The 57,671-nt window shown below is 34.8% G+C and carries 43 protein-coding genes; 27 read left to right on the forward strand and 16 right to left on the reverse strand.

Annotated elements, in window-relative coordinates:
- Positions 1 to 427 precede the first annotated feature (427 nt).
- The 3 genes from ACQKCJ_RS15355 to ACQKCJ_RS15365 are packed head-to-tail and all read right to left on the reverse strand — an operon-like array spanning position 428 to position 6,186.
- Positions 428 to 1,516, reverse strand: coding sequence for an efflux RND transporter periplasmic adaptor subunit (locus tag ACQKCJ_RS15355; RefSeq protein WP_427402338.1), 1,089 nt, complete (start codon positions 1,514 to 1,516; stop codon positions 428 to 430).
- Positions 1,506 to 4,790 (reverse strand): efflux RND transporter permease subunit, encoded by a 3,285-nt coding sequence (locus ACQKCJ_RS15360; protein ID WP_427402339.1) that lies wholly within the window; start codon positions 4,788 to 4,790, stop codon positions 1,506 to 1,508. Before ACQKCJ_RS15360 ends, ACQKCJ_RS15355 begins: the two co-directional genes overlap by 11 nt.
- A 10-nt stretch (positions 4,791 to 4,800) precedes the next feature.
- Positions 4,801 to 6,186, reverse strand: a complete 1,386-nt coding sequence (locus ACQKCJ_RS15365) for a TolC family protein (protein WP_427402340.1) — start codon at positions 6,184 to 6,186, stop codon at positions 4,801 to 4,803.
- 165 nt (positions 6,187 to 6,351) lie between these two features.
- Here ACQKCJ_RS15365 and ACQKCJ_RS15370 point away from each other — a divergent pair, with 165 nt between their 5' ends.
- On the forward strand, positions 6,352 to 7,395 hold the full coding sequence (locus tag ACQKCJ_RS15370; protein WP_271336160.1) for a sensor histidine kinase: 1,044 nt from the start codon (positions 6,352 to 6,354) through the stop codon (positions 7,393 to 7,395).
- Positions 7,392 to 8,090 carry a LytR/AlgR family response regulator transcription factor gene (locus tag ACQKCJ_RS15375; RefSeq protein ID WP_427402341.1) on the forward strand — a complete coding sequence of 233 codons (699 nt, stop codon included), beginning with the start codon at positions 7,392 to 7,394 and terminating at the stop codon, positions 8,088 to 8,090. Before ACQKCJ_RS15370 ends, ACQKCJ_RS15375 begins: the two co-directional genes overlap by 4 nt.
- 107 nt (positions 8,091 to 8,197) lie before the next feature.
- On the opposite strand, the gene ACQKCJ_RS15380 is transcribed toward ACQKCJ_RS15375, so the two are convergent.
- Positions 8,198 to 8,914: a DUF4386 domain-containing protein gene (locus tag ACQKCJ_RS15380; RefSeq protein WP_271336162.1), complete on the reverse strand. Its 717-nt coding sequence runs from the start codon at positions 8,912 to 8,914 to the stop codon at positions 8,198 to 8,200.
- A 150-nt stretch (positions 8,915 to 9,064) separates the two neighbouring features.
- Here ACQKCJ_RS15380 and ACQKCJ_RS15385 point away from each other — a divergent pair, with 150 nt between their 5' ends.
- Positions 9,065 to 9,538, forward strand: coding sequence for a PepSY domain-containing protein (locus tag ACQKCJ_RS15385; protein ID WP_427402342.1), 474 nt, complete (start codon positions 9,065 to 9,067; stop codon positions 9,536 to 9,538).
- Between the two features lie 178 nt (positions 9,539 to 9,716).
- Here the strand turns inward: ACQKCJ_RS15385 and ACQKCJ_RS15390 are convergent, their stop codons facing one another.
- The 6 genes from ACQKCJ_RS15390 to ACQKCJ_RS15415 all read right to left on the reverse strand — a co-directional run bounded on the left by ACQKCJ_RS15390 (position 9,717) and on the right by ACQKCJ_RS15415 (position 15,492).
- Entirely contained in the window at positions 9,717 to 10,481 is a 765-nt protein-coding gene (locus ACQKCJ_RS15390; protein ID WP_427402343.1) for an SDR family oxidoreductase, read from the reverse strand.
- A 286-nt stretch (positions 10,482 to 10,767) separates the two neighbouring features.
- Positions 10,768 to 11,493, reverse strand: coding sequence for an SDR family oxidoreductase (locus ACQKCJ_RS15395; RefSeq protein ID WP_271336165.1), 726 nt, complete (start codon positions 11,491 to 11,493; stop codon positions 10,768 to 10,770).
- Between the two features lie 272 nt (positions 11,494 to 11,765).
- Positions 11,766 to 12,689 carry a helix-turn-helix domain-containing protein gene (locus ACQKCJ_RS15400; RefSeq protein WP_271336166.1) on the reverse strand — a complete coding sequence of 308 codons (924 nt, stop codon included), beginning with the start codon at positions 12,687 to 12,689 and terminating at the stop codon, positions 11,766 to 11,768.
- 323 nt (positions 12,690 to 13,012) lie between these two features.
- Complete coding sequence (locus ACQKCJ_RS15405; RefSeq protein ID WP_427402344.1) at positions 13,013 to 13,567, reverse strand: 2'-5' RNA ligase family protein; 555 nt, start codon at positions 13,565 to 13,567, stop codon at positions 13,013 to 13,015.
- 73 nt (positions 13,568 to 13,640) lie between these two features.
- Positions 13,641 to 13,955 (reverse strand): hypothetical protein, encoded by a 315-nt coding sequence (locus ACQKCJ_RS15410; RefSeq protein WP_427402345.1) that lies wholly within the window; start codon positions 13,953 to 13,955, stop codon positions 13,641 to 13,643.
- 502 nt (positions 13,956 to 14,457) lie between these two features.
- On the reverse strand, positions 14,458 to 15,492 hold the full coding sequence (locus ACQKCJ_RS15415; protein ID WP_427402346.1) for a helix-turn-helix domain-containing protein: 1,035 nt from the start codon (positions 15,490 to 15,492) through the stop codon (positions 14,458 to 14,460).
- 107 nt (positions 15,493 to 15,599) lie between these two features.
- Between ACQKCJ_RS15415 and ACQKCJ_RS15420 the strand changes: the two genes are divergently transcribed.
- From ACQKCJ_RS15420 to ACQKCJ_RS15430, 3 genes are all read left to right on the forward strand, one after another.
- On the forward strand, positions 15,600 to 17,993 hold the full coding sequence (locus tag ACQKCJ_RS15420) for a TonB-dependent receptor (RefSeq protein WP_427402347.1): 2,394 nt from the start codon (positions 15,600 to 15,602) through the stop codon (positions 17,991 to 17,993).
- 27 nt (positions 17,994 to 18,020) lie between these two features.
- Entirely contained in the window at positions 18,021 to 19,256 is a 1,236-nt protein-coding gene (locus ACQKCJ_RS15425; RefSeq protein WP_271336171.1) for a DUF4374 domain-containing protein, read from the forward strand.
- 72 nt (positions 19,257 to 19,328) lie between these two features.
- Positions 19,329 to 20,738, forward strand: coding sequence for a PepSY-associated TM helix domain-containing protein (locus tag ACQKCJ_RS15430; RefSeq protein WP_427402348.1), 1,410 nt, complete (start codon positions 19,329 to 19,331; stop codon positions 20,736 to 20,738).
- A 79-nt stretch (positions 20,739 to 20,817) separates the two neighbouring features.
- Here the strand turns inward: ACQKCJ_RS15430 and ACQKCJ_RS15435 are convergent, their stop codons facing one another.
- The gene (locus ACQKCJ_RS15435) at positions 20,818 to 21,768 is read right to left on the reverse strand and encodes an alpha/beta hydrolase (RefSeq protein WP_271336173.1); all 951 of its coding nucleotides are present in this window, start codon (positions 21,766 to 21,768) and stop codon (positions 20,818 to 20,820) included.
- A gap of 446 nt (positions 21,769 to 22,214) precedes the next feature.
- Here ACQKCJ_RS15435 and ACQKCJ_RS15440 point away from each other — a divergent pair, with 446 nt between their 5' ends.
- The 8 genes from ACQKCJ_RS15440 (at position 22,215) to ACQKCJ_RS15475 (ending at position 31,977) form a co-directional block, all read left to right on the forward strand.
- Entirely contained in the window at positions 22,215 to 23,687 is a 1,473-nt protein-coding gene (locus tag ACQKCJ_RS15440) for an MFS transporter (RefSeq protein ID WP_271336174.1), read from the forward strand.
- A gap of 88 nt (positions 23,688 to 23,775) precedes the next feature.
- Entirely contained in the window at positions 23,776 to 24,615 is an 840-nt protein-coding gene (gene kduI, locus ACQKCJ_RS15445) for a 5-dehydro-4-deoxy-D-glucuronate isomerase (protein WP_427402349.1), read from the forward strand.
- Between the two features lie 5 nt (positions 24,616 to 24,620).
- On the forward strand, positions 24,621 to 25,412 hold the full coding sequence (locus ACQKCJ_RS15450; protein ID WP_271336176.1) for a gluconate 5-dehydrogenase: 792 nt from the start codon (positions 24,621 to 24,623) through the stop codon (positions 25,410 to 25,412).
- A gap of 24 nt (positions 25,413 to 25,436) precedes the next feature.
- Positions 25,437 to 26,843 (forward strand): glucuronate isomerase, encoded by a 1,407-nt coding sequence (uxaC, locus tag ACQKCJ_RS15455; RefSeq protein WP_427402350.1) that lies wholly within the window; start codon positions 25,437 to 25,439, stop codon positions 26,841 to 26,843.
- Between the two features lie 121 nt (positions 26,844 to 26,964).
- The gene (locus ACQKCJ_RS15460; RefSeq protein WP_271336178.1) at positions 26,965 to 27,987 is read left to right on the forward strand and encodes a sugar kinase; all 1,023 of its coding nucleotides are present in this window, start codon (positions 26,965 to 26,967) and stop codon (positions 27,985 to 27,987) included.
- 10 nt (positions 27,988 to 27,997) lie between these two features.
- The gene (locus ACQKCJ_RS15465; RefSeq protein ID WP_271336179.1) at positions 27,998 to 28,666 is read left to right on the forward strand and encodes a bifunctional 4-hydroxy-2-oxoglutarate aldolase/2-dehydro-3-deoxy-phosphogluconate aldolase; all 669 of its coding nucleotides are present in this window, start codon (positions 27,998 to 28,000) and stop codon (positions 28,664 to 28,666) included.
- A gap of 222 nt (positions 28,667 to 28,888) precedes the next feature.
- A complete protein-coding gene (locus tag ACQKCJ_RS15470) occupies positions 28,889 to 30,352 on the forward strand; it encodes a tagaturonate reductase (RefSeq protein WP_427402351.1) in 1,464 nt (487 codons plus the stop codon).
- Positions 30,353 to 30,354: 2 nt separating this feature from the next.
- The gene (locus ACQKCJ_RS15475; RefSeq protein ID WP_271336181.1) at positions 30,355 to 31,977 is read left to right on the forward strand and encodes a UxaA family hydrolase; all 1,623 of its coding nucleotides are present in this window, start codon (positions 30,355 to 30,357) and stop codon (positions 31,975 to 31,977) included.
- 551 nt (positions 31,978 to 32,528) lie between these two features.
- Here the strand turns inward: ACQKCJ_RS15475 and ACQKCJ_RS15480 are convergent.
- Entirely contained in the window at positions 32,529 to 33,557 is a 1,029-nt protein-coding gene (locus tag ACQKCJ_RS15480; RefSeq protein ID WP_271336182.1) for a LacI family DNA-binding transcriptional regulator, read from the reverse strand.
- A gap of 283 nt (positions 33,558 to 33,840) precedes the next feature.
- Here ACQKCJ_RS15480 and ACQKCJ_RS15485 point away from each other — a divergent pair, with 283 nt between their 5' ends.
- From ACQKCJ_RS15485 to ACQKCJ_RS15535, 11 genes are all read left to right on the forward strand, one after another.
- Positions 33,841 to 35,280, forward strand: coding sequence for a glycoside hydrolase family 28 protein (locus ACQKCJ_RS15485; RefSeq protein WP_427402352.1), 1,440 nt, complete (start codon positions 33,841 to 33,843; stop codon positions 35,278 to 35,280).
- A 34-nt stretch (positions 35,281 to 35,314) separates the two neighbouring features.
- Entirely contained in the window at positions 35,315 to 38,446 is a 3,132-nt protein-coding gene (locus ACQKCJ_RS15490; RefSeq protein ID WP_271336184.1) for a SusC/RagA family TonB-linked outer membrane protein, read from the forward strand.
- An 11-nt stretch (positions 38,447 to 38,457) separates the two neighbouring features.
- Positions 38,458 to 40,143 carry a RagB/SusD family nutrient uptake outer membrane protein gene (locus ACQKCJ_RS15495; RefSeq protein ID WP_271336185.1) on the forward strand — a complete coding sequence of 562 codons (1,686 nt, stop codon included), beginning with the start codon at positions 38,458 to 38,460 and terminating at the stop codon, positions 40,141 to 40,143.
- Positions 40,144 to 40,243: 100 nt separating this feature from the next.
- A complete protein-coding gene (locus ACQKCJ_RS15500; protein WP_427402353.1) occupies positions 40,244 to 41,179 on the forward strand; it encodes an alpha/beta hydrolase fold domain-containing protein in 936 nt (311 codons plus the stop codon).
- Between the two features lie 35 nt (positions 41,180 to 41,214).
- Entirely contained in the window at positions 41,215 to 42,429 is a 1,215-nt protein-coding gene (locus ACQKCJ_RS15505; protein ID WP_427402354.1) for a glycoside hydrolase family 88/105 protein, read from the forward strand.
- Positions 42,430 to 42,444: 15 nt separating this feature from the next.
- The gene (locus tag ACQKCJ_RS15510) at positions 42,445 to 43,665 is read left to right on the forward strand and encodes a glycoside hydrolase family 88/105 protein (RefSeq protein WP_427402355.1); all 1,221 of its coding nucleotides are present in this window, start codon (positions 42,445 to 42,447) and stop codon (positions 43,663 to 43,665) included.
- A gap of 21 nt (positions 43,666 to 43,686) precedes the next feature.
- A complete protein-coding gene (locus ACQKCJ_RS15515) occupies positions 43,687 to 44,910 on the forward strand; it encodes a glycoside hydrolase family 88/105 protein (protein ID WP_271336189.1) in 1,224 nt (407 codons plus the stop codon).
- A gap of 85 nt (positions 44,911 to 44,995) precedes the next feature.
- A complete protein-coding gene (locus tag ACQKCJ_RS15520; protein ID WP_271336190.1) occupies positions 44,996 to 46,594 on the forward strand; it encodes a glycoside hydrolase family 43 protein in 1,599 nt (532 codons plus the stop codon).
- Between the two features lie 9 nt (positions 46,595 to 46,603).
- Entirely contained in the window at positions 46,604 to 48,613 is a 2,010-nt protein-coding gene (pelA, locus tag ACQKCJ_RS15525; protein ID WP_427402356.1) for a pectate lyase, read from the forward strand.
- A gap of 28 nt (positions 48,614 to 48,641) precedes the next feature.
- Positions 48,642 to 49,991, forward strand: a complete 1,350-nt coding sequence (locus ACQKCJ_RS15530; protein WP_427402357.1) for a glycoside hydrolase family 28 protein — start codon at positions 48,642 to 48,644, stop codon at positions 49,989 to 49,991.
- A gap of 174 nt (positions 49,992 to 50,165) precedes the next feature.
- Complete coding sequence (locus ACQKCJ_RS15535; RefSeq protein ID WP_271336193.1) at positions 50,166 to 50,909, forward strand: rhamnogalacturonan acetylesterase; 744 nt, start codon at positions 50,166 to 50,168, stop codon at positions 50,907 to 50,909.
- 100 nt (positions 50,910 to 51,009) lie between these two features.
- Here the strand turns inward: ACQKCJ_RS15535 and ACQKCJ_RS15540 are convergent, their stop codons facing one another.
- The 4 genes from ACQKCJ_RS15540 to ACQKCJ_RS15555 form a co-directional block, all read right to left on the reverse strand.
- Complete coding sequence (locus ACQKCJ_RS15540) at positions 51,010 to 52,116, reverse strand: relaxase/mobilization nuclease domain-containing protein (RefSeq protein ID WP_427402358.1); 1,107 nt, start codon at positions 52,114 to 52,116, stop codon at positions 51,010 to 51,012.
- Positions 52,101 to 52,496: a hypothetical protein gene (locus tag ACQKCJ_RS15545; protein ID WP_072962886.1), complete on the reverse strand. Its 396-nt coding sequence runs from the start codon at positions 52,494 to 52,496 to the stop codon at positions 52,101 to 52,103. Before ACQKCJ_RS15545 ends, ACQKCJ_RS15540 begins: the two co-directional genes overlap by 16 nt.
- A 102-nt stretch (positions 52,497 to 52,598) precedes the next feature.
- The gene (gene mobC, locus ACQKCJ_RS15550; protein WP_427402359.1) at positions 52,599 to 54,581 is read right to left on the reverse strand and encodes a conjugal transfer protein MobC; all 1,983 of its coding nucleotides are present in this window, start codon (positions 54,579 to 54,581) and stop codon (positions 52,599 to 52,601) included.
- A 135-nt stretch (positions 54,582 to 54,716) separates the two neighbouring features.
- The gene (locus ACQKCJ_RS15555; protein ID WP_427402360.1) at positions 54,717 to 55,622 is read right to left on the reverse strand and encodes a toprim domain-containing protein; all 906 of its coding nucleotides are present in this window, start codon (positions 55,620 to 55,622) and stop codon (positions 54,717 to 54,719) included.
- Positions 55,623 to 55,923: 301 nt separating this feature from the next.
- Between ACQKCJ_RS15555 and ACQKCJ_RS15560 the strand changes: the two genes are divergently transcribed.
- Together ACQKCJ_RS15560 and ACQKCJ_RS15565 are read left to right on the forward strand one after the other, a co-directional pair.
- A complete protein-coding gene (locus ACQKCJ_RS15560) occupies positions 55,924 to 56,205 on the forward strand; it encodes a helix-turn-helix domain-containing protein (RefSeq protein ID WP_427402361.1) in 282 nt (93 codons plus the stop codon).
- Between the two features lie 452 nt (positions 56,206 to 56,657).
- On the forward strand, positions 56,658 to 57,611 hold the full coding sequence (locus ACQKCJ_RS15565) for a PDDEXK nuclease domain-containing protein (RefSeq protein WP_427402397.1): 954 nt from the start codon (positions 56,658 to 56,660) through the stop codon (positions 57,609 to 57,611).
- The last annotated feature ends 60 nt before the right edge of the window (positions 57,612 to 57,671 follow it).

Below are 57,671 nucleotides of genomic sequence, written 5' to 3' on the forward strand. Positions count from 1 at the left end.
TCAGTTACTTAACACTGATTAAATTTACAAAATTCTTAATAAAAATACAAATTAAAAAAAAGTAGCTGACTCAGTTTTGAGACAGCTACTTTTTTTTTGTAATTGAATTTGATTCTTTAATGGTATGACAAAAAATGAGAATAAAAAACTTTGCTTTTGATAGCTATCGGGATTTCTAGATTCATTTTTAATTTCATAAGCCTTCGACTAAGCTCAGGATGACAATAGGGTATGATAAAAAATGAGAATAAAAACTTAGCTACTTAGCGCCTTTGTGGCAAAAACAAAAAAGCATAAAAAAAGGGCGATACTATATCAAGTACCGCCCTAAAGGTGAATTTTAATCTACATTCTAAAATTAGATTTTAAAATGCCGCATTGAAGCGTACAGTTTTTGGTAAACTACTATAAGAAAGCTAAACGAAGTTTATTCGTTTATGATATCGCCTTCTTTAGTTTCTTCGCTGGCAATTTTTACCAGTTTATCTTTTTGGTTTAGATCACCGAAGATTTCAATTTTATCGTCGATTTCTCTTCCTTTTTTTACATCAACTCTTGTTGCTTTGTGGTTGACTACTTTAATCACAAACAATCCTTCAGCAGAATTCACTAAAGCCGATTTTGGAATTACAAATGTACTGTCTTTCGCGTTAAGCGGTAACAAAACTTCGGCTACCATTCCTGGTAATAAATCTCCTTTTGTGTTGTGTACATCCATTTCTACGCGTTCAGAACGAAGTTTCATGTCTAATGCTCCGGACATTCTCGTGATCTTCGCTTTGAAAGTTTCCGGCAATGATTTTACATTAAAACTCATTTCATCGCCATTGTGTAAATATCCTGTGTACAATTCCGGAATAGAAACTGCTAAACGCAATTTGCTTTGTTCCTGAATGGTCAATAAAGGCAAATCTGAACCTTTTCCTGCAGGACCAACAAATGTTCCTAAATTCACATTTCTTGCTGCTACAACTCCGTCAAAAGGAGCACGGATTTCAAGATAACCTCTCATAATCGACACTTCTTTATGGGCTGCAACAGCTGCCTGATATTGTGCATAATCAGAGTTTTTCTTTCCGTTGGCCATTTCTAAATCATTTTTAGAAATAGTTCCTTCGACTTTGCTTGTTTCATACAAACGGTTGTAGGTGCTTTTTGTAGTAGCATAAATAGCTTCCATCGATTTTAGTCTTGATTCGGCTGCAGCTAGTTGAGAACTGATTTCCGGCGCTTCAAGAACGATCAAAAGTTGTCCTTTTTTTACTTTAGTACCAATATCTACTTTTAGCAATTTTACAAAACTGCTTACTTTTGCGTACAAGTCTACTTGTTGAAAACCGTTTAATTCGGCAGGTAAACGCAATTCTGTAGTTAGTTTTTCTTTTTCTAAAGAAAACGTTTCAGTTTTAGGCTCAATTTCTGCAGCAGGAGTTTCTTCTTTCTTGGAATTACAACTAGTTAGAAAAAATACGGCTACAAAAAATAATGCGGTCGATTGTATAATGTTATTTTTCATTTTTTGGATTTAATGATGAGATATAATGGATGCTTTCTTCGTCCTCAGGATCTAAAGAAACAGATTGTGTTGTTGTTTTTTCTTGTGCCCATGCAAAAATCAATGGCAAGATAAGCAATACTGCAAAAGTGGAGAATAATAATCCACCAATTACAGCTCTACCTAACGGAGAAACCTGATCGCCACCTTCGCCATGACCAATTGCCATAGGCAACATTCCCGCAATCATCGCAACAGATGTCATGATAATAGGACGAAGACGCAACGCTGCAGCTTCACGTGCTGATTCTAATGCATTTCCGTTTCGTTTTCGAAGCTGTTCAGCATTCGTGACCAATAAAACGGCATTTGCGATCGAAACCCCAACGGACATAATGATTCCCATATACGATTGTAAGTTTAGTGTAGAACCTGTAATAGTAAGCATTAATAATGCTCCCAAAACTACCGCTGGAACTGTGGTTAAAATTACCAAGGAAACTTTGAACGATTGGAAATTAGCGGCTAACATTAAGAAGATTACAAATATGGCAACCAATAAACCTACTTGTAAACTGCTTAATGTTTCTACCAATACTTTACTCATTCCGATAGGAGTAATGAATAACCCCCTAGGTAATTCTCCCAACGAACTGATAGTTGCATCCACATCTTTTACTGCCGTACCTAAATCGGTCTGGCTAATGTTGGCTGTAACGGTAATGTATGGCATAGCCCCTAAATTGTCATTTTCACCACTTACAAATCCGGGTGTAATTTTTGCAACGTCACTTAAAACAGGACGTAATGAATTTTTTAATACTGGAATTTCTCCAATATCAGTTTTGCTCTTCATTTGGTTTAGTGGTACCTGAACCTGAACGTTGTATGATAATCCTGCTCTTTCATCTACCCACATATTCTTCTCGGTATATCTTGATGATGAGGTAGAAGCCACAAGTGATCTTGAAATATCATTCATGTCAACACCCAATTCAGCAGCACGAGTTCTGTCAATATCAATATTCATGGCTGGATAATGAATTGGCTGACCAATTTGTACGTCTCTGAAATAAGCAATCTTTTTAAGTTTCTCTACAATTTGATTGGCGTATAACTCATTTCGTTTTTTGTCTTTTCCGGCAATACGAACTTCGATTGGAGTAGGGGATCCCTGGCTCAAAACTTTATCTGTTAATTCGATTGGCTCAAAAGAAAGTTTCACATCGGGAAGCACTTTTTTTATTCTGGCTCTAAAGTCGTCTTTAAAGTCGTCCATATCGACATGATATTCTTTTAAACTCACCTGAAATACTGCTTCATGCGAACCTGCCATGAACAAATAAATCGGGTTAATCGAGAATAACGACGGGTGTTGTCCTACATATACAGATGAAATTCCGATATGCTCTTTGCCAACCATTTTTTGTAATTCTTTCAGAACAATAATCGCCTTTTCTTCGGTACGTTCTAAACGGGTTCCATCAGGAGCACGCATTCTCAATTGAAACTGACTTGAATTTACTTTCGGGAAAACATCTTTTCCAATGAAATTAAGAAAGGTAACAGCCAAAAGCGTAATTCCGACTAAGTAGATTAAAGTAACCGCTTTTTTATGAGGGAATAAACTATTTAAAGTCTTCATGAATCGGATTCTGAAACGCTCGAAAGCACCAATTTTTCCGTCATTATTAGTATCATCTCTTTCAACGTAACCTTTTTTCTGAGTAATCAAATCTCTCTCAGATTCCGGTGTAATTCCACTATCGTTAAATTCAGCTTCATCATCTGTAATACCGGGTGCGTGTTCGTGTTTTTCGTGTCCTTTCATCAACCAGTTCGCCATTACGGGAACAAAAGTCTGAGATAATAAAAACGAAATAACCATAGAGAAACCAATTGCCAATGCTAATGGCAGGAACAAAGCTCCAGGAATTCCGACCATGGTAAATGCCGGAGCAAAAACCGCCAGAATACAAAGTAAAATCAATAATTTAGGCAACGCAATTTCCTGACACGCATCCCAGATGGCGAGTGCCTTGGGTTTGCCCATGTCGAGATGCTGGTGAATATTTTCGATGGTTACCGTACTTTCATCCACCAAAATTCCAATGGCCAATGCCAATCCGCTTAAAGACATTAAGTTGATCGTTTGTCCGAATAATTTCAGGAATAAAACTCCTGATATTATCGAAATTGGGATCGTTAAGATTACGATCAAAGCGGCACGTTTGTCTCCAAGGAAAAGTAAAACCATTAATCCGGTTAAAACTGCCCCGATAATACCCTCGGTAATCAAACTTTTTACCGAGTTGATTACATAAACCGACTGGTCAAATTCGTAAGATAATTTTACATCTTCTGGAAGTGTACTTTGAATTTTTGGCAATTCTGATTTTAATTTCTGAACTACATCCCATGTCGAAGCATCTCCTGCTTTTGCAATACTGATATAAACCGAACGTTTTCCGTTTACCAAAGCATAACCTGCAGTAATATCGGCACCATCCTTTACAGTTGCCACATCGCCAAGAGTTAAGTTCTGAACGCTTCCTTTGAACAACGGAATTTTCTCGAAATCCTTAACTTCTTTAATGGTATTATTAGTTGGTGTAATGTAATTTTTATCACCAATTCTCACATTTCCTGACGGAGCTGTCTGGTTGTTGATACGAATGGCTTCTACAACCTGATCCGGCGTCATATTGTGCGAACGCAATAAATCCGGATCAACATTGACCTCGATAGTTCTTGGGCTTCCGCCAAAGGGTGCCGGAGATAATAAACCGGGAATCGAAGTAAACGAAGCACGAACGTAAACGTTGGCTAAATCCTGTAATTCATTATTTGACCTGATTTTACTGCTCAAAACCAATTGACCAATTGGCAAAGACGAAGCATCAAAACGAATGATAAACGGCGGTTGTGTTCCCGGAGGAAATGCTGCCTGGATTCTGTTCGAAAGTGAACTCAATTCGGCTGCAGCCTGAGCCATATTCGTGTTTTCATAATAGGTTAATTTCATAATCATTAACCCCTGAATATTCTTGGTTTCTACCGATTTTACACCATTGGCAAACGGTAAAATGTTGACATAAGTCTTAGCAAAATAAGCTTCCATCTGGTCCGGTGTATAACCACCAAAAGGATGTGCAATATAGATAACCGGCAAGTTCATTTTTGGCAGGATATCTACCTTAATGTCCTTGATGGCACCAATTCCGAAGAAAAATAGACCCGCAACCAATACTAATATGGAGATGGGTTTGCGGAGTGCAAAACGTATTAAATTCATTGGGATCTAATTAAAATTCATTTATAAATAAGTCAAAATTGCCAGTAGCTGCTACTTTAAGCAAGAATGATTGCCACACATTATTGTTGACGATATCACGATCGATTTCGGCACGATTCAGCGTATATAGCGTTTGGGTTATATCCGTTAAATCCGTTAATCCGTTTTTATATAAAGTCGATTTTTGCAAATAGGCTCTTTTTGCTGCATCAACCTGAATTGGTGCTTCGGCAAAGTTGTCGATTGTGATTTTTATTTTATCATCGGCCAATGCCAGTTGCGATTTTAGTTCTCTGTCGGCTTGGTTATATTCTTCTTGTAAACCTTGCGAAACATATTTTTGAGCGCTTACTTGTTTGCTTGCTCTAAAAGGCGTCGTCAGGTTCCAGCTAATTCCAATTCCCACCAAATAATTGGTACGATCCGGATTTACGCCATCCCAATAATTTCTGTTGAACGAATTTTGATCTGTGATATAATCGCTATTAAATCCGGAAGCACGCGTTTGCAAAACACCAAATGCGCTCATAGTTGGATAATAAAAACGTTTGTAAAGTTTCATTTGTTGATTGCTGTAATCAATTTTAGTTTTGTAAAATTGAAGTAAAGGGTGCAGACTATCAGAAGTTGCTGTTCCTCGAAGAATCTCTTTCGGAATTTCATTTACAAATAAAGTGTCCGTTACAAAATCCTGAGGAGCAACTCCCATCAAATCAACTAATTTGTTATTTTGTTCTTTGACGAAGTTTTTAGCCAGGTTCAAAGAGATTTTAGCTTTAGAAACTTCGGCTGTAGCCAATGTAGAATCGACTCCGGCCAATAATCCATTTTTAACCCGTGCAACAGCTGTCTTTTTGAAAACTTCTGCGCGGCTTAAATTCTTTTGTTGGGAAATCAATAATCTTTGGCTCGCTAGTAAGTTCAGGTAAGCAGCAGAAATTTTGATTTCCTGTTGGAATTCTTCCTGTTTCAAATCTTTTTCTTTTGCCTGAACATCGACTTTCGCCAAATTGATTTTCTCCTGAATTTTTCCAAACGTGAAAAAATCCCAGTTCATGTTGACCAAATACAAGGCGCCAAAAGCTGAGTTCCAGTTTTGATCCGGCAATGCGGGTCCGGAAGAAGCTGTTCCTAAACCATTAAAACCATACATGACACCGTTCTGGCCATTGATGGTTCCGTAATCCTGTTGTGCCGATAAGTTAAGGTTTGGCAGATAATCACGCTTGGATTGTTTGAGAGTCTCGCGTGACGCATTCGTGTAATTGCTTTTTGCCTTGATCGAACCGTAGTTTTCTAAACCTGTTTTTACTGCTTCTTTTAAAGACAAGGTTTGTGCATAACTACCACAGGCAAAAATCAAGAAAACTAACAAAGTAATTTTTCTGAAGTACATAAAATTAGTGATATGAAATTGATAGAACAAAAATATTTCTCTTGCGCTGATATATGTCATGTTAAATGATGTACTACGATAATAAATGACCAATTGAATTTGTCATTTATTGGAAATAATAATTAATTATTTGTACGTACTTTGTAAACTATTTAAGTATTAAAAATGAATAAAAAATTTGATAACATATTAGACAACAAATGGTGGCAGGAGGTAGCCGTTGTCGTCTTTTCATTTACGATCTATACGTTAAAAAATGACTGGATGTTATTTAGTTCTTTTACTTCCATATTAATGGGTGTGTTTTTCTATCTGGTTTTATACATGCATGCCCAATTCAATCGTTTCTTTCTTTTACCTATTTTATTCAAAACACAACGTCCTGTAACTTATATCATTTTAACTCTTTTTGGTGTATTTGTCTTTTCGGTAGTTTTATATGAGATTACAATGCTCGATATGTTTAGTAATTGTCATCTGTATCAAAATTCTCATCAACGAAGTTATGCGTATCAATTGGCAAGTGTTTTAGGAACTCTGGTTTGTATTTTAAGTCCTATAATTGTATTTAAATTCTATAGGATTCACAGAAAAAAAACAGATGAAACCTTATTGTTCAACGAAATGCAGCTCAATTCACTAAAAGGGCAATTGAATCCACACTTTTTATTTAATACCTTTAATACACTTTACGGAATAAGTTTGGAGTTTCCCGAAAGAACGCCGGATTTGATCATGAAAGTGTCGCAATTAATGCGTTATCAGCTCGAAAGCAATAATAAGAAATGTGTTTCTCTTGAAGATGAACTGGAGTTTATAAACAGTTACGTACAACTCGAAAAAGAAAGGGTAGGATACCGTTGCGAGATTACTTATGATTGTAAAATCGATAACGAGAATGCCTATAAAGTATCGCCGATGCTGTTGATTGCTTTTATCGAAAATGCCTTTAAACACGGGACTTGTGCGATTGAGAAATGTTATGTCAGAATTATAATTACAGTAGAAAATGGTTTGCTGCATTTGCATGTCGTCAATTCAATTCCGACAAAAAAGACAGATGTTGTTTCTACTAAAATTGGATTGAAAAATACAATAGAACGTTTGAATTTAATCTATGGTAAAAACTATAAATTAGACATTCAGGACGGTAATAAGAACACATATATTGTAGATTTGAAGTTGCAATTGAAAAAGTTTGTAGAATGAGAGAACCCAAAAAATGTATAATTGTAGATGATGAACCGGCGGCACATTATGTGTTGGCGAATTATATAAAGCAAAATCCACAATTAGAGTTGGTTTTTCAGGGCTATAATGGCATCGAGGCAATGGATTATCTTCGTGAGAATCCTGTTGATTTAATGTTTCTCGATATCAATATGCCCGAGATTTCAGGAATGGAATTGCTAAAGATTATTCCAACACATCCTAAAACCATTTTGACAACGGCTTATTCTGAATATGCGCTCGAAAGTTATGATTATGGTGTAATAGATTATCTCTTAAAACCTATTTATTTTCCAAGGTTCTTAAAAGCAATTGATCGTTTTTTTGCTACCGAGGGCGCAAAAATAAAAACAGAAGAAACAGTTGTGAATTCTGTGAATGTAAAAGTCGATGGTTATTTTATGGATATCGAACTTGATCAGCTTTTATTTGCGCAGAGTTTTGGTAATTATGTAAAATTGCACACAATAAAAAGAAACTATTTAGCCTCGATTACAACAAGCGAATTGGAAAAATGTTTACCTGAGAAAAATTTCATGCGCATTCATAAATCATATATCGTAGCGCTGGATAAAATCGAAGCAACAGACAAAGATTTTGTGGTCATTAAAAATGAAAAATTACCGGTCGGGATTACCTATAAAAGGGAATTATCCGACCGGATAAAAAAATAAAACTCGAAATAAGATTGCTTACTAATTCAAATTATTTCAAATAAAGCCTGTGATGATGTTTTTCTTACAGGCTTTTTAGATTCTGGTTGAGTTTTATTTAATATATATTATATGCATTTTTGTTTCCAGACGGGTAGATTTACTCCTTTGAAAATCAGCCATAAACTTAATGTTAATTCTGCAATCAGACATGGCATTAACAAAATTATGCCGGAAAGCTGCGGAACAAGAATTAAGGCAAAACTATTGAACAGATAACAGATCCCTGCTATTGTCATTAAAACGCCAATTATCTTTGGAAAGTATCCTGATTTAAAAATTAAATATCCTTCAATAAGACAAACAAACCCAAAAAAGATTAATCCAACCCCAAATCCAAAATCATGCAGTTTGATCGACAGATACGATAAAGTATGCAATTGATCCGGAGTAAATGATTTTAGATAATCAGCGTCGCCCAGAAAGAATAATGCGGCTAAGAGATTTAATTTATTAGCAGCCAAAACGGCTGTTTGTATCAAATTGAATGACAAATTAATTAAGGCCAGTTTCCTGCTTACCGGTTTTAAAAGGTAATAAAGCAGGATCATTACAGGCAAATCGCAAATTTGCATAATCAGATCAGCCGTAATCCCTATTTTCCATAAAAATTGAGAATGTATAATATTATTTGCTGTTGCAGCAGCATCACCTGAAACAAACAGTTTATTTCGAACAAAAGTCTCTGCAAAGAATCCCATGATGATAATTATGAGATATAGCATTCCTGCAATACGAGCATAATTTTGTGGTGAACTTTCGAAATTCTTAAGACTAAATTTCATGGTTTTTGTGGTTGTGGTTTGTTATAAGACGGTTAATTTCGAATAATGTTACTATTTGTTTTAACATTTCTTTTATAAATTAATTTTTCTCAAAATAAAGTAGTAATTTTAATACGTTATTTAGCGAATGTCAATTTAAAACTCAGGATCATGAAAAATCTTTTTTTATTTATTATCTTTTTATGCAGTAGTTTTATAATAGGACAAAATGGAGTTTCTCCGGATAAAGCAGTTACTCCGCCGGAAAAAGTTTTATATACTTTTCAAAAAGAATATCCCGGCAAAACGCCCACCTGGACAATGAAGTATGTTGGCGACGATGATGATGAAATTCGTTACGAAGCCAAATTCAAAACCAATGCGACTAGCGAAGCATTAGCAGTTTATGATAATTTGGGTGTTTTAAAAGCCTTTGAATCTCAGATTGCGCTGAGTAAACTTCCTGCAAAAGCTCAGGCATACTTAAAGAAAAATTATCCTGCCAAAGCCATTAAAGAAATTGCAGTTGTGGTAGATGATAAAAATAAAACAACATATGAAGTAGAAATACAAAAAGACTCGAAATTCTATGATGTCGTGTTTGATAAAAATGGAGGTTTTGACGTGATTGTCGAAAAAGATTAAACCAGAATACTTACTAACTCAATATATTTCTAAATGACAAATCCGACAGATTTTACAATCTGTCGGATTTTGTTTTTTAGGATATTAAGTATTATGAGCAAACCCGACAGGTTTCAAAAACCTGTCGGGTTTAACACTATGATTAATTAACAATCAACAATTAATAATTCACAATTAATTAAAGCATCATTCCGCCTGAAACTTCAATACGCTGTGCATTTACCCATCTCGCATCTTCGGTACATAAAAAAGCAACGACGCCGCCAATATCATCAGGTAAACCAACTCTTCCTAAAGCTGTTACAGATGCTATTTGTTGGTTCATTTGTTCATTATCACGAACAACCCCGCCGCCAAAATCTGTTTCTATAGCACCAGGAGCAACTACGTTTACTCTAATTTTTCTTGCGCCTAATTCTTTTGCCTGATATCTTGTCAGAGTTTCAATAGCACCTTTCATAGCGGCATAAGCAGCATAACCAGGAAATGAAAAACGAGCCAGACCTGTAGAAATATTCACAATTCCGCCACCGTCATTTAAGAAGATCAACGCTTTTTGAGTTAAGAAAAATGGACCTTTGAACTGAATATTAGTCAATTGATCAAATTCAGCCTCAGTTGTTCCAACAAATGAATTATGGATTCCTATTCCCGCATTATTTACTAAAAAGTCGAATTTATCTGTTTGGAAAGTACTTCTTAAAGCCTCTGAAACTTGATTAAAAAAGCCATCAAAAGTTCCTGAATCCGCCACATTCAATTGTAATGAAGCTGCTTTTTGTCCTAAACCTTCAATTTCTTTTACCACAGCATCAGCTTCGTCTTTTTTGCTGTTGTACGTAATGATAACGTCGATTCCTTTTTTTGCAATCGCGATTGCCATATTTTTTCCTAAACCTCTGCTACCACCGGTAACAAGAGCTATTTTTGTATTTACTGCCATTTTATATATGTTTTAAATTTTATTTATTATTGAATTAAAAATTGAGAATTAAAAATGTATGCCACAGATTAAAGGATTAAATAGATTATAAAATCTTCTTGATCTTTTAAATCTGCGAGAAAAAAATTAAACACATAGAAACATAGATTTTATTTTGAGTTAAAAAGATTGTAAAAGAAACTAGTTTCTAACACATAGCTATGTGAATTTAAATAAATGAAATGCCTTTTTTAAAGTTGCTAAAAGCTATGTTTCTATGTGTTTAATTAAATTATGTTCCATCAAATTAATTAGAATGCAATGCGTTAAATGAAGCTTTTAATTCCGGAACACTTGCGTTTATTCTTGTTGCACTGGTTCCAAAAGTAAGTTCATCTTTTCCTTCTTTCAATTGCTCAAAAATAGAGATGATAAAATCACTTACGCTTGGATGTGCGTCATGCAAACCAGGAGCTCCCAAATCTGTATTTAGTGCCGGAGGAATAATTTCGATCACTTCAATGTTTTTTGATTTCAATATATGACGAAGTGAAATTGTAAACGAACGGAAAAATGCTTTAGTAGCTGAATAAACCGGAACTTTTGCGAAAGGCGAAAGTGCCAATCCAGAAGTCACATTCATTACGGTCGTAAGCGATTTTAGCTGAATAAAAAGTGACGTTAAATGTAACGGAGCTTCAATATTGGTAGCAAGTTCTGTTTTAGCACTTTCATAGAAATCAGCATCCGTAACCGACACCCATTTCTGGATTCCTGCGTTGTTAATTAAAACATTCAAATCAGGATGATTTTCTGCAATCCATTCGTAAAGCGCTATACGCTCAGATTCGATTGCTAAGTCACATGCTTTTGTAATTACGGCTGGGAATTTTGCCTTTACTTCATTTAAAACAGACTCTCGTCTGCCGCAAATAATTACAGTGTTGTTTTCCTGAATAAATCTTTCGGTTAAGCCAAGTCCAATACCACTTGCGCCACCTGTTATTAGAATTTTGTTATTTGATAAGTTCATCTTTTTCGTTCTTTTAAATTGATAGGACAAAGGTAGGACCGAAGTAGGCTTAGGGAATTGTAAATATCAAATCGATGTTTGCGAAATTCAAACCAAGGGAAGAAAATAAATCTAAAAATAAATTCTAAAAAATAAATTCCAAATTCCAAAACTTGGTGTTCAACTTTGTCAAAGTTTAAAACTTTGACAAAGTTCTCCAAAATCTATATTCTATGATCTATATTCTATGATCTATATTCTATGATCTATATTCTATAATCTATATTCTATAATCAATTCCTGAATGCTAAAGGCGTATAGGTTGTTTGTTTTTTAAAGAAGTTAGAAAAATGCGCCAGTTCCTCGAAACCCAATGAAAATGCGATTTCAGAGATATTCCAATCGGTTTGTTTTAGGAGTACTTTTGCTTCATTGGTTAATCTGCTGCTGATGAGTTCAGTGGTGGTTTTTCCGGTGTTTTCTTTTAAAACTTTATTTAAATGATTCACATGAACGGATAATCGTTCGGCGAAATCTTTGGCTGTTCTCAGTTCTAATCGTTGATTTGGTGATTCTATTGGGAATTGTCTTTCCAGTAATTCAGCAAATAAAGAGGAAACTCTTGCTGCCGAATTATGTTTGGAATACAAAGCGGTTATAGGCTGCAATTTTTGCCCAAAGTGAATTAACTCCGCCACATAATTTCGGATTAAATCATATTTATAAATATAATCAGAATTAATTTCTTTTTGTATTTTGTTGAAAATCAATTCCACTTCGGCAACTTCTTCATCCGTAAGCTGAAAAATAGGATATCCGTCTGATGCAAAAATAGGAAGTTCATCTAAGTCAATTCCGCTTTTGTTTTTGGATAAAAACTCACTTGTAAAAACACAAAATTGTCCGGATTGATTGGTGTCTTGCGGAAGATAATTATAAGGAATTTTTGGTGTAGCAAATAAAAGCCCCTGTTTGTTGATTTCGATTATTTTATCGGCATATTCAGCTCGATTTTTACCTTTTATCAAACTGATTTTGTAGTAAGCACGTCGATCATATGGCATCCCGGGTTTTCCCTGCATTCTTTCCAAAAGTTCTTTAATATCAAAAACATTAAAATGACCAATTTCTTTTTTAATGTCGTTGGGTAATAATGAGCTTGGTTCTACAGAAGAGCCTTCGGTAATATCCTGGTAGAATGAATCTAGTGATTTCATAAGAGTGAATTGTAAAATTCAAATATACGAAAATTAAAAGATTGTTTTTTTAGTTTGAAGTTTCAGGTTGCTTTGCTTTGTGTTTATTTAACCGCAAAGGCCGCAATTTTTTAGTTTGCGCTTAGTAAACGCAAAGAGTTCGCAAAGCTGCTTGAAGACAAAGCTTTTAGAATTTTATGTTTTTTAGCACGCAGATTTAGCAGATTTAAACGGATTTAAGCTGATTTTTTTGTTCATTTTTGTCATCCTGAGGAGCGAAGGATCCCAAGATAGCAGTATTTAATAAATAAACTTTGTGTCTTAGTGCCTTTGCGGCAACCCCATCAAAACAAACTTCCCTGAATTAATTCCGGTTGTGGATTACTGCCAAAAGAAAAACTATCTATTACGAAATATTGCTTTTTAGGTTCTAATTCTCGTAATATTATATGATCGCACAAAAAGCGAACATCAATTGTGGTAAATAATTCGTTTGCAATTGCAATATTTTCAGGACTAAGTTTTCTTGCAATAGAAATATGTGGATCGCTGCTTCTGTCTTTACCAGATATCAGGAGTGTATCCTGAATTTTTTTCATGATAGATTTCAGTTGTTTAGAGTTTTCGTCAGGACCGATGAAGAATGCACCATTTGGATAAGAATCGAAATGATCTGAATGTACCTGAAAAGGAGTAAACGTATCAGCGATTTTACCCAGCTTTTGTTTGAATTTATCGATTTGAGAATCATCAATTTTAAATTCGCAAATTGTAATGTGAGCTACTGAATTTTTGCTGTTGAACCAACCAATTCTGGAAGCCAAACCTTCTTTCATGGTTTTGATAATTTGTATAATTTCTTCTGAAGGATGAATAACAACTGAATATTTCTTTTCCATTTAAGATTGGATTTTATGCAAATTTAAATTTTAAAATGAAAACCTATGATCGATACTTTAAAAATAAGGAAACCTAAAGTTTTCCCTTTAAATACAATCTGTGTTCTATTTCTGATTTAAGTAATCCGCTTCCTCCGCCAAAATGTTCAATTACTTCTACTTCAGGTTGGTGTTTGATGCAAAACGATGTAAAATCTTTTTCGACTTGTTCTTCTATCGCAGAACTTAATAAAACAATATCAATTTTGTTGTTTAAGAAATATGTCTGAGCTGTTTTTTCGTCATTGAAACCTATTGCATTCCAGTTTTCGTAAGCGTTTACCAGTCGTAGTAAAATTTCCAGGATCGGTTGGTTTTTTCCGAGTATTAAGAATTCATATGTTTTCATAATCAATATTTTATTTGCAAATTTAGAAGTAAAATAATAGTTTGGACTTAATCCAGGATAAGAAATAGAGTTTCTGAGTTTTTAATTTGAATATTTAAGCAATTCAGAAAGTAAGGTTTTTAGCAATTTCTTGAAAAAAGTGTTTTTAAGAGATATTTTTTTTTAGAGATAAATAAACGATAACCTCAGAGAATTAGTGTGTTAGCGTTTTTTGGATAAAAATATTTTGCATGAATGAGGAAAGCCGTAATGTTTTCTTTAAAGTAGCTTGTAATTTTGTCGCGTAGAAATCGATATAGGTGATGTTTTTTGCCTTTTTAAACAACATTACAGATACTACAGGTTAACTGTTTTTGGAGAAACATTTTTTTTTTTTGCAATGAAATTTGACATATCCATTTGATGATGGATGGCTTTGTATAAGTTTGCAAGCATACAAAAGTCTAATTTTACAGGGTTTTTAGATAACGTTATTTTGTAACAAAGTCTAAAGACCCTTTTTTTATTGGGTGAATATTAGAATTCCGGTAATCCAGATATGAATAAAGTCCCAATTGATTTTGAATTTCTGGGGAGAAAAACCATAGAAATTTTTAAAAGCTGCCGAAAAATGTGACACATCTTTATAGCCGCATTTATATGCTACGTCGCTAACGGTCGAAGCCTTATTCTGAAATAGTTCTTTGGCATGTTCCATTCGGAGTTTAATAATATAGCTTTTTACAGTAGTTCCAAAACAAGCTTTAAATCCTTTTTTTAGCTTAAATTCATTTAGCGAAATCGTTCTTGAAAGCTCTGTTAATGTAGGTGCATGAACATAATCTTTATCCAATATATGTTTCGCTTTCAGTAATTTATTATAATCGTCTTCATCAATTTGATCTTTTTGTACCGGTATGGTTATGATTTTTTCAAGTTGATGTATCAGCAGTTCCTTGATTTTGGTTTCCAAATACATTTTTTTTAATGCGCCCTGACGATTACAATTCTTTATTTCGTGAATTACCCATTGTATCGCTGGCGTAAACGGAATGTATTTTGAGGTCAGATAACTGGATTTTTTAAGCAAGATATTTTTTGAAAATTTCTCATGAAGTTCCCAGTCTTCGTTGATAATCTTGTAGTAAAAATCTTTTGATAGGATGATTGAGAAATGGTTAGTTTGTTCGAAAGCAGGTATTTTAAAAGTTGCCTTATATTTTGTAGCGTAAAATATATTATGGGTATTCTTTTTTGAATATTTTTCGGTTTCTAATTGATCAATATGAGTTTCGACATTATTGCAGCAGATAAAATTCATGACAACTGATTCTTCGTCAATTTCAAAAATGATAGTTTGTGGGGTCGAAAAAAGCATTTGTGTATCCAGTAAAACCATTCCGTCTGTAATCAAATGATGGCTTTTAATTTCTTCTGAATCGTTGTTTTTTATGTAGACATTCTCTTCCGTTAAATAATTTTTCGGATAATGAGTGCCACCAATTTCAATTTGAATAATTGAGTTTTCGTGTCCTGAAATTTTCGATTTGATCTTCAAAATATAATCCGTTTTTACAAAATAATAATCCGTTTTTCCCTATCTTTTTTAGAGTTGTTGATGGTACTTTTGCGTCAAAGTTATTTATAATTAGTCTAATTAAAGATATGACAACTCACAAATTTTTATTTTTTAGTATATTTTTTTTCTTTACAATCCTATCGTCTTCCCAGCAAAAACTGGGAGTTTCAGTAAGTGGAGAGGTAACAGAAAATTCAGGGCAAACAATTCCTTATGCCACAATTAATATAGAAAAAACTGACTTAAGCATTATTTCTGATGAAAACGGAAAGTTTATTTTCAAAAATGTAAAGCCGGGAAAACATGTTTTAAAAATTAAGGCAATTGGTTTCTCAACTCAAAAAAAACACATTGAAGTTTTAGCCAGTAATGTCAGTTTTTCTGTTCAGTTACAGAGTGAATTGAATCAATTAGAATCTGTAACAGTGTTAGGCCGTTCGCAAACAGATAAAGTAAACAAACAAGCTTATAGCGTTACGGCGATTGATGCAAAAAAGCTCCACAATTCTACTCTCGATTTGTCGCATGCATTAGACAGGGTTTCCGGTGTTCGGGTTCGTGAATCGGGTGGTGTAGGTTCTAAATCTGAGCTTTCTATTAATGGTTTTTCAGGTAATCAGGTAAAGTTTTTTATTGATGGTGTGCCTATGGATAATTTTGGTTCGTCTTTTCAATTGAATAATATTCCAATTAATCTTGCTGACAGAATAGAAGTTTACAAAGGTGTTGTGCCTATCTGGTTAGGCGGAGATGCTCTTGGAGGTGCGGTTAATATTGTAACAAATTCTAAACCCCGCACTTATCTGGATGCTTCGTACTCTTTTGGATCATTCAATACACATCGTACGACTATCAATGCGGGATATACGGCAAAAAGTGGTTTTACTACTGAAATTAACGCGTTTCAGAATTATTCAGATAATAATTATTGGGTAAATGTTGAAGCGGCCGATTTGTACACAGGCGAATATTTTCCAAATGCCCGTGTGAGAAGGTTTCATGATAGTTATCGCAACGAGACGGTGATTTTTAATATTGGAATAACAGGTAAAAAATACGCTGATAAATTATTATTTGGTTTTACAGCCGGAGAAAACAAAGCCGATATTCAAACTGGAGCCCGAATGACGAGTGTCTTTGGAAAAGTGTACAGCACAGGAAATATCTTAATGCCAACAGTAAAGTATCAGGTAAAAGATTTATTTACAAAAGGGCTAAATGTTAACGTTACGGGTAATTTTAATTTTGGTGAAGAACAGAATGTCGATACCGTTTATAGAAGGTATAACTGGTTTGGAGATTACAGAGAACTCGTAGGATTAGGTGGTGAACGTAGCCGTACGCTGCGTAAATTCAAAAATAATAATGGTATAGCCACAGCAAATTTTACGTATGCTTTAGGACTAAGACATTCTTTTATGCTAAATAACACGTTTAATACTTTTGATCGTAAAGAAAGCGATGAGTTGGTTCCGGAATCATTAGTATATAAGCAACCGAAAAAAACACAAAAAAATGTTTTGGGCGCAGGTTACAAATTTGACTACAATGAGAAATGGAGCACATCTGTATTTATCAAAAATTACTCTTTAAAAAGTACTTATTCAGAAAGTTACAACCCTTCCGGTACAACTGGTGATATTGCGTACAGAGAACATGTTAACAACAAAAATCTGGTTGGATATGGTGCCGCCAGCAGTTATTACTTAAAACATAATCTGCAGTTAAAGGGGTCTTTTGAAAAAAGCTACAGATTGCCAACTCCTGAAGAATTATTTGGAAACGTAAATAATAATATAGCGGGGAATATTGGACTTGAGCCGGAAACAAGTAACAATTTTAATCTTGGATTCAGTTATCAGACTAGTTTTAAGAAAGTCAATGCGATGACATTCGATGTAAATCTTTTGTATCGGGATGCAACTGATTTTATTCGTCCTGAATTGAATCTGAATCAAACAATGGTAACCAATGTGAACCAAAAAGGAGTTACAAATTATGGTATAGATGGTGAAGTGAGATATTCATACCGAAATAGATTTACTGCGGGGATGAATATGACGTATCAAAATCTTCGTAATATGACGAAATACGAACCAAACGAAAATTTTGTGTCGTTATGGTACAAAGACAGAGTGCCTAATATTCCTTTTCTTTTTGGCAATCTGGATGCTTCAGTATTTTTTTATGATTGTATAAAAAAAGGTAATAATTTATCTATTGGCTACAACTTTTTGTATGTACACGACTATTATTTATCATGGCCAAGCCGCGGTACCAAGGATGGTAAACTTGATATACCACAACAATTTAATCATGATTTAAATGCGGTTTACACCTTTGCAGATGGTAAATACAATATCGCATTCGAGTGCAAAAATGTCTTAGACAACAAGCTGTATGACAACTTTTCGCTGCAAAAACCAAGTCGTGCTTTTAATATAAAATTCAGGTATTTTTTCACCAAATCAAATAAATAAATTTAATAATTCAAACAATAAACTATTATGAAAAAAATGGGCAAATTAGCGATATTATCGGCTGTAGTGGCTTTTACATCATTCTCGTGCAGCAGTGATTCTGACAAATCTGCAGGCGAACCAGGTGGAGGAGGAGATACAGGTAAAACAAAATACATTATTACTGCTACTACAGGAGCAGCAGGAATTGCAGATTATTTACTGACGGCTGATGATATTTCTACAGGATCTATTACAACAACAGGAAACGGATTAGAGCAAGACGGTTCGTACCGTTATTATATTACCAATCAAAATAAATTCTTTAGCTTACTTTACGGACAAGGAAACCCTGGTGCAGTAACTACTTATAATCTGAATACAGAAGGAAAATTGGTGAAAAAATCGAATTTCCAGGCTGAAACCGTACAGGTATTTGCAGCAGTAAACAAAGATATCTTAACAATAAAAGTTCCAAGAAGTGGTGATGCTTCGATTGCTTCAATGTATAAAATTGATGCTGAAAAATCATTAATTACCGGTGAAGCGCAACACGACACTAAAAAATTAGCAAAAAACGGAGAAAGAGCTTTTTATACCTGGGCGACTCAGGTTGGAGATAAAGTATATATGCCGTATATGAGTATCAAAGGAGATGGAGTTGATAATTTTGGAACTGTAAATCCGGATAGTACCTGGGTGGCTGTTTACAACTATCCGGAGCTTAAATTAGAAAAAGTAATCAAAGATAACCGTACAAGTTATTTAGGTGCTTATTTTACAAATGGATTGTTTCAGGATGAAAACGGTGATGCGTATGGATTCTCAGGAGCAATCGCAACAAGTAATTCAGTTTTGGTTTCTAAAAAGCCATCTGCAATTATTAAAATTAAAAAAGGAACTACAGAATTTGATCAGTCATACTTTTTTAATGTACAGGAAAAATCAGGAGGGTACAAAATCTCAGCTACAAGTTATATCTCAAAAGGTAAATTTTTATTGTTGATGTACGGTAATGTGGGTAAAAACAACGGAGCAGCTAAATTGGCTATTGCAGATGTTTACAACCAAACATTTACATGGGTAACGAATGTTCCCGCAACATTAACTTCGGCTACAAGTCGTTATAATATTACTACAGAAGACGGAAATTCTGCTGTAATTGGTATTAATACACCTGAAGGAAACTGGATTTATACTATTAATGGTTCAACTGCGGTTGCTACTAAAGGTATGAAAGTCGAAGGTGGTCAGATTACTGCAATTGCGAAGTTAAAATATTAAAATTGGTTTTTTTTGAACCGTAGGCCTTTCGGGGCTTGCGGTTTTTTTATTTATCCTTATACGTTATTAAATATGTTTTCTTTTTCAAAATCAAAATCAAGTTCAAATAAGAAAAAAAGTAAAAAATCGCTTTTCAAGCGTGTTATGGCCTGGCTGCATTTATGGCTCGGACTGGCTTCTGGTATTATCGTCGTCATTGTTAGTATTACGGGCTGTATTTATGTTTTTGAAAATGAAATTAAAGATTTTATTGAAGACTGGCGTTTTGTCGAACCTAAGGAAAAAGCTTTTTTATTGCCCTCCCAGTTGGTTACAATTGCAGATAAAGCAATGAAAGGAAAACATGCAACCAGTGTAACTTTTGGAGAAAAAGAGGATGCCGCCATTGTGGGATACTTTATCCAAAAGAAAGAAGAAGGAAAAGACAAAGAAGGAAAAGGGAAAAAAGAAGGAATTGCTAAAAACGATAGCGAGAAAGGAAAAACATTAGAAAAAGGAAAAGCAAAGGGAAAAGGAAAAGAAGAAAAACCCAAAAAGAGAAGAAGTGGTGTTTTTACCAGTATATATATGAATCCTTATACAGGTGAGATTCTTAATATAAAATCAGTTTCAAGAACAGATTCCCCGGATTTTTTCAGATGGATCTTAAATGGTCATCGTGCCTTATGGCTGCCTTATGATATTGGCAGGCCCATTGTAGGTGTGGCGGTTATAATTTTTGTTATTCTATTGATTTCAGGTATAGTACTTTGGTGGCCAACCAAATGGATTAAGTCAATTATTAATAAAAGTTTCAAAATAAAAACAGATGCCAGTTTTAAACGTGTCAATTATGATTTGCATAATGTGCTGGGGTTTTACAGTTGTATTTTTCTGTTCTTTATTGCTGTAACCGGCTTGGTATGGAGTTTTGGCTGGTGGAGTAAATCCTTATATTGGGTTACTTCCGGCGGAAAACCATTAGTTGAAAATAGAGAATCTCCAAAATCTGATACAACGCACGTCAAAACATTTGAATTGTCTACAGTTGACAGGGTTTTAAAAAACATAGCAAAAGAAAATCCTCAGGCTGCAGGAATTATGATTAGTATTCCTGAAAAGCCAGCTGACCCTATTGGCGCATTTGTTTACAAACAAAAGAACACCTATTATAATATGGATCGCTATAGTTTTGATCAGCAAATCTTAAAAGAAATATCGATAAAAACTCCTTTTTCAGGAAAATATATCGAAGCCAATATTCCGGATAAAATTCGCAGGATGAATTATGATATTCATGTGGGCGCTGTCCTTGGACTTACCGGAAAAATTATTGCTTTTTTTGCCAGTCTGATTTCGGCAAGTTTACCCATTACGGGATTTTTAATTTGGTGGGGAAAACAGAAATTTGGCAAAAAAACTGTTTCATCTCCAAAGGTTGCGGCAAAAGCAATTCCCATCGCTAAACCTAAGCAAGTGTTAGAGAAAGAATTGTCAGTATAACGGACTGAGAATCCGTTTTTGTACTTTTTGATGTTAGTTAGAAAGGCGAAACTTTATGAGTTTCGCCTTTTGTGTTACTTTAATTTTGATTGCTGTATCCGCGGGTTTTAAGCCATTCTTCACAGTCTCTTGTCCAGAATTTGCTAGTATCTTTTACACCTAGTCCAAAACCGTGTCCGCCTTTTTCATAGATATGCAATTCAGCAGGAACTCCGTTATTTTTCAAAGCCAAATAATAATTAATACTGTTTTCTGGCATAACGGTCTGATCGTCGCTGGCATGTACTAAAAAAGTGGGAGGAGTTTGAGCTGTTACTCTTTTTTCATTCGAAAAATAGTCCAGAACATCCTGAGAAGCATGATCACCTATTAAGCTGGTTTGTGAACCTTTGTGCGTAATATTTTCAACCATTGATATTACAGGATAAATTAAAAGTGCAAAATCCGGACGCGCACTTACTTTAGAACTTGTATCATAAACTTTATCATCATAATGCGTCGCTAAAGTCGAGGCTAAATGTCCGCCGGCAGAAAAGCCCATAATTCCAATTCTGGTAGGATCAATATTATATTTTATAGCATTTTGTCTCACGTAACGCAACGCTTCCTGAGCATCCTGTAGCGGTCCAACACTTTTGTTTTTCATTATTTTATCACTTGGCAATCTGTATTTTACCACAAAAGCAGCGATTCCTAAAGTATTAAGCCATTCAGCAACTTTAGTACCTTCTTTGTCAATAGCCAAATGCTGATATCCACCGCCGGGAAAAATAAGAACTGCCGCTTGATTGGGTTTGTTTTCCTTTGGCAAAAAAATACTCAAAGTAGGAATTGAAACTAAACTTGTGCTTTGCACTTTTCCGTCTTTGATACTTTGGTTTTCCTTGTAATCCGGAGCTTTAATTTGATCCGGTATTTTATTCCAAATCGGGATTATTTGATTTTGTGCCTGCATTTCATTTGTTATTCCTGCAACGAGCGCAAGAACTATAAAAGCTTTTTTCCAGTGGGATTTTTTCGGAGTTTTCAATTGTATTGTGATTTAGTTCAATGATAATGTATTGGAAGATATTCAAAAATAGAACTTTTTATTGATTTATGAATTTTAAAGAAAGTTAAAAAAACAAGTTTTGCCTTAAATAAGAGAGTTCGTCTAAAAAAGATTTGAAAGTATTGATTTTGGTACAATTTTACCCCTTAAAAAGGACAAATTTCACATGTGATCATTTAACAAATATATTGTTTAATTTGTAATTTTGAGCATATTTTTTTATCCTATATGTTTATTTATTTGATTAAAATAATTTTTTATACAATTTATTTGGAATATAAAGATTAAAAAGTATATTTGTGCAATCGATTACATTGTTTTGTTTCATTAGATTTAATGCATTGATTTTACGGTCTGTGCGCAGGGTTTTAAGGAGCAAAATGAAATTACCAAAAAAAATATCAATTTTTTAACAAGCCTTTACTATGAATCAACCACCAGATGCAGTTATTAACAATGAAACAAAAAAAACAACAGGAAGTTATCGTTGGAGTATATGTGCCTTGCTCTTTTTTGCAACGACCATAAATTACTTAGACAGACAAGTACTTTCTTTAACATGGAGTGATTTTATTGCACCTGAATTTCATTGGACAAACAATGATTACGGAAATATTACAGCACTATTCTCTATTTTTTATGCAGTTTCATTATTATTCGCAGGAAGATTTGTCGATTGGTTAGATACTAAAAGAGGGTTTCTTTGGGCTATCGGAATATGGTCTTTAGGAGCTTGTTTGCATGCATTTTGTGGTATTGCAACAGCAGGAATTATTACAGGAAATTGGTTTGTAGGCTTTGAAGGGGCTAAAGACGCTATTAATCTTGTGCAAGATACCGGATTAGTTATTAATGTAAGTGTTACATTATTCATTTTTGCCCGCTTTGTTTTGGCGGTAGGAGAGGCAGGAAATTTTCCTGCAGCTATAAAAACTACAGCAGAATATTTTCCTAAAAAAGACAGGGCTTTTTCTACCAGTATTTTTAATGCCGGTGCAACTGTAGGAGCATTAGCCGCTCCGATATCGATTCCGTTTATCGCGAAATCTTTCGGTTGGGAAATGGCTTTTATTATTATTGGGGCACTAGGTTTTGTCTGGATGGGATTTTGGGTTTTTATGTATGATAAACCGGAAAGACATCCAAAAGTATCTGCTTCTGAATTAGAATATATCCAGCAAGATGATGTTGCAGATAGTAAATTAGTAGGTTATGTGCCTGAGACTACAACTAAAGTATCTTTTGCTGAATGCTTTAAATACAAACAAACCTGGGCTTTTGCTTTTGGTAAATTTATGACAGATGGTGTTTGGTGGTTCTTTTTGTTTTGGACACCGGCGTACTTAAGTTCTGTTTACGGAATGGATTCTACTCAGGCTGCTCTTCCGTTATTTGTTCTTTACATGATAACATTGCTTTCTATTATTGGTGGTTGGTTGCCAACTTATTTTGTAGAGAAAAAAGGAATGAATCCTTACGAGGGCAGAATGAGGGCAATGTTAATCTTTGCATTTTTTCCTTTATTAGCTCTAATTGCGCAGCCTTTAGGGTATATCAGTTACTGGATTCCCGTAATTATTATTGGTATTGCAGGTGCAGCGCATCAATCATGGTCAGCCAATATTTTTACAACCGTTGGTGATATGTTTCCTAAAAAAGCAATTGCTACCATTACAGGAATTGGCGGTTTAGCAGGAGGTGTTGGTTCTACGATAATCAACAAAGGTTCTGGATTATTATTTGATCATGCTAAAGAAACCAATATGTCTTTTATGGGCTTTCACGGTATTGAAGCCGGTTATTTCATCATTTTCTCCATCTGTGCTGTTTGTTACTTAACAGGCTGGATAGTAATGAAAGCTTTAGTTCCAAAATACAGCCCGATTACAGGAATGTAACATTTTTGGAAAATTTTATTACTTCAAAAAATGTATATTTAAAATAAAAATCTAATTTTGTGCAATCGATTACATTAAAATAAAAATTATGACAAAATATAGTTCAAGATACGCGTCAAGCCCAGAAGCTGTAAAAAAATATGATACTCAGGAATTAAGAAATGAATTCTTAATTGATGATTTAATGCAGCAGGACGAAGTTGTATTAACATATTCTCATTACGACAGATACATTGCCGGTTCTGCAGTTCCGGTAAAAGGAGATTTGAAATTGGAAAGTATCGATCCTCTTAAAGCAAGCTATTTTTTAGAAAGAAGAGAAATAGGAATTATCAATGTTGGAGGAAGCGGTTCTATTGTTGTTGAAGGAAAAGCATATGAATTGGGATTTAAAGATGCTTTGTATATCGGGAGCGGTAACAAAGAAGTAATCTTTAGAAGTAATGACAGCAAAAATCCGGCAAAATATTATATCAACTCTGCACCGGCCCATACTACTTACCCAACGGTAAAAGTAAGTTTGGCAGAAGCAAATAAATTAGAATTGGGTACGATGGAAACAGCCAATCACCGTACTGTAAACCAAATGATTATTGGCAGTGTGGTTACGACTTGCCAATTGCAAATGGGAATGACGGAATTAAGACCGGGAAGTGTTTGGAATACAATGCCGGCACACGTTCACGATCGTAGAATGGAAGTTTACTTTTATTTGGATATTCCGGAAAATCAGGCAGTTTGCCATTTTATGGGACAACCTCAGGAAACAAGACATATCTGGATGAACAATCATCAGGCAGTGATTTCTCCGCCATGGTCAATTCACTCAGGTTCAGGAACCAGTAATTATACTTTTATCTGGGGAATGGCGGGAGAAAATTTAGATTACGGAGATATGGATGTTTGTAAAATTACAGATTTAAGATAAGAATTATGACAGACTTATTTGATATAAAAGGAAAAATTGCCCTGATTACAGGAAGTACACATGGACTGGGTATGGCAATGGCAAAAGGATTAGGTCAGGCTGGAGCAACAATTGTTGTAAACGGAAACTCTTCTCAGCAAAAAATTGACGATGCTGTAGCAGCACTTCAAAGTGAAGGAATAAATGCGGTTGGTTACAAATTTAATGTAACCGATGAAAAAGAAGTGATCTCTGCAATTCAGAAAATTGAAAGTGAAGTAGGGCCAATTGCAATTTTGATTAACAATGCGGGAATCATCAAAAGAATTCCGTTAATCGAAATGGAAGTTGCCGATTTTAAAGAAGTGATTGATATCGATTTAGTTTCTCCTTTTATTGTCTCTAAGCATGTTGCAAAAGGAATGATCGAAAGAAGACAAGGAAAAATAATAAACATTTGCTCGATGATGAGCGAATTAGGCCGTAATACGGTTGGTGCTTATGCTGCTGCAAAAGGCGGTTTGAAAATGCTGACTAAAAATATGGCGACAGAATGGGCAAAATACAATGTTCAGATCAACGGAATCGGACCGGGTTATTTTGCTACGGAACAAACAAAACCTATTCGTGTTGACGGTCATCCGTTTAACGATTTTATCATCAGTCGTACTCCGGCTGCAAAATGGGGAGATCCGGGCGATTTAGCAGGAGCAGCAATATTTTTATCTTCAAAAGCAAGTGATTTTGTCAACGGTCACATTTTGTATGTAGATGGTGGAATTTTGGCTACAATTGGTAAACCATCAAACGAAGAATAATTCTCAAATTATATTTAAAAAGACATGAGCGCAAATCAAACATTCATAAACGATAACTTTTTACTTGAAAATAAATTTGCTGAAGAGTTATACCATAACTATTCAAAAAATCAACCTATAATCGATTATCACAATCATTTGAATCCTCAGTTTATTGCTGAAGATAAAATTTTTGACAATATCACACAGGTTTGGATCAACGGAGATCATTACAAATGGCGCGCAATGCGTACTTTGGGGATCAACGAGCAATTTGTAACCGGAAATGGTTCAGATAAAGATAAGTTCATCAACTGGGCAAAAACGGTTCCGTACACCATGCGTAATCCTTTGTACCACTGGACACATTTAGAATTAGCACGTTATTTTGATATCTATGATTTACTGAATGAAAAATCAGCAGAGAAAATCTATATCGAAACTACAGAGAAAATTAATTCTCAGGCATACAGCACACAAAACCTGCTTAAAAAAGTAAACGCTGAATTGGTTTGTACTACAGAAGATCCGATTGATAGTTTAGAGTTTCACCAGAAACTGGCAAAAAATCCTATCGGAACTAAAATGAGTACGGCTTTCAGACCTGATAAAGCCATCTTAATTTCTAATGATGGTTATAATGCATATCTGGACACATTAGGGGATGTGTCCGGAGTTGCAATTAATACCTACTCAGATTTATGTAGTGCATTAAAAAACAGAATTGAATTTTTTAATTCAAATGGCTGCAAACTTAGTGATCACGGTTTGGATCAGATTTATTTTGAAAATTTTACGGAGAGTGAAATAAATACAATTTTCAAAAAGAAAAGAGAAAATCAAACTATTACTCCCGAGGAAGCATTGAAATTTCAAAGTGCAGTATTGTTATTCTTGTCTGAAACGTACCATCAGTTTGGCTGGGTACAGCAGTTTCACTTAGGTGCATTGCGCAATAATAATGCTCGTATGCATAGCATTTTAGGACCTGATACAGGTTGGGATTCTATTGGAGATTATCCACAGGCCCAAAAATTATCAAGTTTTTTAAATGCATTGGACAGTAAAGATAAATTGACCAAAACGATCATTTATAATTTAAATCCGGCTGATAACGAAGTGATGGCTACCATGATTGGAAATTTCAATGACGGAAGCGTTAAAGGTAAAGTGCAGTTTGGATCTGGTTGGTGGTTTTTGGATCAAAAAGACGGAATGACCAAACAACTAAATGCCCTTTCAAACATGGGATTAATTAGTTGTTTCGTTGGGATGCTTACAGATTCAAGAAGTTTCTTGTCTTTCCCAAGACACGAATATTTCAGACGTATTTTATGTAATCTTCTTGGAGATGAAATCAAACGCGGAGAATTGCCAAACGACATGGAATGGATTGGAAAACTGGTTGCGGATATTTCATACAACAACGCAAAAGAATATTTCAAATTTTAATTGAGAATAAAGAATAAAGAATAAAGAATTTTACCATTAAGATATTAGAGCAAAGCTTAATTTTTCTTAATCTCTTAATGGTGAAAAAAAGAAAAATTTACTGGTAAAATAATAAAACAATATGAGTAAAGTAGTTGCATTCGGAGAAATTATGTTGCGTCTTTCGACAGAGAGGCATTTACGTTTTTCGCAGGCTAAAGCATTTGGCGCTTCTTATGGAGGAGGCGAATTTAATGTTTGTGTGTCTTTAGCGAATTACGGCTTAGATGCGGAATTTGTAACAAGATTACCTGAAAACGAAATTGGTGCTTCGGCATTAAAAGAAATGAGAAAAATGAACGTAGAGTCCAAAAACATAGTTTATGGAGGTGAACGTTTAGGAATTTATTTTCTTGAAACTGGTGCAGGAACACGTGGCAGTAACGTTGTTTACGATCGTGCACACAGTTCAATGGCAACTATTCAAAAAGGATCAATTGACTGGGAGAAAGTCCTGGAAGGTGCAAGTTGGTTTCACTGGAGCGGTATTACTCCGGCGATCTCACAAAGTGCTGCCGAAGCTTGTTTAGAAGCTATTCAGGCGGCTCATAAATTAGGGATTACGATTTCATGCGATTTGAATTACAGATCAAAACTATGGCAATATGGCAAAACTCCAAGTGATGTTATGCCGGAAATGTTACAGTACAGCAATGTTATTTTAGGTGATATTGATACTGCATATTTCATGTTAGGAATCCCAAAAGTAAATCCTAATTATCAGGATGAGAAATCGCTTCCGGTTTTATACACGAAGCTGTTTGATCTGATTCCGAATTTAAAAACAGTAGCAACAACATTACGTTATTCTGTAAGCGCATCACACCAACGAATTGGAGGTATTTTGTTTGACGGAAAAGCAATTTATCAGGCAGCTGTAAAAGAAGTTACGCCGGTTGTAGACAGAGTAGGCAGTGGAGATGCTTTTATGGGAGGATTAATTTACGGATTACAGCAATACCAGAATAATAACCAGAGAGCTTTAGATTTTGCAGTAGCAGCCTGTTGTTTAAAACATACTATTGCGGGAGATTATAACCTGGTTACTTTAAAAGAAGTTGAAAATATGATAGATGGTGATGGTTCAGCATTAGTATCTAGATAATTAATATAAAATGGCAAAATATTCAAGAATTGAAGTGGCTTTACAAATGAAGGAAAACGGAATGGTTCCGTTGTTTTTTCATTCAGATATCGAAATAAGCAAAAAAGTATTAAAAGCCTGTTATGATGGTGGTGCAAGGTTAATGGAGTTTACAAGCAGGGGCGATTTTGCCCATGAAGTTTTTGGGGCTTTAAACAAATATGCATTGGCTGAACTACCGGGAATGATGTTGGGTGTAGGTTCTATAACTGATGCTGCTGCAGCCTCATTGTACATGAGTTTAGGAGCTAATTTTATTGTAACTCCGGTTTTTAGAGAAGATATCGCAATTGCCTGTAACCGTCGTAAGGTATTATGGTCGCCAGGTTGCGGAACACTTACAGAAATAGCAAGAGCAGAAGAATTGGGTTGCGAAATTGTAAAACTATTCCCTGGGGATATTTACGGACCGGAATTTATAAAAGCAATAAAAGGCCCATGCCCATGGACAAGCATCATGCCTACAGGAGGTGTTTTGCCAACGGTAGAAAGTTTGACTTCATGGCTAAGTGCAGGCGCAACATGCGTAGGTATCGGATCGCAATTAATATCAAAAGACATATTAGATAATAAGGATTATGACGGTTTAAAAACCAAAGTAAGTCAGGTTCTTGAGATCATTAAAAATATTAGAAAATAAATAAGGATTAATCATGCCAATTCCTTATTTAGATTGCGTTTTTTTTAGATTTTAGAGATTGTAATTGAGCATTACACTTGAAAAATAAATCTTGTCATTCCTCACAGCAAGATTTATTTTCCTCACACAAGTGTAATGTTTCTTTTACAATGTAAAAAAAAAGCTAATAACAGAATAAGGTATTTAATGTGGTTATTTATAACGCTTTAAAGAAAATTTAAAATGAAAAAATTAAATAGAATAAATACAGGATTAGAAAAGTTATATCCAATTAAGGTAGTTCAGTTTGGAGAAGGTAACTTTTTAAGAGCTTTTGTTGATTATGCTTTTCACAGACTAAATAAAGAAGTTGATTTTAATGCCGGTATTGCGATAGTTCAACCTTTGAAAGACGGTATGGTAAACATGATTAATGATCAGGACGGTCTTTATACCTTGTTTATGAACGGAATTAAAAAAGGCGAAAAGATACAAGATATTGAGTTGATTACTAATATTGTAAAAACGATAAATCCATATACTGAGTTTGCAAATTATTTGGCTTTAGCCAAAGAAGAAGAACTTCAGTTTATTGTTTCCAATACTACTGAAGCTGGAATTGAATTCATTGAAAGTGATACTCCGGACATGCAGCCGCCAGTGTCATTTCCTGCAAAGCTGACTGTTTTATTGTATGAGAGATTTAAACATTTTAATGGAGATGCTTCTAAAGGAGTAACAATTATTCCTTGTGAATTGATTGATTATAACTCAGAGACGCTGAAAAAATATATTTTGCAATATTGCGATACATGGAAGTTAGAAGATGCATTTAAAACGTGGGTATCAGATGCTTGTACATATCACAGTACTTTGGTTGACAGAATTGTTCCCGGATATCCAAGAGCTGAAATTGAAGAATACAATAATAAAGTAGATTATCAGGATAATTTAATTGTTGCTGCTGAACCTTTTTTCCTTTGGGCTATTGAAGGCGGAGATGCTTTAAAAACAAAATTGCCTTTTCATAAAACAGATTTGAATGTAAAAATCGTTGATGATATACGTCCCTTTAAAATGATTAAAGTTCGTATTTTAAACGGTTCGCACACAGCAATGGTTCCTTTTTCACTTTTGTACGGAAACAAATTAGTAATGGAAACTGTTGACGGAGATTTTACCGGAAAATTTGTCAATAGCGTTATTAGCGAAATTAGTGAAACTCTTGATATGGACAAAAATGAAATTACGGCCTATTGTGAGGAAGTAATGGACCGATTTAAAAATCCGTTTATCAAACATGCACTTGCAGATATTGCATTAAATTCTGTCTCGAAATTCAAAGTAAGGGTTTTGCCTAGTTTATTAGGATATTATAATGCGAACAAAAAATTACCTGTTAATTTGACTTTTTCATTAGCGAGTTTAATTCGTTTCTACAAAGGAACATGGAACGGTCAAAGTTTACCGGTTAAAGACAGCGAAGATATTGTGTCTTTCTTTAATGGACTTTGGAAATCTGATGATTATGAGAAAATAGCAAGACTTACTTTGCAGAATAAAAGTTTCTGGGATGAAGATTTAACTCTTGTACCAGGTTTAACAAAAGCAATTACAATAGCATTAGAAGAAATTGATGCAAACGGAATAGAAAATGGGTTCGCCAATTTTCAAAAACAATTAAATACAACAACTCAGAAAGTTTAGTTATGGCAACGCAAAAAAAATTAATAAAAGTTCATCCTACTGATAATGTAGCAGTAGCTTTGGTGAATCTTTCAGCAGGTGAAGTGATTAACTTTGAAGGTGAAGATATCACTGTTGAGGCTGATGTAAAAATGAAACATAAAATCGCAATGGTTCCTTTTAATGTAGGAGACAGGATTATTATGTACGGTGTTTTGGTAGGGAAAGCAAGTGCGAGAATCGAAAAAGGAGGATTGCTTTCTACACTAAACGTAAAACATGAAAGCGATAAAGTAACCGGTAAAACGGAAACAATTGGCTGGACTGCTCCAAATATTGATAAATGGAAAGACAGAACATGGCAAGGTTATCACAGGGAAGACGGACAGGTTGGAACTGAGAATGTTTGGTTGTTTTTTCCTTTAGTATTCTGTGAAAACAGAAATATCGAGATATTAAAAGATATCTTCGAAAAAGAATTGATGAAGCCAAAGGAAAACGATTATCAATTATTGCTTCGTTCTTTGGTAAAAACTGAAACTGGCGGTGCAGGAAATGAGGCGGCTTCAAACGATGCAAACTTGTTCAATAATATCGAAGTAAAGTTTATCACGCACCAAGGTGGTTGTGGAGGTATTCGTCAGGATTCTCACAGTCTGGCTAAGTTATTGGCAGGTTATGTAAACAATCCAAACGTGGCAGGAGCAACTGTATTGAGTTTAGGATGTCAGAACTTACAGATTCAGATCTTTAAAGACGCAATGGATGCGATCAATCCAAACAGTAACAAGCCTGTTTTGATTTACGATCAGCAACAAATAGGAACTATCGAAGCAATGCTTAGCAGTGTTGTAAAAGATACGTTTGAAGCGATTAAAAAAGCAAATGAAATAAAAAGAGAACCAGCTCCGTTATCGAAACTAAGAATTGGTTTAGAGTGTGGTGGATCTGACGGATTCTCAGGAATTTCGGCTAATCCAACATTGGGAGTGTTATCAGATCATTTAGTTGCTTTAGGAGGAACTACAATTCTTTCTGAGTTTCCTGAACTATGTGGAGTAGAGCAGGAATTAGTAAACCGTTGTGTAGATGATAAAGATGGAAAACGTTTCTTAGACTTAATGCAATGGTACGAAAAAACAGTTGTAGATGCAGGTTCAGGATTTGACATGAATCCATCTCCGGGTAACATCAAGGACGGTTTGATTACAGATGCAATGAAATCTGCTGGTGCTGCTAAAAAAGGAGGGACTTCACCAATTACAGGTGTTTTCGACTATGGAGAATATATTAATGAACCAGGCTTTACATTGTTATGTACTCCTGGAAACGATGTTGAATGTACAACTGCAATGGTAGGTTCAGGAGCGAATATGGTCTTGTTTACAACAGGTTTAGGGACGCCAACAGGAAACCCGATCGCACCGGTTGTAAAAATCTCGTCAAACACACAATTAGCGAATAAAATGTCTGATATTATTGATATCGATACTGGTGGAATCATCACTGGAGAAAAATCAATTGACGAAATGGCTGACGAAATGTTAGAATTTATAATAAATGTCGCTAGCGGTACAATCAAAACCAAAGCAGCAATCTTAAACCAAAACGATTTTATTCCTTGGAAAAGAGGCGTTTCTTTGTAAGGTTATGTCGTAATATACATGTAGAGACGCACAGCAGTGCGTCTTAAGAAAATATAAGTTGTATTATAAAAAGATACAAAATGAGAAAGCATCATATAAGTTTTATATGGTGCTTTTTTTTGCAACAGATTAAAAATATTAGAAGTTTTTTTGCCACAAGTTATCACAAATTAATTGTCTTAAACTAATCTTGCAAAGATTAGTTTAAATAATCAGAGAATAAAAAATTCGTGATAATTCGTGTAATTCGTTGCAAACTTTTTTAAATCATTATATCAGGATAGTTATCGGAAATCACTAATATGAGCTTGTCGCTACAATGCAGTTTTTATTATATTTTATAACTTACATGGTGGATAATTAGCATTTTAAAATTAGTCATAATTAATGTAATTCGTGGCTAACTTTTTTTAAACCATTATATCCGGATAGTTATCGGAAATTACTAATATGAGCTAATTTATACAGGCCAGTTTGTATTTTATTATGTCATTATATGGTAAAAAAAAGACGCACAGCTGTGCGTCTCTACATGTATATGGTGTAAAGCGTTAAGTGTTACTTCTCGACGATGATTTACGAATATGTAATTCCGGTGCCAGAACCACCTTTTTTTCAATTTTAATAGTGTCCGTTTTGTCAACCTGTTCAAGGAAAACACGTGCAGACATTTTTCCCATTTCAAGAGGAGACTGATCAACAGAAGTAATCGATAATTCCATGAATTTTGTAAAAGGCTCATTACTAAAACCCGCCACGCAAAAATCTTTAGGAATACTAATATTTCGCGCTCTTAGTTCTTGAATTGCGCCTAGGGCAGCAAAGTCACTAGATGAGAATATGGCATCTGGCGGAGTTTCTAATTGTAGCAAAATGTCAACAGCCTCTTTTCCGGCATCAACAAAACTTTTTACAGGAAGAACATATTCTTCTTTAAAAGTCAATCCGTTATCAAGCAAAGCTTGTTTGTATCCTAAAAACCTGTTTTTGAAAATTTCAAGAGATTGATCCCCTGATAAGTGAGCAATAGATTTACATCCTTCGTTTATTAAATGTTGCGTTGTAAGATATCCGCCTTTAAAATCATTGATAGTTACTGAGCTAACACCATCAATATGTTTACTTCTGTCAAAAAATATAAGAGGGACATTTTTTTCTAATACGTTGCGAAAAGCACCATCATTTTCAGTAGTAACATCCGTAACAGACATTATAATACCATCGACTTGCGCATCTATTAGTGTATATAAATTTTCGTTTTCTCTTTTGGGGCTTTCATGTGTCTGACAAATAATTACCTGATAACCATGAGGATGTAACTCTTCTTCGATTCCCCTGATAACAGATGCAAAAAAGTTACTGTCGATACGAGGGACAATTACTCCTATATTATTACTTCTTCCGCTTTTTAATGCCAAAGCGAGCTTGTTTTGCTTGTAGTTCATCGAAGCAGCCGTTTTGATAACCAACTCACGCGTACTCTCTTTAATCTTGGGGTTATTGTTTAAAGCCCTTGAAACAGTAGCGGCAGTGATATTTAATTTCTCAGCAATATCGTAAATGGTTATTTTTTCGCTCATTAAAAAAGGTTTTTCAGATTAATCTTAGACAAAAATACATTTTTTTTTATAATGTTAAACAAATTGTTATCGATTACCATAATTTATAATTAAAACGTTTTCGATTCTACAATGATAATAAATTATATGTTTTTTTACATTAAATGTAAATATAATTCCTAATAAAAATTAAATATATAATTTATTTCTAAATAAATTTGGTGCACTCGAAGTTATTTTCTATTTTCGTGTAATCGATTACATACATGTATTGATTTGACTTCCAAATAACAAATACTACAAGATGATTGCAAACAGGATTATAGCATTGAAGAGAGTTTTAATGGTTAGTACGTTTACTGCATTGGTTTTTTCATGTGCAAAGCAAACTACAAATGTTTCTGATTCTGATCCGTGGAGAAGAATGGAACTGATTATAAAAAGCATTCCTCAAACACAATTTCCTGATAAAACTTTTAATATTAAGGATTACGGTGCTGTAGCTGACGCAAAAACTTCCAATACTGCAGCTTTTGAAAAAGCAATAAAAGCATGTACAGAAAATGGCGGAGGAAGAGTTTTGGTTCCTGACGGTAAATATCTTACCGGCGCAATACATCTTGAAAGTAATGTGAATTTACATTTAGAGGATGATGCTGAGATACTTTTTAGTTTAAATCCAAAAGATTATCCAATCGTTCATACCTCATGGGAAGGAACAGAACTAATGAATTATTCTCCTCTTATTTATGCTAAAAATAAAACCAATGTTGCCATAACCGGAAAAGGAACTCTTAATGGACAGGCGAACAGCACAAATTGGTGGATTTGGTCCGGAGGTAAAGATTACGGTTGGAAAAAAGGAATCCCATCGCAGAATGATCCTCAAAACAGAGAAGTTTTAGTTGATATGGCGGAAAGAGGTGTTCCGGTTGCTGAAAGAATTTTTGGAGAAGGACGTTATTTGCGCCCCAATTTTATAGAGTTTTTCCAGTGCAATACCGTTTTGGTAAAAGATGTAAAAGTAATCAACTCTCCGTTTTGGATCCTGCACCCTATAAAAACCAATAACATAATTATCGACGGTGTTACAGTAAACAGCCACGGACCTAACAATGATGGTTGTGATCCTGAATATTCGCAAAATGTACTCATTAAAAACTGCACATTTAATACTGGTGACGATTGTATTGCTATAAAAGCGGGTCGTGATGCAGATGGCAGAAGAGTCGCACTGCCAAGTAAAAACATTATTGTCCAGAATTGTAAAATGGTTGATGGTCATGGCGGAGTGGTTATTGGGAGTGAAATATCTGCAGGCGTAAATAACGTTTTTGTAGAGAATTGTATCATGGACAGTCCCAATCTTGATCGTGCGATACGTATTAAAACAAATTCTAAAAGAGGAGGAGTGATTGAAAATGTCTTCGTTCGAAATCTTGAAGTAGGCACAGTAAAAGAATGTGTTTTAAAACTGAACATGTTTTATAACGTCTACGGATCGCAAACAGGAAATTTTATTCCCACAATCAGAAATATCAGCCTTGAAAATATCAATGTAAAAAATGGAGGAAAATACAGTGTCTGGGCAGAAGGATACAAAGAGTCTCCGGTAGAGAATATAACTCTTAAAAACGTAGTGATTCATAAAGTAGATTCCATCTATTTATTGAAAAATGTCAAGAATATAAACTTTATTAATACTTATATCAATGAAAAAAAAGTAGCACAAATTAAAAATTAAAAACTATCAATTAACCAAACTATTTAACCAAACTATGAACTTAAAACGATTAACAAAGAAAAAAACAAAATACAATCTTGTATTTTTATTTTTCCTGAATTTCCTGTTGAGCACAACAATTTATGCGCAATCAACAGTAGTAGAAGGAAAAATTACAGACGCGTCGGGATTATCGCTTCCAGGTGTAAATGTCCAGGAAAAAGGAACTAAAAATGGTACCTCTACAGACTTTGAGGGAAGTTTTAAAATTAATGTAACCAATAATAAAGCAGTATTAATTTTTAGTTATTTAGGATTTCAGACACAAGAAGTTAGTGTCGCAGGAAAATCAAGATTAAATGTGAGCCTTTCAGAGCAATCCAACTCACTTAATGAAGTTGTGGTCGTAGGATACGGATCTGTAAAGAAAACAGATCTTACAGGATCAGTAAGTACTATTAGTGCGGCGACAATTACAGAAAGAAATACGACAAGTGCATTAGAAGCAATTCAGGGAAGCACACCGGGAGTTCAGATTTCATCCAGTTCAGGACGTGTGGGAGATGGATTTAAGGTAGTAATTAGAGGTAATAACTCCTTATTGGCAGATTCGAACAATCCAAATGTATTAGGATCAACACCTTTGTATGTAGTTGATGGTGTGCCAATGGACGGAATTGACTTTTTGAATCCACAGGATATTGCCAGAATGGATGTACTGAAAGACGCATCTTCGGCTGCAATTTACGGTTCAAGAGGATCCAATGGGGTTATCATTGTGACTACTAAAAGCGGAATAAATGCTAAACCAGGTATCAATGTAACTTTTGACTCTTCTTATGGTACTAAAACTGCTGCAAGATTACCGGAAATGATGTCGGGCTCAGAATGGTGGAAATTTCACCAGGTGGCTTATATGAGCGCAACACCACAAACACAAACACCAGCCCAGTTAGCAACATTGGCAGGAAATCAAAGTCCTCTGTTGGTATCAAGAGCCAATAGCGGTTATAATTTTGACTGGTACGATGCAGTTCTTAAACCGGGAATGACCCAAAACAATTATTTGAATATTTCAGGGCGTTCAGAATCCGGATTGAGTTATAACATGGGATTCGGTATTCAGAGCGACGAAGGATTAGTTGATAATGACGGTACTGATAAATACTCGTTCAAATTAGGTTTAAACCATAAGATAAACGACAAATTTTCTACAGGAGCAAATGTTACAATAGCACATGTTGATACACAATTTGGTAGTGATTTAGCCATGCAGGATGCATTTAGATTAAGTCCGCTTATGTCGCCTTGGTCAGTAGATGCCAGCGGAAAAGAGAATGTAGGTTCTTTGTTTTTCTTACCGGGTAAATTAACCTACCCTGACGGATCATGGGCAATTAATAAAACCAGTGCTGTAAACCCGTTAATGGAGATTGCCAATTCATCTCAGCTTGAAAAAACCTGGCAGACCGTTGGAAATGCATATATGCAATACCAGCCATTAAAATGGTTAACGTTCAAAACGACATTTTCTGCAGGAGTTCAAAATACAACTACAAGTACAGCTTATACAGCACAGACTAATGCAGGGGTAACATTAAACGGAAAAAATTCAGCATCAATTAAAACCTATAATAATTTTAATTATACATGGGATAATCAGATTGATTTGAAACACACTTTTAATGATGTTCACGATTTTAGCTTATTATTATTGCAGAGTTCTTATTCTAATACAGATGAAAACTCTTATATGTATTCTAATAACCAACCTTTTGATGTAGGATCAAATAATATGGGTTCAGGAGTTCAGACCAGTTATAATATAACTTCAGGATATGCAAAAAATACCTTAAGTTCTTATGCCGTTCGTTTGAACTATACTTTTAGAGACAAATATTTATTAACAGCTTCTAACAGATGGGATGGTTCATCAGTTTTATCAGCAGATAATAAGTGGCAAAGTTTTCCATCTGTAGCCTTAGGATGGAAAATTAGTAAAGAATCATTTTTATCAAGTAGCGCCGTAATTTCTGATTTGAAATTGAGAGCGAGTTTAGGATATACAGGAAATGATAATGTTGCCCCTTATACATCACAAGCTTTATTAAATCAGCAAACTTTTTATGCTAACGGAGCAAATGTAGTATCAGGATGGCAGTCTGAAAATCTTGCCAATCAAAATTTAACATGGGAAAAAACCAGAGAGATCAATTTAGGTATTGATTTTGGATTCTTAAAAAACAGAATTACAGGTAGTGTTGATGTTTACGACAGATTATCAGACGATTTGATTTACAAACAACAATTGCCACTGGAAACAGGATGGAAAAACACTTTCTCGAATGTGGGTTCTGTAAGCAATAAAGGGATCGAGGTTTTATTAACTACAAAAAATATAAAATCTAAAAATGTAAACTGGGAAACGACTTTTACCTTTACTAAAAACGTAAACAAGTTAGAGTCTATCTACAATCAGGACAAAGTAAGTGATATTGGAAACAAACTGATTTTAGGTTCAGAAATAAATCCAAATTACAACTACGTATATGATGGTGTTTGGCAGGAAAGCGAAGCAGCTCAGGCAGCAGCTTTTGGTATGGCACCGGGACAAGCGAGACCCAAAGATCTAAACGGAGACGGTAAATTTAATGCTGATGACAGACAAGTTATCGGTAACGCAAATCCGCAGTGGCAAGGAAGTTTTTATTCTAAATTAACAGTAGGTCAATTTGATTTTAACTTCTCTGTAATCACAAGCCAGGGTCAAACAGTATTGAGTACTTTTCATCAAAATTTTGCTGACGTAAGTGACAGAGGCCGTCAAAAAATTAAAATGGATTATTTTATTCCAACAAACGCAACAGGTATTGAAGCGAATGCAAACAATACAAATCCACGACCAGGACCCGTTGCAACTGGTGCAGGTGCTTATTGGACTTCTTTATTTGGTTACTATAGAGATGCATCTTATGTTAAAATTAAAAATATCTCTCTAGGATATACTTTTAATTCTGAATTACTAAAAAGATTAAAAATGAGTAATTTAAGAATTTATGTAAATGTTTTAGACCCATTTGTATTTACAAATTTTGACGGATATGATCCGGAATGGGCAGGTTCTAATTTTGGTATCAACCGACCTGCATCTGTTACTACACAATTGGGTTTAAGTGTTAAATTTTAATAAGATATAAAATGAAAAAAATAATATTAGTTTTAGGAATAATCGTTACTGCTTTCAGTTCATGTAGTGACTACATCGAAGAAGAAAGTCTTTCGAATGTACCTGCCGACGAAACATATAAAACAGCATCAGGATTTCAGTTATTAGTAAATTCAGACTATGCGAGACTAAAAGGAATTTATGGAGGAAATCCATGGTTGTTTGAATCCGGTACAGATATGTATGCTGAGGGAAGAACTCCGGAACCAGCCGGTATCAGTCAATATACATTATTGATTCCGTCTGCGGCAAACGTCGATGATTTGTATACGTCATGTTACCAACAGATTCAGTCTGTAAACAAAACAGTCTACTATTCGACAATAACAGAGCAAACAGCAAGTTTAAACTCTCTTGTTGGTGAGGCACGATTTTTAAGAGCCAATGCTTATTTTTTATTGGTTCAGACTTATGGTGGAGTTCCAATTGTTCTGGATAACATTACTTCTGCGGTTTTATCTTTCAAAAGAAATACAGCCCAAGAAGTGTACACACAAATTATCGCAGATCTGGATGCTTCTTTAGCTGCTGTAGGAACCGGTGCATATGCTGCAACAGGAAAAGTAAATAAAAGAGCTGTAAACGATTTATTGGCAAAAGTATATCTAACAAGAGGATACGAAACTTTTGGTACTCCTGCAGATTTTACAAAAGCAGCGGCTTATGCTGATGCTGCAATCGCGGGTCAGGCACTAAATATTCCTTTTAATCAATTATTCGTGACTACTGCAACAAGCGATAATGATTTGAATGCAGAGACAATATTCTCAGTGCAGTATGATAAAAATTCTACAAGTACAGATCCTACAAAATTAGGAAACAATCAGTTTTACTATTTCAGTTCGTACTTAGGAGGTGCAGAAACAGGAGCGCCGTTAAGAAGCTACAATTTATGCCCAACAACTTATGCATTAGGTTTATACGAAAAAGGAGATAAAAGATGGGACGCTACCTTTATGACAGAAATTCTGGAAGAAACAGTAACTGTTGACGGTAAAGCGAAGACAAATCTATATTTTCCTTATTACAGACCTGCAAATGCGAGTGCAGTAAAAGTAAGACACTTTTATGAGCCAAAATGGTTTACTGCTGCAGATAAAGCAGCCTGGATGACAGCAAATGCAGCAAGAAGAGCGACAACTTTTGTATACCATCCGTGGGGAGAATATGGAGCTGATCATACCCTGATTGACAATCGTGATTGTTATACTATCCCGGTTAAGAAATTTGATGATGCAAATCCAACAACACCTTCAAGTACAGGTCCTGTAAGTACAAGAGATATTATTGTATCAAGATTGGGAGAAACCTATTTAATTGCGGCAGAAGCTTATTTTAAAGCTGGAAACCCTACAACTGGTTTAGATCGTTTAAACGAAGTGAGAAGAAGAGCAGGTGTAGCAAATGCAACTATAGGACAGTTTAATATCGATTATATCTTAGATGAAAGAGGTAGAGAACTGGTAGGAGAATACAAACGTTGGTTCGATCTAAAACGTACCGGTACATTAGTAGACAGAGCTTCGGCTTATAATTATAAAATTAAGGCAGCCAATTTTGTTGGAGTAGATGGTAAACTTAAAATTTTAAGACCAATTCCACAAACAGCGCTTGATTTAAATCAAAACAAGGATTTTCCTCAGAATCCTGGTTATTAGTAATTTTTTAAAATTTTTGAGGTTTAGTTTTTTTGAAGAAGTTAAAAAGGAGTTCGGTCATATCGGACTCCTTTCTTAACGAAATACCAGTGCACCGGAAATGAAAAGATTATTAATTGTTTTATTGCTTTTTTCTAAGGGTATTATAGCGCAAAGTCACTATAGTACAGATACATCGTACACCGTAAAGAGTACCTATGCAAAACTAATTAAGAAATATCCTTTTATAAAAATTGCTGAAGGTAATAAAGCAATAAATGATACTCAGATTAAGAATATAGTTTACTATCAGGACAAAAACAGAGCATTACATTTAGATGCTTTTTTTAATAAAAATAAAAAAAGAAATCCGGGCGTGATCCTGATTCATGGCGGCGGATGGAGATCAGGAAATAAAGATCAAATGCAGGTTTTGGCACAAGAAATAACATCAAAAGGTTATTCTTGTTTTGCAATAGAATACAGATTATCACTTGAGGCAAAATATCCACAAGGGATTTATGATGTAAAAAATGCGATTAAATTTATAAAAGATAATGCGAAAAAATTCAATGTAGATCCAAACAAAATTGCAGTTCTGGGATGCTCTTCGGGAGGTCAGATGGCAGCTTTGATTGGTACAACAAATGAAGATTTAGCTTTTGAAGATCTACAACACAAAAGTAAATCTTCTTCGAAAGTTCAGGCAATTATCGATGTAGATGGAATTCTCGCTTTTAAACATCCCGAATCTGAAGAAGGCCAAATGGCAGCTTTTTGGCTCAGCGGAACCTACGACGAAAATCCGGAAAACTGGAAACAGGCATCGGCATTAAATCATGCTAATAAAAATACACCGCCAACACTGTTTATCAACAGCAGTTTTGATCGGTTTCATGCCGGAAGAGACGATATGATTGCAGTTTTAAATCAGAACAAGATTTATAATGAAGTAAAAACAATTCAGAATTCGCCTCATTCTTTTTGGTTTTTTAAACCCTGGCTAGATGAAACGGTGGTTTATACCACACAATTTTTAGACAGAGTATTTGAATAATTTAGAATAAAAAAACAGTATTAAAATATAATTTTATGTTTAAATCGACTTTTATAAAAATCAATTTTACCCAAAGTATCATGGTTCTGCTATTGATTTTTAGTAGTAAGATAATGGCTCAGACGAATCAAAATGCTGTTCTTGCTGATAATCTAAAATGGTCAGAAAGAACAGCACTTACCATTTTAAGCAAGTACCCAAAAGCGTACCGGATTGACGGAACAGAAAAGCCAAAATGGGATTATAAAATGGGTTTGGTTTTGTCAGCTTTTGAAAAATTATACCAGAAAACAAATGATAAAAAGTATTTTGATTATATCAAAGAATATGCTGATGAATTGATAGATTCAAATGGAAATATCATCAAATACGATATAAAAGAATACAATATCGATTGTGCAAATCCGGGTAAATTACTTTTTAATCTATATGATAAAACAAAGGATGAGCGCTATCTTAAAGTTATTAAACAATTAAGAGCCCAACTCCAGACTCAGCCCAGAACCACAAGCGGAGGATTCTGGCACAAACAAATTTATCCCAACCAAATGTGGATTGATGGTTTGTATATGGCTGAACCATTCTACACGCAATATACCGTGAAGTTCGAAAATGGTAAAGCTTTAGATGATATTGCCAAACAATTTGAGCTGGTTCAAAATCATCTTGCAGATAAAAAAACAGGATTGGTTTTTCAGGCCTGGGATGAAAGCAAAGAAATTGCATGGGCAAATCCTGAAACGGGAACTTCTCCCACAATTTGGGGACGCGGCATTGGCTGGTACATGATGGCGTTGGTAGAAACATTAGATTATTATCCAAAGACACATCCAAAATATAAAGTGCTGAGAGGATATCTGAATCAAATTGCAAAAAGTGCAGATCAGCACAAAAGTACTTCTGGATTATGGTATCAGGTGGCTGACAAACCGGATTTGAAAGATAATTATCTTGAATCTTCCTCTTCGGCAATGATTATCTATGCGTTGGCAAAAGGAGCAGATAAAGGTTATTTAGCTTCAAACTATAAAAATGTGGCTCAAAAATCATTTGATGCCTACCTTAAAGAATTTGTCAAAAAAGATGATAAAGGACAAGTAATGATTTCAAATGTATCATCGAATGTTGGTTTAGGAGGAAAACCATTTCGTGACGGTACAAATGATTATTATATAAAAAGTAAAGCAAAAGACAGTAGTTCACCGGCTCTGGCAGCATTTATGTTAAGCGCAATCGAATTGAATAAATAATTAAGGATTCAGGATATGATAAAAAATAGAAAAAAAAATCATTCTGCTGCGGTTATGCTCGTTTGCCTGATTGCATTTTCAGTTGGTAAAATGACAGCTCAGCAAACCGCAAGGAAAGAAGTTATTATTTCTAAGGATCTGAAATGGTCAGAGCGAATGGCACTTTCTATCATGAAACGTGATCCTAAATTATGGCAAATTGACAATGACGAAAAACCTAAATGGGATTATAAGTTGGGACTCGTCGCGATGTCTTTTGAGCAGCTTTATAAAAAAACAAACAATCCTGTTTATGAAAATTACGTAAAGGAATACGCAGAAACGGTTATCAGCAGTTCAGGAGAAATTATGAACTATAAACTCGAAGATTATAATATTGATTATATCAATGCGGGAAAGATACTTTTTGACTTGTATAAAACTACAAAAGACAATAGGTATCTCATTGCGATGCAAAGCTTGAGAAAACAATTGGCAACACATCCAAGAACAAATTCAGGCGGATTTTGGCATAAAAAAATCTATCCGTATCAAATGTGGCTCGACGGATTGTATATGGGAACACCATTTTATGCCCGATATACAGTAGAATTTGATAAGGGAAAAGATCTGGATGATGTGGCGAAACAATTCGAACAAATACATTTGCATACCATTGATAAAAAAACAGGTTTGCTTTTTCATGCCTGGGACGAAAGCAAACAAATGCCCTGGGCGAATAAAGAAACCGGAACTTCACCCAATTTTTGGTCACGTTCTATAGGCTGGTACATGATGGCTTTGGTAGATGTTTTAGATTATATGCCCAAAGAACATCCTAAGAGAAAAGAATTAATTCAGTATCTCAATGAAATATCAAAAGCAGTGGCGAAATATCAGGATCCATCAGGATTGTGGTATCAGGTTACCGATTCAGGAGCAAAAGAAGGAAATTATCTCGAAGCATCCGGATCAGAAATGTTTGTTTATGCTTTTGCAAAAGGAGTAAAAAAAGGATATTTACCGGCAAGTTATAAAAAACTCGCAGAAAAAGGTTTTGATGCAATCGTTACTAAATTAATTACTGTTGATCCTGATGGAGAACTTCATATCACGCAGGTTTGTGCCAGCGCAGGACTAGGAGGAAATCCGTATCGTGATGGTTCTTATGAATATTATATCAGAGAGAAAATAAAAATTGATAACTCACATGGGTTAGGGCCATTTATTTTGGCGGCACTTGAATTAGAAAAATAGTAGAATTAAATATATTTTAAAATGAAAAATAATAAAAGACAAGGTTATTTTACGTCAGTGATGTTAGTTTGTTTAATGGCTTTTACAAGCTGTAAAGTAATTTCGCAAGAACCACAAAAAAAAGAAATCGTAATTTCTAAAGATGCAAAATGGTCTGATAAAATGGCTTTGACCTTAATGAAACGCCATCCGGAAGCTTATATGATCGATGATTCTAAAAAACCAAAATGGGATTATGTCCACGCGTTGGTGTTGCACTCGATCGAAGAATTACACAAGAAAAATCCTGATCCCAGATACAAATCTTACATAAGAGGTTATGTAGATGAACTGGTACAAAATGACGGAACGATCAAAACCTACGAACTAGACAAATACAATATCGACCTTGTGGTTCCGGGACGTTTACTTTTTGACATTTATGCAACCTCAAAAGAAGAAAAATATTTGAAAGCAATGCAATTAGTACGCAAGCAAATTTCAGAGCAGCCCAGAACTGCAAGCGGAGGTTTCTGGCACAAACAAATTTATCCAAATCAAATGTGGTTAGATGGTTTGTATATGGGAGAACCTTTTTATGCGCAATATACCCTTACGTTTGAAAACGGGAAAAGCTTTGACGATATCGCAAAACAATTCGAATTGATTCAATTGCATGCCACAGATCCAAAAACAGGATTATTGTACCATGCCTGGGACGAAAGCAAGCAAATGCCATGGGCAAATAAGGAAACAGGTAATTCGCCAAATTTCTGGTCAAGAGCCTTAGGATGGTATGTAATGGCACTTGTTGATGTTCTGGATTATATGCCAAAAGAACATCCAAAACAAAAAGAATTAGTAAAGTATTTGAACAATGCATGTGCTGCTTTAGCAAAATATCAGGATAAATCAGGATTGTGGTATCAGGTAACCGACAAAGCAGGTAAGGAAGGAAATTATCTTGAAGCTTCAGGATCATCAATGTTTGCTTATGCTTTTGCAAAAGGAGCAAACAAAGGTTATTTGCCGGCAAAATATAAAAAATTAGCCAACAAAGCTTTTGATGGTTTAACAACTCAACTCATCACAAAAGTAGATGCTGATGGCGGAATTACATTAACCCACGCCTGTCAGGTTGCCGGATTAGGAGGAACACCTTATCGTGATGGTTCATATGAATATTATGTAAACGAAAGAAAAAAAGACAACGACCCTAAAGCAACCGGACCTTTTATTCTGGCCGCTTTAGAATTGAACAGATAATTAAAGTTTGTCTTCTAGATAGACAAACCGGACAGGTTTTTTAAAACCTGTCCGGTTTAATTAAAAAGTAATTATTACAAAAAAAATGAAAAATTTAAAAGCTCTCTTTTTTCTATTATCAGTATTCTCGATACAAGAGAATTTTGCGCAGGTTTGGGTACCTGATAATGGAGACGGAACGTATACCAATCCTATAATTCATGCCGATTATTCAGATCCGGATGTTGTTCGTGTAGGAGATGATTTTTATATGACAGCATCGTCTTTCAATTGTATTCCGGGATTGCCAATTTTGCATTCTAAAGATCTGGTTAACTGGAAGATTGTTAGTTATGCTTTGCCAAAACAACCACCATTTGAGGTTTTTAATAAAGTGCAGCATGGAAATGGAGTCTGGGCGCCAAGTATTACTTTTCATAACAATGAATTCTATATTTATTATCCCGATCCTGATTTTGGAATTTACATGATAAAAGCCAAAAAAGCCGAAGGACCTTGGTCAGAACCTCTTTTAGTAAAAGAAGGAACAGGACTTATTGATCCAAGTCCGTTATGGGATGATGACGGTAAAGTTTATCTCGTTCATGCTTTTGCGGGAAGCCGTGCTCAAATAAAAAGTCTGATTGTGGTTTGCAGTATGAATGCTGAAGGAACAGTTGCCAATAATGACCAAGTAATGGTCATTGACGGACACGAAAGCGAAGGAACAATTGAGGGACCAAAATTCTATAAACGTAATAATTATTATTACATTTTTGCTCCGGCAGGAGGAGTTGCTACAGGGTGGCAGACTATTTTAAGATCTAAAAATGTGTTTGGCCCTTACGAAAAGAAGAAAGTACTCGAACAGGGTAAAACAGCAATAAACGGACCGCATCAGGGCGCGTGGGTACAAACACAAACCGGAGAAGATTGGTTCATACATTTTCAGGACAAAGGAGCGTACGGCAGAATTGTGCATCTTCAACCTATGAAATGGGAAAAAGACTGGCCGGTTATGGGACAGGATTTTGATAAAAACGGAATTGGAGAACCTGTTACAACTTTCAAAAAACCAAATGTAGGCAAGAAATATCCAATAGAAACCCCCGCAGAATCAGATGAGTTTAATGAGCCTCGGTTAGGTCTGCAATGGCAATGGCAGGCGAATTCGCAAATCAATTGGGGTTTCCCGACAAGCTTAGGTTATTTGAATTTATTTTGTCAAACCACACTAAAAGACAATCAGAAAATTTTTGACGCTCCAAATTTATTGCTGCAAAAATTTCCTGCTGAAGAGTTTACTGTAACGACCAAATTGACTTTTAATACAAGATTAAATAGCGAATCAACAGGACTTATAATCATGGGATTAGATTATAGCTATTTGAATTTTAAGAATAATAACGGAAAGTTATATTTGAATCAAAAGACCGGAACTTTCGACAAGAAAATTTCAGAGACAGAAACAACACCGGTTCTGGTAGCGAACAATACAATTTATCTACGGGTTAAAATTAAAAAAGGCGGAATCTGCAGTTTTTTTTATAGTTCAGATGATAAAAAATACCAGCCAATAGGTACTGATTTTGTTGCCAAAGAAGGTAAATGGATTGGTGCAAAAGTCGGACTTTTTGCCCTGAGCGAAAAAGTGACAAATGATTCGGGAAATGTGGCAGTAGATTGGTTTAGAATTACAAAATAAACTTAAATAATGATTCCATTAAAAAAATACATACTTCTCGTTTTCTTCAGTGTTTGTTTTAGTATAAATGCTCAGAATACCTATAAAAATTGGCCTGATATCATTCGTAAAAACGATGCTGTCTGGTTTGGTACCGACCAAGCTAAAAAAATAGCTGAGAATGTATTGCTTTATCAACGAGACATTGGAGGATGGCCAAAGAATATCCAGATGCAGCAAGAATTGACTCCTGTTCAAAAAAAGGATTTATTAGCCCTTAAAAAAACGACAGCAGAAACAACCACAGACAATGGAGCAACCTCTCAGGAAATGCTTTTTATGTCGAAAATGTATGCACAGATCAAGGATGACCGCTACAGGGAATCCTTCTTAAAAGGATTAAATTATTTATTTGAAGCCCAATATAAAAACGGAGGATGGCCTCAGTTTTATCCGTTAAAAAAAGGATATTATACCCATATTACTTACAATGATGATTCGATGATAAACATTATGAATATCATGGAACAAGTAAGTGAAGAAACTGATTTTTATAGCATAAAACCATCAAAGGAAATTGTTGAAAAAGCAAAGAAATCTTTTGATAAAGGAATTGATTGTATACTGAAAACGCAGTACAAACAAAATGGTGTTTTAACCGCCTGGTGTGCCCAGCATGATGAAGTTACATTAGCGCCGGCAAATGCAAGGGCTTTTGAGTTAGCATCGCTTAGCGGATACGAATCGGCTAAAATTGTATTGCTTTTAATGAGAATCGAAAAACCTTCGACCCAGATCATTACGGCAGTTAAAAGCGCTCAGGCATGGTTTGAAAAAACTAAAATTACGAATCTTGAAGAGAAACGTGTTTTGAATGATGCCGGAAAGATCGTCGACAAAAAGATGATTCCCACCCAAAATGCAGCACCACTCTGGGCGAGGTTTATGGACCTTAATACGAACGAACCGTTCTTTTGTGATCGTGACGGAATAAAGAAAAAATCATTGGATGAAATAGGTGCTGAAAGACGAAATGGTTATTCATGGTATTCGGATGCTCCAAAAGAAGTTCTGAAAAAATATCCTGCATGGGCCATAAAAAACGCAGTAAAAGTTTCATCGGCAGAAAAAACAGATAAGAAAAACAACAATTTTATTACAGTTGCTTTAGATGGTTCGGGTGATTTTACCAAAATTCAGGATGCCATAAATGCAAGCCCTTCTTTTCCGTATGAGAAAGTGACGGTGTTTGTGAAAAATGGAATTTACAATGAAAAAGTGCGAATTCCCGAGTGGAATACGCATCTATCTTTGATTGGTGAGAGTAAAGAGAATACCATTATCACTTTTGATGATAATTTCTCTAGAATCAATTTAGGAAGAAACAGTACTTTTTACACGTCTACAGTTTTAGTTGAAGCCGATGATTTTCTAGCTTCAAATCTAACCATTAAAAATGCCTCAGGCGATAAAGGTCAGGCAATTGCTTTGTCTGTTGTTTCAAATCGCGCAAAGCTTGTAAACTGTAATATTCTTGGAAATCAGGATACATTATACCTCTCTGGAAAAAATGCAAAGCAATATTTTAAAGAGTGTTATATTGAAGGAACAACTGATTTTATTTTTGGAGGTGCCACTGCTTTATTTGAAAATTGCGAGATTCACAGTATTAAGAGTTCTTATATTACGGCTGCTTCAACTCCCCAAAATAGCGCTTTTGGGTTTGTTTTCAAAGATTGTAAACTTACCGGGGAACCCGCTGCAACGGCGGTTTACTTAGGCAGACCATGGCGAATTTATGCAAAAACGGTTTATATGAATTGTGATATGGGAAAACACATAAGACCTGAGGGCTGGGAGAACTGGTCGAAACCCGAAGCTGAAAAGAATGCTTTCTATGCTGAATATAATTGCAAAGGTGAAGGATTTCAGCCCACCAAGAGAGTCTTTTGGTCACACCAACTTCAAAAGAAAGAAGCTCAAGAATATACCATCGAGAATATTTTAAAAGATTCAATTGCCAATTGGTATTCAAAGTAAAAAAATAGATTAAAAAAAAACAAAAAATATGAATTTTAAACTTCTCATTTTTCTATTGATTTCATGGACTTCTTTTGCTCAGAATCAGCAATTTCCATCCCAAAAAGTAGATTCTATTGTAAAGAGAATTCAGCTTCCTGTCTTTCCATCTTATCAGATTAATGTGGTAAAATTGGGAGCAAAAGGAGATTCTATAACCAATAATAAAGCAGCATTTGATAAGGCGATGGCATTGTGTAAAAAGAACAATGGAGGAACTATTGTGGTACCAAAAGGTATTTATAAAATCAATGGTCCAATTCATTTTGTAAGCAATGTAAATTTAAAAATAGAGAAAGGGGCCAAAATCAAATTCAGTGATAATCCGAAGAATTATCTACCAATGGTTTTAACGAGCTGGGAAGGCACTATGCTCTACAATTACAGTCCGCTTATTTATGCTTATGACTGCTCTAATATTGCCATAACCGGCGAAGGTATAATTGATGGAGAAGGAGGCAAGGTTTGGAAAAGCTTTAAAGCAAAAGAAGGTGCAGGGAAAAACTTAAGCCGTGGCATGAATCATAATGCAACTCCTTTAAAAGATAGAAAATTTGGAGAAGGATATTTTTTGCGTCCCCAAATGATTCAGTTCTTTAACTGTAAAAACATTTTGGTGGAAAATATCAGAATAGAAAATTCACCTTTTTGGTGTTTGCATTTACTAAAATCGCAAAGCATTACTGTGCGTGGAATTAGTTATAAATCCTTAAATTATAATAATGACGGTATTGATCCTGAATATGCTAAGGATGTTTTGATAGAAAATGTGACTTTTGATAACGCAGATGATAATGTGGCCATTAAAGCCGGAAGAAATCACGAAGGCAGAGCAAACGCGGCCACACCAAGTGAGAATATAGTGATCAGAAATTGTAATTTCAAAGGACTTCACGGCGTTGTTATAGGAAGCGAAATGTCAGCTGGGGTTCAAAACATATATGTAGAGAATTGCAAAACCGTAGGGTATTTGAAAAGAGGGATTTATCTAAAGACCAATGCTGATCGTGGAGGTTTTATAAAAAATGTTTTTGTTCGAAATATCAAGCTGGATGAACTGGAAGATTGTTTGTATATCACGGCAAATTATCATGGGGAAGGTAATGGTTTTCAGTCCGAAATATCCAATATATCATTCTGGGATATTACCTGTAATAAAGCCACAGCATCAGGAATTGTGATTCAGGGATTTGCTGAGAAAAAAGTCACCAATATCTCATTGAACAATATTGATATCAAATGGGCCAAAAATGCGATTTCAAGCGCCAATGCAGAGAATGTACTTTTGAACGAAGTTTTTATCGGAGAAAAAGCAACGGTTCCCTCAGCTGCAAAATAGTTTTTTTTAAGGAAAGTTGAAAAAGACAAAGCCTGAAAAATGTACTAAAAGTTACAAAAAGTTTGTGGTTGCTGTTTTAGCCTAAGGTATAAAAACCATAAATTAACCACAATACTTATTGTACTGAGCGAAGTTGAAAGATGCGAGAGTATAATAAAATCAAAAATCAAAAAAATGAAATATTACCTGTTAATTATCTGCTTAATCTCAGTGAGTTGTTTTGCTCAAAAAACTACTATTTATACCATTGGTGATTCAACAATGGCAAATAAAAAAGATCCAGATCGTAATCCAGAACACGGTTGGGGGCAAGTTCTGCAACCTTTTTTTAAAGATAATTTCACCGTTGAGAATAAAGCTGTAAATGGTAGGAGCACTAAGAGTTTTATCAATGAAAAACGTTGGGATTCTATTTATAAAAAGCTAAAAAAAGGAGATTATGTTTTTATTGAATTTGGGCATAATGATCAAAAAATAGAAGATTCAACCCGTTATACCAACCCCCATACAACCTATAGATATAATCTTATTCGGTTTGTAAATGAAAGTCGTGAAAAAGGAGCAATCCCAGTATTGCTGAGCTCTATTGCCAGACGAAATTTTAATGAAAAGGGCGTACTGGTTCCCACACATGGAGAGTATCCATTAGAGACCAGACTAGTAGCGCAGCAATATAATGTTCCTTTTATAGATCTAGAATATTACAGCGAATTACTCGAAGAATCCTATGGACCTGAAAAGTCAAAGCAATTGCATTTACACTTTAAAGCAGGTGAAAATCCTTATTATGATAAAGACAAGGCCGATGATACGCATCTCTCACTGAAGGGGGCCAGAGCAATTGCACAAATTGTTGTCAATCAAATTAACCAATCAAAGGATGCTTCTTTTGATAAACTTAAAAAAGCAATCAAATAAAGATTGTTTTTTTGGTGCTTAATTCTTCTTTTTTTCCGCAGGTAAAATTATAAAAAAGGCACATTAATTAATACAATAAAAGAGATTCAGATCTTAACGATCACAAGTTATTTAAGTAATAATTTTTTCTAATGATCTTATTGTTTTTGTAATCCTGTTTTAATTCATTATTTTCTTTTATTGTTTCTGTAATCGATTCTTGAGGGAATGTAGTATCACTTAGGACGCTTTTTGTTTTATGATCGATATAAGTTATTGTATAATTAGAGCTATGATGTTGCTTTGCTAAAACAACGGTAATACCTTGTTTTTGTAGCATTTTAATTAGTTGGTTTATCGATACGGATCTTATTGAGTACAAATCCGCAATTTTTTTAATCCTTATTCTCTGACCGGCACTTTTTATTGTATTTATTTTAAATTTGTTCTCCAGAAATTTCAATGTAGGTTTGTTTTGTATATCACTGGCTTTAATAGGCATGCCTATAGGTTTTCCCTCTTCGTTTAGTATTTTATATAATAATCCTCCATTGCGGAATATTATTGAACTCTCTCTGCATCTGTCAGCCATAATATTGTACAGACTTAACACTGCGTTAAGTTCGGACAAATTTGTACAGGAGTATTTATTCAAAACAAAATTAATAACATTTGATATGGCTTTTTTTGATTCCATTTTACCATAACAAGCTTTGCTAATATTTGTGAAAGGCAGAGTAAATTGATTTGTTTTTATTTTACTTACAGCAGGAACCAAATCAAAGAGTTTTTCAATATCTTTTCTTGCCGGTTCGGACTTTTTAATGGCTATATTATGCATATAGATCTGCTTGCCGTCTCTTTGAATATTAGTAGTGATCACATGTAAATGTTGATGCCCGGAGTCATAATGTTCGTATACTAAATAAGGTTGTTTTGCAAAACCAATTCTTTGCATATAGCAATTGGTTATGCTCAAAAGTTTTTCTCTGGGATGCTCTTCCAGGGAAGAGAAATTTAGCGATATATGTACTGTATTTTGTTTTGCAATTTCATTCAATTTCATCCTTCTGGTGAAGCGTTCTAATTTTATAGCAGCGTTTATCTTCTCGAGGTCCACAGGAAAATTAACCGCGCCAATGCACTGGGCTATTCCCTTTGTGACTTTGTTTTCGTTGTAGGTGATAGTTCTGTGTATTGAATTATTTATTTTTATGATTGTAACCATTTGTCTATAATTTTTTCAATTTGCATTTTAATTTCTTCAATTCTCTGATTAAGATTCTTTATTGCTATTTCCAGTCCTGAGATTGATACAACATCGTGATTAATTTGTTGGTGTTGACTTAGTTTTTCCAGAACTTGGGATGCATTGTTTCTAACGGTATTGATCTGATTGTTAAGTTCTGCTATTTCTTCTATCAAATCATCTAAAGATTGATTTCGGTACAATATCGTTACAGGCTTATCAGATAATCGTTTTCGTATATACTCACTTACCGTATGGCAGGTACTTTTTTTGCATTGACTTTGAATTTCAAAATATTGATTAATTGGTAAGCCTACATAAACACCTCGAATTCTATTTAGATCATCTTTTATCATCATCTTTTTATTTTAAGTGATTTTATTCCTAATGGATAAGCAAAGATTTACGCATGTTTTTTATACCTTTTAATTTAATTTTTGCTATGCTATCTGGGATTATTGTTATTTTTTAAGAACCATGTAAGACAATTCCGGATCACTTACAAGACGATCCATTTCATAATGCACAATATCCTGGATGTCTTGTTTTATTTGAAAATAGTTTCTCTGTATGATCTCGTTATTTAACTTGCGTACAATGGGAATTTCTTTATAATTATTGGCTTCTTTTTCAAGTGCATTATGATCATTTAGTATCTCACTATGGAATGTCTTGAGTTTTATTTTGCAATTTGGATCATCGGCTACCATTCCAACGAACTCGCCAGAGCTTAAAGATGAAATTTTGGAAGCAGGAACAGCTAATTCCAATTGTTTGGAGCGACTCACAGAAGTATCGCCGCTGTTTATTGAAAAGCTTTCCCTATCCTGCATGATTTTACCGACTCGCTCTGATAATTGTTTGGCCGTATCTCCTGTAACCTGGCCACTTATGATATTTCCTGCGATATTCATAATAACATCGGCCTGTTCACGACCATAATCTTTTCGTAGCTGACTAAAATCCTGCATTCCCAAGCATGTGGCAACTTTATTGCTTCTGCCTGTCGCAATAAGACTGTCAATATTGTTGAGGTAAATAGTTGGAAATTCGTCAAAGACAAGACTACTCTTTTGTTTTCCTTTCTGGTTTACCAATTTCAATAATCGATTTACATACAGGGAGAGTACTGCGCCGTAAATTTGTATTTTTTGAGGATTGTTTCCCATGCAAATAATTTTTGGATCCTCAGGATTATTAATATCCAAAGTAAAGTCGTTACCTGAGAGCACATAATAAAGCTGTGGGGAGGAGAGTCTTGCCATGGCTACTTTAGCCGAGGCAATTTGCCCCTCTAGTTGCTCCATTACATCATTTAGGTAGGCGTTGATAAAAGGATTAATCAAGACCTCTATTTCCTTTTCAGTTCGAAGAAGGGTAAAGAGATCATCATAATCTATTTGCATGAGCTCAATTACATGAGGTAATGTACAGTATTGACCTTCCTTATATTTTTTTAAGTACCATATTATGGCTGTTAAAAAGTTAATAGGGGATTCAACAAAAAAATCTCCTTGACGTTTAATCCACTCTCTGTTGAGTCCCAGTAAAATAGTCCGAGCCGACTCAGAAGAGTCAGTAATATCAGTCATGGCTGAAGGCACTAATGGATTACAGCGATGTGAACGAGAGAGGTCATCAAAATTGATACTGTAAAATTTTGGACAAATTAGATAATGTGCTTTATATTCAAGCCATGTATTATAGGCAATTATGGTAAGATCATCGTATTTGAAATCATAAACAAACATGGCAAAACCTTTTCGGATGTGCTGGGTAATGACATGGCGAATTACAAAATAGGATTTACCCGAACCAGGGCTACCCAATACCAAAAGAGCGCGAAAGGGATTGATAATATTGATCCAGCTTTTTCGAACTTTGTCCTTAAGATGATATTGCGCGGGAAGATTCACAGAATACTCATTTTCCAGAAGCCTTTCCTCTTGCGGAAAAGTCTCGTTTTCTTCATTAAAAATATCATCTGAATTGAGCTTTTTGGTTATAATACGTGAGAAAATAGTACCTGCTGTGAGAAGGAAAATAAATCCCGTAGCAGTTATGGCAATATAGAGAAGGGCAATATCGGTGCTTTGTAATTTTAAAAACATTAAGAGATAACTCATGAAAAAAAGCAGCAGTCCTGAGCCAAGCCACAGAAAAGCAGTCTTGTATTGAAGTTTTTCATCTTTTCTTCCTTTAACTCCTAAAAGGGAAATCAACAAAAAGCCGAAACAAAGCAATTTGGAGAGGTGGAAATTATCAAATAACCCCGTACGGGTAATAATGCGCAGAATCGTGTCTGCGAACTCATTTACAAGATGCCACTCTGTAAATGCGCTATAGGTATAATAGTAAAAGTGCAAACACAAAAAAACAATACTTATGAGTCTTGTCATATCTAGTATTTTCCTTAGTGCCTGCTCGTTTTCTCCAGTTTGCATCGCCATTGATTTAGAGGTTAAGGTTAGTAGATTGTTAGATAATGTAAAGCCCCAAGAATGTGCTCACTCTTAAGTTTTATTCTTTTTCAATACTATTTGATGGTAAGGGTAAGATTTATAACTAAGGACTTTATCCTATCGTTTAATACCTGGTTTTGTCTTTTTTGAATTTGCTTGCCGTGAATTTATCATCCAATCATTTAGATCTTTATGCTCTTTGTAAAGAGCGCTCTGGTCATGGTATTTACTACCCCAGTCAAGGGCGCGCTTAGTAGCATTTTGTCCAGGCACGTCCTGATCTAGATAAAGTTGTACTAATTTATGTTTTTCCATAAATGGTCTGGCTTTATCCAGAAATGAAATCGAGTTTAGAATTAAAAAATTCTCTTTTTTTTCTTGCAGACCGTAATTCATGGCTTTGTAGGATAAAAAATCCATAAATCCCTCAAAGACCACTACTTCTTTATTGTTATTATCATAAGATGTTATCCCTTTGGGGGAGCTACTGGATTTGAAATAAGGATTTCGAATTTCGAATCCTCCCAGATCGTTTTTAAAACCGATGCCGTAATAATTATGATCCCTTATACTGTAACTGAGCTCTGAGCAAAAATTAAAAGCAACTCCCAGGGGAATCTTTCTTTGCTTCAGATATTCTAAAAGGACAGTAGACTGCAAAGGTTTTTCTCTTAGTATGGTAATTTTTGATTGCTGTTGCTCTGGGATATCCAGGACAGGAACTGGTGAATGATATTGGGTACTATTTCCGCGATGTTCTTTTAAGAATTCTCCAATGGAGCATTTAAAAAAAAGTATGCCAAAGTCAATGATATTACCTCCTTGTCCCATTCCATGATCGTACCATCTATTGAGTCTTCGGTTGATTTTAAAAGAAGCAGTTTTCTCATTGCGAAGTGGTGAGAGGTACCAATAATCATCATGCACTACCTTAGAGGGTTCAAATCCTAAGGAGTGTAAATAAGAAACCATATCCGATGTCTTTACATCGTCTAAGGATAGATGATCGTTACTGAAATTCATAGTCACATTATAGGGGGTTGATCATTCAAATACAACTACGAAATTAACGTAGATATAAATGCTGTGCAATCCTCAGTATATTATCACTGGGTTAGGCTAGGCAAGGATTAATATATATACCGTTTAAGTTTGGTTGTGGAACCTCCACTGGATAATTTCTATAAATTTTATGGAAGATTTAAAGAGAAACAAATAAAATTTTTAGACGGCTTGATTGGAATATTGATGGAGCGGAAAAGAAAACTTGAGAACTGGTAAGCTGAGGAAGAGAAAATTTATAACTTTAACAAACAATTCAATTATGACAAAGAAAGAAATGAGAAAGGCTTTTATAATGGAGATTAAAAATATTATAGATCCTTTAATACTAAAATTGGAAGTGATCGATTCAAAAATCAGTAAAGGGAAAATGTTGAGACCTGCTTATTATAGAAATGAAGATTTAAAAAATATATTTGGGCTGTCTAATAATACTATTATAAAATACAGGCAGACTGGGATTCTTCCATACACTAAACTGGGAGATATATTTCTGTACGACAGTGTAAAGATCGAGGAAATTCTTCGCGAGAATAATATCTGAACGGATCATTTTTATTAATAACAGTACAGAGCAGCAGGTTTTCTTTTTGGGAATCTTGGTTCTACAAGAAATAATAATATGGAGATAAACAGAATTAAATATGCTTCAGATCTGCATCATAAGACAATAGCAAAATAAGTAAAGCACTCCAACCAATTTGGATTCTGACAGCCCGTTAAAGCGTTCTATTTTTATCCTATCCATAATATCAAAAATGCCTCTTTTACATTCGATTGCTTTTTAGTATGTTTGTAGATTGGCAGTAATGTAATATATTACTTCATAAGAGGAATAATTTACGAATAGGTAGGCAATTATTAATGCACTGCGTTAGCAATACAACATCCATTTAAATAGCCGTTTAGCATAAAGTAGCATCAGTAATTATGGCAGATAATACCAAAATTGTATCAATTTCAGAAAATAAGTAACTCTATGAGTTATCACAACTTATTGAGCAAAGCAAACATCAAGTTTCAATTCAAGCCAATAGTGCCATTACTATTTTATTTTGGCAAGTTGGTAATCATATCAATCAAGATATTCTAGAGAACAAGCGTGCTGAATATGCAAAACTAATTGTGTCGACACTGTCGACACAATTGAAAGAACAATACGGTAGCAATTTTGAATTAAGAAATTTGAGACGTATGATGCAGTTTGCCGAACAATTTACGGATTCACAAATTGTCGTAACACTGTCGCGACAATTGAGTTGGTCACACTTCATAGAGTTATTACCCATCAAAAACCCAGAAGCCCAGTTATTCTATGCAAATCAAGTAAATAGTCATTTAATGAGTGTGAGAGATTTGCGAAAGCAAATTGTAGCCAAAACTTTTGAACGAGCAGCTATAGCAAACATTCAAACAATTCCATCGGAACAAAATCTACAATACACTTTTAAAGATCCTTATTTATTAGACTTTCTTAATTTAGGAAATGCCTATTTAGAAAAAGATTTAGAACAAGCAATACTATTCGAACTCGAAAAATTCATTCTCGAACTTGGCAAAGGGTTTACGTTTGTAGAACGTCAAAAACGAATGATTATTGACGGTGAAGATTTCAATTTAGATTTACTTTTTTACCATCGAAAACTAAAACGATTAGTAGCCATCGAATTAAAATTAGGAAAGTTCCAAGCCAAACACAAAGGACAAATGGAATTATACCTCAAGTGGTTGGACAAATACGAAAAACAAGAAGGTGAAAACACACCAATAGGATTAATTCTTTGTGCCGAAAGCAGCCGGGAACAAATAGAATTGCTCGAAATGCACAAAGACGGAATAATGGTTGCAGAATACTGGACAGAATTACCGCCTAAAAAACAGTTTGAAGAAAAAATACACCTGCTGTTAACAGAGGCGAAAGAGAGAATAGAAAGAAAAAAAATGTTGTAAGAAACAACTACAACATAAGCTTTAAAATACAGAAATTTCTTACTATATTAGAAGTTCAGA

Source organism: Flavobacterium sp. NPDC079362, assembly GCF_050267765.1.
GTDB classification, from domain to species: domain Bacteria; phylum Bacteroidota; class Bacteroidia; order Flavobacteriales; family Flavobacteriaceae; genus Flavobacterium; species Flavobacterium azizsancarii.

What these genes read in the sequence shown, in the direction of transcription:
- ACQKCJ_RS15510 (WP_427402355.1), top strand. Translation starts at nt 42,445, where the DNA reads ATGATAAAAAATAGAAAAAAAAATCATTCTGCTGCGGTTATGCTCGTT.
- ACQKCJ_RS15410 (WP_427402345.1), bottom strand. Translation starts at nt 13,955, where the DNA reads ATGAAAACATATGAATTCTTAATACTCGGAAAAAACCAACCGATCCTG.
- ACQKCJ_RS15400 (WP_271336166.1), bottom strand. Translation starts at nt 12,689, where the DNA reads ATGAAATCACTAGATTCATTCTACCAGGATATTACCGAAGGCTCTTCT.
- ACQKCJ_RS15395 (WP_271336165.1), bottom strand. Translation starts at nt 11,493, where the DNA reads ATGAACTTATCAAATAACAAAATTCTAATAACAGGTGGCGCAAGTGGT.
- ACQKCJ_RS15475 (WP_271336181.1), top strand. Translation starts at nt 30,355, where the DNA reads ATGGCAACGCAAAAAAAATTAATAAAAGTTCATCCTACTGATAATGTA.
- ACQKCJ_RS15465 (WP_271336179.1), top strand. Translation starts at nt 27,998, where the DNA reads ATGGCAAAATATTCAAGAATTGAAGTGGCTTTACAAATGAAGGAAAAC.
- ACQKCJ_RS15545 (WP_072962886.1), bottom strand. Translation starts at nt 52,496, where the DNA reads ATGATGATAAAAGATGATCTAAATAGAATTCGAGGTGTTTATGTAGGC.
- ACQKCJ_RS15460 (WP_271336178.1), top strand. Translation starts at nt 26,965, where the DNA reads ATGAGTAAAGTAGTTGCATTCGGAGAAATTATGTTGCGTCTTTCGACA.
- ACQKCJ_RS15470 (WP_427402351.1), top strand. Translation starts at nt 28,889, where the DNA reads ATGAAAAAATTAAATAGAATAAATACAGGATTAGAAAAGTTATATCCA.
- ACQKCJ_RS15380 (WP_271336162.1), bottom strand. Translation starts at nt 8,914, where the DNA reads ATGAAATTTAGTCTTAAGAATTTCGAAAGTTCACCACAAAATTATGCT.
- ACQKCJ_RS15405 (WP_427402344.1), bottom strand. Translation starts at nt 13,567, where the DNA reads ATGGAAAAGAAATATTCAGTTGTTATTCATCCTTCAGAAGAAATTATA.
- ACQKCJ_RS15360 (WP_427402339.1), bottom strand. Translation starts at nt 4,790, where the DNA reads ATGAATTTAATACGTTTTGCACTCCGCAAACCCATCTCCATATTAGTA.
- uxaC (WP_427402350.1), top strand. Translation starts at nt 25,437, where the DNA reads ATGAGCGCAAATCAAACATTCATAAACGATAACTTTTTACTTGAAAAT.
- ACQKCJ_RS15515 (WP_271336189.1), top strand. Translation starts at nt 43,687, where the DNA reads ATGAAAAATAATAAAAGACAAGGTTATTTTACGTCAGTGATGTTAGTT.
- ACQKCJ_RS15555 (WP_427402360.1), bottom strand. Translation starts at nt 55,622, where the DNA reads ATGAATTTCAGTAACGATCATCTATCCTTAGACGATGTAAAGACATCG.
- ACQKCJ_RS15505 (WP_427402354.1), top strand. Translation starts at nt 41,215, where the DNA reads ATGTTTAAATCGACTTTTATAAAAATCAATTTTACCCAAAGTATCATG.
- ACQKCJ_RS15490 (WP_271336184.1), top strand. Translation starts at nt 35,315, where the DNA reads ATGAACTTAAAACGATTAACAAAGAAAAAAACAAAATACAATCTTGTA.
- ACQKCJ_RS15495 (WP_271336185.1), top strand. Translation starts at nt 38,458, where the DNA reads ATGAAAAAAATAATATTAGTTTTAGGAATAATCGTTACTGCTTTCAGT.
- ACQKCJ_RS15375 (WP_427402341.1), top strand. Translation starts at nt 7,392, where the DNA reads ATGAGAGAACCCAAAAAATGTATAATTGTAGATGATGAACCGGCGGCA.
- ACQKCJ_RS15540 (WP_427402358.1), bottom strand. Translation starts at nt 52,116, where the DNA reads ATGGTTACAATCATAAAAATAAATAATTCAATACACAGAACTATCACC.
- ACQKCJ_RS15560 (WP_427402361.1), top strand. Translation starts at nt 55,924, where the DNA reads ATGACAAAGAAAGAAATGAGAAAGGCTTTTATAATGGAGATTAAAAAT.
- ACQKCJ_RS15390 (WP_427402343.1), bottom strand. Translation starts at nt 10,481, where the DNA reads ATGGCAGTAAATACAAAAATAGCTCTTGTTACCGGTGGTAGCAGAGGT.
- ACQKCJ_RS15425 (WP_271336171.1), top strand. Translation starts at nt 18,021, where the DNA reads ATGAAAAAAATGGGCAAATTAGCGATATTATCGGCTGTAGTGGCTTTT.
- ACQKCJ_RS15355 (WP_427402338.1), bottom strand. Translation starts at nt 1,516, where the DNA reads ATGAAAAATAACATTATACAATCGACCGCATTATTTTTTGTAGCCGTA.
- ACQKCJ_RS15440 (WP_271336174.1), top strand. Translation starts at nt 22,215, where the DNA reads ATGAATCAACCACCAGATGCAGTTATTAACAATGAAACAAAAAAAACA.
- mobC (WP_427402359.1), bottom strand. Translation starts at nt 54,581, where the DNA reads ATGCAAACTGGAGAAAACGAGCAGGCACTAAGGAAAATACTAGATATG.
- ACQKCJ_RS15430 (WP_427402348.1), top strand. Translation starts at nt 19,329, where the DNA reads ATGTTTTCTTTTTCAAAATCAAAATCAAGTTCAAATAAGAAAAAAAGT.
- ACQKCJ_RS15520 (WP_271336190.1), top strand. Translation starts at nt 44,996, where the DNA reads ATGAAAAATTTAAAAGCTCTCTTTTTTCTATTATCAGTATTCTCGATA.
- ACQKCJ_RS15450 (WP_271336176.1), top strand. Translation starts at nt 24,621, where the DNA reads ATGACAGACTTATTTGATATAAAAGGAAAAATTGCCCTGATTACAGGA.
- ACQKCJ_RS15485 (WP_427402352.1), top strand. Translation starts at nt 33,841, where the DNA reads ATGATTGCAAACAGGATTATAGCATTGAAGAGAGTTTTAATGGTTAGT.
- ACQKCJ_RS15500 (WP_427402353.1), top strand. Translation starts at nt 40,244, where the DNA reads ATGAAAAGATTATTAATTGTTTTATTGCTTTTTTCTAAGGGTATTATA.
- ACQKCJ_RS15365 (WP_427402340.1), bottom strand. Translation starts at nt 6,186, where the DNA reads ATGTACTTCAGAAAAATTACTTTGTTAGTTTTCTTGATTTTTGCCTGT.
- ACQKCJ_RS15530 (WP_427402357.1), top strand. Translation starts at nt 48,642, where the DNA reads ATGAATTTTAAACTTCTCATTTTTCTATTGATTTCATGGACTTCTTTT.
- pelA (WP_427402356.1), top strand. Translation starts at nt 46,604, where the DNA reads ATGATTCCATTAAAAAAATACATACTTCTCGTTTTCTTCAGTGTTTGT.
- ACQKCJ_RS15370 (WP_271336160.1), top strand. Translation starts at nt 6,352, where the DNA reads ATGAATAAAAAATTTGATAACATATTAGACAACAAATGGTGGCAGGAG.
- ACQKCJ_RS15480 (WP_271336182.1), bottom strand. Translation starts at nt 33,557, where the DNA reads ATGAGCGAAAAAATAACCATTTACGATATTGCTGAGAAATTAAATATC.
- kduI (WP_427402349.1), top strand. Translation starts at nt 23,776, where the DNA reads ATGACAAAATATAGTTCAAGATACGCGTCAAGCCCAGAAGCTGTAAAA.
- ACQKCJ_RS15535 (WP_271336193.1), top strand. Translation starts at nt 50,166, where the DNA reads ATGAAATATTACCTGTTAATTATCTGCTTAATCTCAGTGAGTTGTTTT.
- ACQKCJ_RS15385 (WP_427402342.1), top strand. Translation starts at nt 9,065, where the DNA reads ATGAAAAATCTTTTTTTATTTATTATCTTTTTATGCAGTAGTTTTATA.
- ACQKCJ_RS15420 (WP_427402347.1), top strand. Translation starts at nt 15,600, where the DNA reads ATGACAACTCACAAATTTTTATTTTTTAGTATATTTTTTTTCTTTACA.